This is a genomic window from Streptomyces barringtoniae (assembly GCF_020819595.1).
Taxonomy (GTDB): domain Bacteria; phylum Actinomycetota; class Actinomycetes; order Streptomycetales; family Streptomycetaceae; genus Streptomyces; species Streptomyces barringtoniae.
The window spans coordinates 1-57,347 of sequence record NZ_JAJHNP010000019.1 but is presented as its reverse complement, the minus strand read 5'-3'; the positions used below and the strand labels follow the sequence as shown (position 1 = coordinate 57,347).

The window sequence follows — 57,347 nt, the reverse complement described above, 5'->3', positions numbered from 1 at the left end:
CGACGTCGTCGGCGGGCGTGTGGAAGGGCAGCCGTACGTCGCCGTGGGCGCGGGTGCGCTCGATGCGCAGGGTCAGTCCGTGCCGGTCGACGGCGAGGGGCAGCACGCGGGTCGCGGCGTGCAGGCTCTCCGGCCGCACCAGGCGGGTCAGCCGCTCGACGGCGTCCGGGTGGGCGTCGGCGAGGTGGGTCAGGAGCCGGGCCTCGGCCTCGGCGAGCGGGTCGGGCCGGGCGGCGGCGTACTCGTCCGGGTCGACCACCACGGTCCCGGAGGACCGCCGCAGCACCGCCCGCGTGGGCCGGAACAGCAGGGTGCCGCGGTCCGGTGCGAACCAGCCGGCGAGGTGGAGCCGGGCCCGGATCCGGCCGCGTACCGGTACGGGGGCCACGTCGGCGAACTCGAGTACGGCGGAGGGTTCCTGGCGGGGGGCGCAGATGGCCGCGGTCAGCAGGGCGCTGTCGTCGGGCACCGTCAGGCGTACGGCGCCGTCGTCGGTCACGGTGTGCGCGCCGACGTACTCCTCACGGGCGCCGTCCGCGGTCACCGCGCACGACCAGGCGACGGCCAGCACCGACCGTGCCCGTTCCGCGGCGCCGGGTGCGGCCGTCCAGTCCTGCGTGTCACCCATCCGAGACCTCCTTAGGTAAGCCTTGCCTAACCTATCGGAGATCCGGGCGCACGCCAACCGCATCCCGGCGCCGGAAAGGACCAGTGCGGGCGGTCGGGCCGTGGTCGGGTGATGGTCAGGTGATGACACCCAGCAGCGCCCGCGCGCACAGGTCCCGCACCTGCTCGCGGGTCAACTCGCCGTCGCGCAGCCACTCCAGGCAGACGGCGGTGGTGAAGGCGAGCCAGCCGCGCACGGCCAGGCGGACATGCGGGGCGCTCTCGTAGACGGGGCCGAACTCGGGATCGGCGGCCAGCGCGGCGAGGATCTGCTGCTCCTGGGCGGCCAGGGCCCGCTGGTAGACCCGGCGGACGGCCTGGTCGCCGGCCGCGTCGGCACGGTGGAAGGCACGGAAGCCGTGGGCGTGGGCCTGCACGTAACCGAGGTAGGTGTCGAGGCCGGCGGCGAGCTGCTCGCGCACCGGCACGCCGGGCACGGCCGCCGTCATGCGCAGCATCCGCTCGCTCTCGCGGTCGACGACCGCCGCGAAGAAGTCCCGCTTGGTCGGGAAGTAGTGGTACAGCAGTCCGCGGGAGACCCCGGCGATCTCGGCGACCTGCTCGATCCACACGTCGTCGTAGGGGCTCTCCGAGAACAGCTTCGCGCCGACGGACAGCAGCTGCGCACGCCGCTCCTCGGTGCTGAGTCTGCGCCGGGCGCGCTCCCCCTGGTTCGCGGGCATGACGTCACTTTACTTGACGCGGGTTCAACAAGCGGACCAGACTGAAACAGGTTATTGAACCCACGTACAACACGGCGCGCGCCACAGCTTCACTCGCAGGTTCAACGGTCCGCTGGATCAAGGGAGATCGGCGTCATGGCGGAGACGACGCAGAGGACGCAGACGACGCAGACGGGGCTGCCCAAGGGTTTCCGGAGCGCCGAACTGGGCTGGCCCGAGCTGCACCGCATTCCGCATCCGCCGCGCCGGGTGCCGCTGCTCGGCGATGTGCTCGGCGCCGACCGGCGCAGGCCGGTACAGGACTCCATGCGCTTCGGGCGCGACCTGGGTCCGATCTTCCGGCGGCGGGCCTTCGGCAAGGAGTTCGTGTTCGTGTGGGGCGCGCGGCTCGCCGCGGACCTGGCCGACGAGTCCCGGTTCGCCAAGCACGTCGGTCTCGGCGTGGCCAATCTGCGGCCGGTCGCCGGGGACGGCCTGTTCACCGCCTACAACCACGAGCCCAACTGGCAGCTCGCGCACGACGTCCTGGCGCCCGGCTTCAGCCGGGAGGCCATGGAGGGCTACCACGGGATGATGCTGGCAGTCGCGGAACGCCTGACCGCTCACTGGGACCGTGAGGCGGCGGCCGGGCGCACGGTGGACGTGCCCGGGGACATGACCAAGCTGACCCTGGAGACGATCGCGCGGACCGGGTTCGGGCACGACTTCGGCTCCTTCGAGCGGGACCGCCCGCATCCCTTCGTCACCGCGATGGTCGGCACGCTCACCTACGCCCAGCGCCTCAACGGCGTGCCCGGGCCGCTCGCCCCACTGCTGCTGCGCACCGCCGCCCGGCGCAACGCGGCCGACATGGCCCACCTGAACAGAACCGTCGACGACCTGGTCGCGGAGCGGCGCCGGTCGGGTCGCGGGGACGGTGACCTGCTGGACCGGATGCTGGAGACGGCGCATCCGGAAACGGGCGAGAAGCTGTCGGCGGAGAACGTCCGCAGGCAGGTGATCACGTTCCTGGTCGCGGGCCACGAGACCACCTCGGGCGCGCTCTCCTTCGCCCTGTACTACCTCGCCCGGCACCCCGGGATCGCCGCCCGGGCCCGCGCCGAGGTGGACCGCGTCTGGGGCGAGGACGCACGCCCCGGCTACGACCAGGTGGCCAAGCTGCGCTACGTCCGCCGGGTGCTGGACGAGTCCCTGCGGCTGTGGCCGACCGCCCCCGCCTTCGCCCGGGAGGCCCGGCAGGACACCGTGCTCGCCGAGGAGCACCCGATGCTCCGGGGCGCGTGGGCGCTGGTGCTGACACCGATGCTGCACCGCGACCCCGAGGTCTGGGGCGAGGACGCCGAGCGATTCGACCCGGACCGCTTCGAGGCGGCGGCCGTACGGTCTCGTCCCCCGCACACCTTCAAGCCGTTCGGCACCGGCGCGCGGGCGTGCATCGGCCGCCAGTTCGCCCTGCACGAGGCCACCCTGGTCCTCGGCCTCCTGCTGCGCCGCTACGACCTGCTGCCCGACCCGGCCTACCGGCTGACCGTCACCGAACGGCTGACGGTGATGCCGGAGGGGCTGCGACTGGGCTTGGAGCGGTGCAGGCGCCCCGAAGGGGCGCAGGGCAGTGCCGGCCATGCGGCTGCCGCCGCGGAGGCGGGAGGGGCCACGACGAGCCCGCAGGCGCACGACGCCCTGTCCCGGAGCCCCCAGCGGATCGCCCGGTCGGCCGCCGGTTGTCCGGTGCACCGGGCGGGTGACTGAAGCGGGCAGCCGGGTCCCGGCCACCGCGGGCCGCTTGGCGCATGGTCGCTCACGGACCGCTGCACCACCACCGGTGCACGGTCCAGGACCACCGGACGGGCCCGAGTTCACCCGTTCGGCCCACGTGGGATCGCCTCCCCGTACCGGAAGGCCTTCAGTCGTGGGTGGAGACCTTCCGGTACCCGGACGTTCCGGCAAAGGAGTCGCTCATGACCGCCAGGCCCCAGTTCGCCCTTGCCGCCGCGATGAGCGGTGCCGCGCTCACCGTCCAGCTCCTGTTCGGCGCCGCCCCGTCCACGGCCGCTGCGAGTCCGTCGCCGTCACCGTCCTTCAGGGTCGGCGAACCCATACCGGCGTCCAGCGCCGGACTCCCGATCTGTCTCACGCGCGTCGACACCACATTCGTGCTGCTCTACCGGCACCGCGCGATCGTCGTGGCCGGCACCGGCCATGTCGTCCAGCGGATCCTGTCGCCCGGCGGGGCCTACGACGACGGCACGGTGCAGCTGCGCTTCAACACGGACGCCAGGAGCATCACGTACACGCCGCAGGGCAAGCGGTCGCCCAGCACCGAGGTGTGCAGGCCTCGCAGGTAGAACTCATCGTCCGAACACCTCGAAGGCCACCGCCGGTGTGCCGCCGAAGCGTTCACCGGTCGTCCTGGCGTTGGTGGTCAGGAAGGTGCGGACGTACGTTTCCGGGTCCTCGTCGGTCAGGGCCTCGATGTAGGAGCGGTGTTCCAGCAGGGAGCGCACCGCGCGCTCCAGGCCGGGCCCCGCGTCGACCGCGTGGGTGGGCCGGCCGGAGCCGGCGACCGCCACCCAGCGGACGCCGCCCCAGGGTTGGAGTCCCTGCTCGGTGAGTTCCGGGAAGATCCACCGGTTGCCGGCGTCCGCCTCGCCCCAGGTGTCGCGGTGGTTGAGGGTGAGGACGAGTTCGGGACGGCGGCGGCGGATCGCGGCGGCGATGTCGCGGCGCAGCGCGAGCCCGTACTCGATCACCCCGTCGCGGTGGTCGAGGAACTCGACCGAGCCGACACCCACCCACGGCGGCCGCACTGGCCCCGCTGCTCGCGTTCGCGCAGCGGGCCGCAGACGGCGGGGTCGAGGGTGTCGATGCCCGCCTCGCCGCGGGTCGCGAGGACGTAGGCGACCTCGCGGTCGGCGTCGGTCCAGGCGGCGACCGCCGCGGAGCACCCGTATTCCAGGTCGTCGGGGTGCGCCACCACGGCCGGGCCGCGCTGCCAGTCCTCCGGCATGGGCTGGAGTCGGGCATTCGTCGGCTCGGTCATGGGCTGCAGACTAGTTGCGGCGCACGCCCGCGTCCCTTCGGGCGCTGCCTCACACCTCGTCCCGTGCCATCCCCAACAGCCGGTCCAGGACTCGCGGCGCCCCCGCGCGCAGGCCGTCGTGCTCGAACTCGTTGGTGACCCAGGTGCGCAGGCCGCGGATCGCGCGTGCGGTCTCCAGCGCGTGTGCGGTGTCGACGTACATGTCGTCGTGGTAGACGGCCGCCACGACCGGGACCTCGTTGGCGGCGAGGCGGGCGGGGTCGTAGAGGGGCTGCCAGTCGGTGCGGGCGGCGAGCAGGTCGGCCGTCTCGCGCAGCGGGCGCAGGGCCGGGTCCGCCTCGAACATCCAGGGGTGGACCGTCTCGCCGGTGAACAGCACCGGGGTGTCGCCGGCGAGGGCCTTGGCCGCGTCGAACTGCGGGAACTCGGCGCGGACTCGCTCGGCGGACCAGGCCGTGGGGCGGGTGCCCTGGCCGTAGATCGACTCGTGGACGAGCGCGTAGAGGGGGTGGGCGGCGTACGACAGCAGGGACTGGGCCTGTTCCTGGAAGGCGTCGGACAGTTCCGGGCCGCCCGGTGTGCGCACGAAGGCGTCCTCCAGGAGGTGGTGCAGCCGGTGGCTGCCCTCGCTCGTACCGAGCATCAGGCCGAGGGACTGGAAGGCCTCGACCGTGAAGCGGTAGCCGTTCGGGAGGCTCACCTCGTGGGTCAGCAGGTGGTCGGCGATACGGCGGGCCCGCTCGACGTCCTGGGGGTAGCGGGCGTAGTGCGCGGTGACCTTGCGTTCGATGCGCGGGTAGGCCGCGCGGTAGACGTCGTCGGCGTGAGCGTGCAGGGAGGGCAGGCCTCCGGTGATGACGGCGGTGTCCAGGCCCTCGGGGGCGAGGGAGAGGTACGACACCGTGCAGAATCCGCCGAAGCTCTGGCCGAGCACGGTCCAGGGGGCGCCGCCGGTGACCTGCGGGCGGATCGCCTCGCAGTCCCGGACGATGGAGTCGGCGCGGAAACGGGTGAGGTAGTCCGCCTGCTCGGCCGGGCCGCCGCGCAGCGGGAGCGTCTGCCGGGAGGCCGGTGTGGAACTGCCGGTGCCGCGCTGGTCGAGCAGCAGGACGCGGTAGTCCTTCAGCGCCCGGTCGAGCCAGGCCTGACGTCCGACGAAACGATTCGCCCCGAAGCCGGGACCACCCTGGAGGTACAGCAGCCACGGCAGCTCCTGCCCGGCCTTGTCGCTCGCGACGGCCTCACGGGCGTACAGCTCGATCGTCTCGCCGTCCGGGGCGGCGTGGTCGAGGGGCACGGTGAAACGGCGGTCGGTGAGGATGACACCGGGCTGGCGGTAGCTGATGCTCAACGGGTCTCCCGGGACGGACGAGACGGACGGGACGGACAGGTCCCAGTTCAGCACACGACCGGCCCCGCGCCGAGCCCGGGGATCATGGATTGTTACTGAATTTCCGGTCAGTGTCCGGCTCCCCGGGCGGCGCGCGGCGCTCAGCGTGCGGCGAGGCTGGAGCGGCGCACCACCAGCTCCGGCTGGAGCACCACCCTGCGGTGCTCGTGGGTCCGCTCGCCCTCCCCCTGTTCGGTCTCCTCCAGCAGCAGCTCGGCGGCGAGGGCGCCCATGGTGACGGCGGGCTGCCGTACGGAGGTCAGCGGTACGGCGGCGGCCGCCGCGAACTCGATGTCGTCGTAGCCGACGATGGCGAGGTCGTCGGGGACGCTGACGCCGGCCGCGTACAGGGCCTGCAGGACGCCCAGGGCGAGCAGGTCGTTGGCGCAGAACACGGCGGTGGGCCGGTCGGCGAGGCCCAGCAGGCGGGCGCCGGCGTCGCGGCCGGCGGACACGTCGAGGCGTTCGGTGGGCAGCTCGCGCAGCGCCTCGGGGCCGAGTCCGGCCTCGGCCAGGGCGTTCAGGGCGCCGGTACGGCGGTCGCGTACCTGGTTGAGTCCGGGCGGTCCGCTGACATAGGCGATGGAGCGGTGCCCGGCGTCCACCAGATGGCGGACCGCGAGCGCGCCGCCGGCCACGTCGTCCACGGACACCGAGCACTCGGTGGTGCCCTCGGCGACCCGGTCGACCAGCACGAACGGGATGCCGTGCCGGCGGAAGGTCTCGATGTTGCGGCCGGTGGCGTCGGCCGGGGTCAGCAGCACGCCGCGCACCCGCTGCTCGGCGAAGAGCGCCAGGTAATCGGCCTCTTCTGCGGCGTTCTGGGCGCTGTTGCACACCATCACACCGAGCCCCGCCTCGCGGGCCGCCCGCTCGGCGCCACGGGCCACGTCCACGAAGAACGGGTTGCCCATGTCGAGCACGAGCAGGCCCATGATCCGGCTGCGGCCCGCGCGCAGCTGCCGCGCGGACTCGCTGCGGACATAGCCGAGCCGGTCGATCGCGGACTGCACCCGCGCCCGTGTCTCGCTGGCGACCGTGTCCGGGCGGTTGATGACGTTCGACACCGTGCCCACCGACACTCCGGCGGCGCGGGCGACGTCCTTGATACCCACCGACTGGGCCATCGGATCTCAGACCTCCAGGGATGACGAGGGGCGGCGGGCGGATCCTCACATTACCGTCACCGTCCCCTTTGACGGTCCGCTCATGCAGGCAGGGAGAACTCCACGACGTGCAGCGCCGAGGGCGTCGTACCGGTGGACTTCTCCTGGTACATGAACGACAGCACGTTGTCCGACCTGGCGCGCATCTCGTCGATCACGACCTCGCCGAAGGCGTTGAGGCCGCCGCCGTCGAAGAGGAGGGTCCAGTCGGTGTGGCCGGAGGACCTGGAGGCGCCGGCGACACGGCCGTGGGGGAGGACCGCATAGGCGTTGTCGTACTTGTCGAGGATCAGCTTGGTGCGCTGGCTGGAGTCCAGGGGGACCGGGATCTCGGTCTTGGTCCAGCTGCCGGAGGAGTTCTTGCGGAGGTGGAACGCGCGGCCGTGCGCGGTGCGGTCGGCGACGTAGTCGGTGGTGCACCGGCCGAAGCGGCCGGGGACGTAGCTGATGATCGCGTGCGGGAGGCCGGCGGAGTCGGTCCACTGGCTCTCCTGGTTCATCAGGGAGTGGTCGGGACCGAGGGGGTCGACGACCAGTCCCGGGTCGGTGACGGAGACGGTGTCCGGGGTGCCCGTGGTGCCGACGAGGGTCCCCGCGTCGTTGCGCCAGGTGCGGCCGCGGTCGGTGGAGTAGACGTAGCCGGTGTCGTGGTTGGTGATGCCACCGCTGCTGCACATCACGGCGGCGTTCTGCTCGCGCCAGGTGAAGAAGGAGTGCAGCCGCCCGCCCGTGTCGTAGTCGATGCCGTGCAGGTACATGTTGCGGGCGGTGCTGGAGCCGTGCGAGCTGGTGTAGGTGCCGGTGGAGCCGGACCACTCCCCCAGGGCCGTCCAGGACGAACCGTCGTACTCCGCCAGGGCGTTGCGGCCGTCGCCGGAGACACCGGCCCGGTAGCTGAGCTGGAGCCTGCCCTCGGGGGTGGAGACGAACTGCGGATAGGTGAACTGCGAGGTGAGCGCGAGGCCGTCGAGGGAGGTCCGGACGGGTCCGAGGACGGGCGGACTCCAAGGCGTGGACGCCGGGTTGTCGAGGAGGCCGGCGACCGACTTCACGTAGAAGAAGCCGTCGCTGTGGGAGTCCATGGTGAGGTGCAGGCGGCCGTCCGCCTGGGAGACGCCCATGGAGACGACGTTGTGGGAGTCGCTCGCCTTGAGGACGTGCGAAAGGGTGACGGTCGACCAGGTGCCCGCTCCGGCGGCCCGGCGGGCGACGACCGCGTTGCCGGTGGCGGTGTACCACGCGGCGTACTGGTAGCCCCTGTACGTCAGCAGGCCGTTCTTCTGGAACGAGTTGTTGTTGACCAGGCCGTCGTAGGAGACGAAATAGACGGCCCGGGAGTCGAGCAGGGTCGTGCTCATCCTGCTGACGGAGGGGCCGGGATCGGCGGCCCGCGCGATGCCCGGCGTCGCCACGGCGGCCAGGACGGCCGTGGCGAGCGCGGTGCGTCTTTTCATGAGCGGCTCCGGGAAGGGGGCGTCAGGCGAGGTGGAAGACCTCGGTGAGCGGCTTCATCGCCTCGTCGGGGCGGGATCCGTCGAGGGACTCGAAGAAGGGGGCCATCTCGGCCTGCCAGCGGGCGTTGACCTCGGTGGCCTCCATGCCGGCCAGGGCGGCGCCGAGGTCATCGGTCTCCAGGTAGCCGACGAGCAGGCCGTCGTCGCGCAGGAAGAGGGAGTAGTTGTGCCAGCCGGTGGCGGAGAGCGCCGCACGCATCTCCGGCCACACGGCGGCGTGGCGTTCGCGGTACTCGGTGATCCGGTCCTTTCGGACCTTGAGCAGGAAACAGACGCGCTGCATGAAGTACCGCTCCTGGATCAGAAGTCGAAGTCGTCGATGTTCTTGGCGTCGAACACGGTCGGCTTGCCGAGGTTGATCACACCGTCCTTGCCGATGGTGTACGTCGTGCCGCCGGCCTTGAAGGTCTCGCCCTCCTTGCCGGTGATCTGTCCCGAGGCGAGCGCGACCGCGGTCCGCGCGGCCAGGTCGCCGAGCTTCGCCGGGTCCCACAGCTCGAAGGCGCCGACGGTGCCGTTCTTGACGTACTTGCGCATGTCGTTGGGGGTGCCGAGGCCGGTCAGCTGGACCTTGCCCTTGTACTTGGAGCCGGAGAGGTACTGGGCGGCCGCCTTGATGCCGACGGTGGTCGGGGAGATGATCCCCTTCAGGTCCGGGTACTGCTGGAGCAGGCCCTGGGTCTGCTGGAACGACTGCTGGGCGTCGTCGTTGCCGTAGGCGACCTTGACCAGCTTGACATCCTTGTACTTCGGGTCCGCCAGCTCCTTCTTCATGTAGCCGATCCAGGTGTTCTGGTTGGTCGCGGTCTGCGCGGCCGACAGGATCGCGATCTGGCCCTTGTAGCCGATCTGCTGCGCGAGCAGCTGCACCTCGGTACGGCCCAGGTCCTCGGCACTGGCCTGCGAGACGAAGGCGTTGCGGCAGTCGGCGGTGGTGTCGGAGTCGTAGGTGACGACCTTGATGCCGTTCTTCATGGCCTGCTTCAGCGCGGTGCACAGGGCGCCGGGGTCCTGCGCGGAGACCGCCATCGCGTCGACCTGCTGCTGGGTGAGCGTGTTGACGTAGGAGACCTGGCCGGAGGTGTCGGTGGCGCTGGAGGGGCCGACCTCCTTGTACTTCGAGCCGAGTTCGGCGAGGGCCTGCTCGCCGCCCTTGTCGGCGGAGGTGAAGTAGGGGTTGTTGACCTGCTTGGGCAGGAAGCCGACGGTCAGGCCCTTCTTGGTGGCCGCGTTCGGGTCGGCCTTGCCGGCCGCCGCGCCCGAGCCGCTGTCGCTCTTCACGTCGTTCTTGGTGGTGCCGCCACACGCGGTGAGGGCGAGTGCGAGGGAGGTGGCGGCGGCGAGGGCCGCACAGGCACGGCGGATCGACGACTTGCGCATGGCGAGGTTTCCTTTACGGGGGTGGGCGGAAGAACGGGTCATGCGGCAGGCGTGGGGGGAGCCTTGGGCACCGGCGCCGAGGCGGCTCTGCGGCCGGCCCTCGCGACGGAGATCTGCCGTGCGACCCGGGGGCCGAGCACGGAGACGACGAGCAGGACGCCGGTGACGACGATCTGCGACTGCGCGGAGACGTTCAGCAGGCTCATCACGTTCTGCAGCGCCCCCAGCAGGAACACACCGGCGATCGCGCCGCCGAGCGTGCCCTTGCCGCCGTCGAAGTCGATGCCGCCGAGCAACACGGCCGCGACGACGGAGAGTTCGAGGCCGGTGGCGTTGTCGTAGCGGGCGCTGGCGTAGTGCAGGGCCCAGAAGACGCCGGTGAGGGAGGCCATGAAGCCGGTGGCGCCGAACAGCAGCAGCTTGGCCCGCTTGACCCGGATCCCGGCGAACCGGGCGGCCTCCTCGCCGGCGCCGATCGCGAACAGCGAGCGCCCGAAGGGGGTGGCGTGCAGGACGACGGCGGCGACGGCGAGCAGTGCCAGGAAGGGCAGGAAGGCCTGTGGGAGGAAGGAGTCCCCGACGCGTCCCGCGGCGAAGTCGAGGTACTGGGTGGGGAAGTCGGTGACCGCGTCGGAACCGAGGACGATCTGGGCGATGCCCCGGTAGGCGGCGAGGGTGCCGATGGTGACGGCGAGGGACGGCAGCCCGAGCCGGGTCACCAGCAGGCCGTTGACGAGCCCGCACACCACCCCGAGCAGCAGGCACAGCGGGATGATCGTCTCGATGGCCATGCCCTCGTTCCACAGCTTGCCCATCACCGCGCCGGACAGGCCGGCCGTGGAGGCCACCGACAGGTCGATCTCGCCGGAGACGACGAGGAGGGTCATCGGCAGCGCGATCAGCGCGATGGGCAGGGTGTTGCCGATCAGGAACGACAGGTTGAGGGCGTTGCCGAAGCCGTCGACGAAGGAGAAGGACAGCAGGAGCAGGACGATCAGCAGGGCGCCGACGACCGTGTCCCAGCGGACGGCACGGGTCAGGGACTCAGGCACGAGCCTCCCCCTTCTGTACGGCGGACCTCGCGGAGGCCGACTTCTTCTTCAGGGCGGCCGCCACCCGCAGCGCGACGATCCGGTCCACGGCGATGGCGAGCAGGAGCAGCACGCCGTTGATGGCGAGGACCCACACGGAGCTGACGCCGAGCGCGGGCAGCACGCTGTTGACGGAGGTCAGCAGCAGGGCGCCGAGCGCGGCGCCGTACACGCTGCCCGAGCCGCCGGTGAAGACGACACCGCCGACGACGACCGCGCTGACGACGGTGAGTTCGTAACCGTTTCCGGTGCCGGAGTCGACGTTGCCGAACCGGGCCAGGTACATGGCCCCGGCGAGGCCGGCGAGGGCGCCGCAGAGGGTGTAGGCGAGCAGGATGCGCCTGCGGACCGGGATGCCGGCGAGGCGGGCGGCCTCCGGGTTGGAGCCGAGGGCGTACAGCTCGCGGCCGCTGCGGAAGTGCTTGAGACAGTAGGCGGTGGCGACCAGCACGGCGAGGGCGATGAGCGCCAGGTACGGCACGGCGGAGATGCCGCCGGATCCGAAGTCGACGAAGCCCGGGGGGAGGTCGGCCGCGGTGATCTGGCGGGAGCCGACCCAGATGGAGTCGATGCCGCGGATGATGTAGAGGGTGCCCAGGGTGACCACCAGCGCGGGCACCTGGCCGAGGCTGACCAGCAGGCCGTTCACCAGGCCGAAGGCGATGCCGAGCAGCACCGCGAGGACGATCGCGACGACCGGGTTGCCGCCGCCGTGCAGATAGCTGCCGGCGGCGAAGGCGCTGATGCCGAGGGTGGAGCCGACGGACAGGTCGACGTTGCGGGTGATGACCACCAGCGACTGGCCGGTGGCGACCAGGACCAGGATGGTCGCGTTCAGCAGCAGGTCCTTGATGCCCTGCTCGGACAGGAACTGGCTGTTGCCGGCCTGCGTGACCACGATCATCGCCAGGAAGACCACCAGGATGGCGAGTTCGCGCATCTTGAAGACACGGTCGACCAGGCGGGTGCCGCTGGATCGGGGCGTCTCGGCGACAGGCGCGGGGTTCGGGGTGGTCACCGTCATGCGGCGGCCCTCCTGGTGGCTGCGGCGAGGGTTGTCGACTGCGGCCCGGCGCCCAGAGCGTCTTGCGCCGCCGCCCTCGGGCGACCGCGCTGCGCGCGGGCTGTTGCGATATGTGCGTCGCTCACGCGGCCCTCCCGGTGGCTGCGGCCATCACGGTTTCCTCGGTGGCGTCGGAACGGGGGATCTCGGCGGTGAGCCGGCCCTCGTGCATCACCAGCACCCGGTCGGCCATGCCGAGGATCTCCGGCAGGTCGGAGGAGATCATCAGCACCGCCACCCCGTCGGCGGCGAGCCGGGACAGCAGCCGGTGCACCTCGGCCTTGGTGCCGACGTCGATGCCCCGGGTGGGCTCGTCGACGATCAGCACCTTGGGGTCGGTGGCCAGCCACTTGGCGAGGACCACCTTCTGCTGGTTGCCGCCGGAGAGCGTGGAGACGGCGTCGGCGATCCGGGCGTACTTCACCTGGAGCCTCACCGCCCAGTCCAGCGACCGGCTGCGCTCGGCACCCCGGTCCACCAGCCCGGCCTTCACGGTCGTCCGCAGCCCGGTCAGGCCGATGTTCCGCTCGATGGACATGTCCATCACCAGGCCCTGGGCGCGCCGGTCCTCGGGGACGAGGGCGAGCCCGGCGGCCATCGCCGTGGACGGCGCGCCATTGGTCAGCTTCCGGCCGTCGACCTCGACCTCCCCGGCGTCCCAGCGGTCGATGCCGAACACCGCGCGGGCCACCTCGGTACGCCCGGCGCCCACCAGCCCCGCGAGGCCGACGATCTCACCGCGCCGCACCTCGAAGGACACGTCCGTGAAGACGCCCTCGCGGGTCAGCCGGCGCACGCTCAGTGCCACTTCGCCCGGCGCCACCTCCTGCTTGGGGTAGAGCTCGTCGAGGTCGCGGCCGACCATCCGGCGGACGAGGTCGTCCTCGGTCATGCCGGCCAGCGGCTCGCCGGCGATCCAGGCGCCGTCGCGCAGGGTGGTCACCTTCTGGCAGATCTCGAAGATCTCCTCCAGCCGGTGGGAGATGAACAGCACCGCCGCGCCCTGTTCGCGCAGGGTGCGCACGACACCGAAGAGCCGGGCGACCTCGCTGCCGGTGAGGGCCGCGGTGGGCTCGTCCATGATGAGGACCCGGGCGTCGAAGGACAGCGCCTTGGCGATCTCGACGATCTGCTGGTCGGCGATGGACAGACCGCGTGCGGGGCGGTCGGGGTCGAGGCCGACGCCGAGGCGCTTCATCAGGGCGGCGGTGGCGTCGCGGGTGGCCTTGTGGTCGATACGACCGAGCGCGCGCCTCGGCTGGCGGCCCATGAAGATGTTCTCGGCGATCGACAGGTCGGGAAAGAGCGTGGGCTCCTGGTAGATCACGGCGATCCCGGCGTCGCGGGCGTCGCCGGGCCCGTGGAACTGGACGGGCTCACCGTCGAGCAGCACGTGGCCGGCATCCGGACGGTGCACCCCGGCAAGCGTCTTGATCAGGGTCGACTTGCCCGCGCCGTTCTCACCGGCGAGGGCGTGGACCTCACCGGCGAACAGCTCGAGGGAGACGCCCCGCAGGGCGCGTACGGCACCGAAGGACTTGACGACGTCCCTCAGCGCCAGCACCGGGGCCGGTCCCGTGTCGGACGGGTGGGTCATGGGTGGCTCCTCGACGACGCCCGCGCGGCGGCGATGTCGGAGAGCCGTCGCAGCGTCGTGAAAGGTTTCAACTGGATGGCGGGGACGTTAGGCACGGCAGACATGTCACGTCAATGGCTGTCGCCCGAAAAGATTTCGATAGTCGAAGGTCACTCCCAGGTCACGGAAAACATGACTGGACACAGGGCTTGACACGCCCTCGAGGTGCTCATAGCTTCACGTCCTGAATCGTTTCACACGAAAGCCTTTCTGGCCCGATGCCACAGGAGCCCGAAGTGACCGACCTCGCCGCGGTGAAGGCCGCGCTGAAGACCCAGGCCGTCGAGACACCGTCGTGGGCCTACGGGAACTCGGGGACGCGCTTCAAGGTGTTCGCGCAAGCGGGCGTTCCCCGCACACCGCAGGAGAAGGTCGAGGACGCGGCCCAGGTGCACGCGCTCACCGGTGTCGCGCCGACCGTGGCCCTGCACATCCCCTGGGACCGGGTCGAGGACTATGCCGCGCTGGCCGGGTTCGCCGAGGAGCGGGGCGTGAAGCTCGGGGCGGTCAACTCCAACACCTTCCAGGACGACGACTACAAGCTGGGCAGCATCTGCCATCCGGACGCGGCGGTGCGGCGCAAGGCCGTCGACCATCTGCTGGAGTGCGTCGACATCATGGACGCGACGGGCTCCGCCGATCTGAAGCTGTGGTTCGCGGACGGTACGAACTATCCCGGGCAGGATGATGTGCGGGCGCGGCAGGACCGGTTGGCGGAGGGGCTGGCCGAGGTGTACGAGCGGCTGGGCGACCGGCAGCGGATGCTGCTGGAGTACAAGTTCTTCGAGCCGGCGTTCTATACGACCGATGTCCCGGACTGGGGGACGGCGTACGCGCACTGCTTGAAGCTGGGCCCGAAGGCACAGGTCGTCGTCGACACGGGGCACCACGCTCCCGGCACCAACATCGAGTTCATCGTGGCCACGCTGCTGCGGGAGGGGAAGCTGGGGGGCTTCGACTTCAACTCCCGGTTCTACGCCGACGACGACCTGATGGTGGGTGCGGCCGATCCGTTCCAGCTGTTCCGGATCATGTACGAGGTCGTGCGCGGGGGCGGGTTCGGGCCGGACGTCGCGTTCATGCTCGATCAGTGCCACAACATCGAGGCGAAGATTCCGGCGATCATCCGGTCGGTGATGAACGTGCAGGAGGCCACGGCGAAGGCGCTGCTCGTCGACCGGTCGGCGTTGGCCGAGGCTCAGGCCGCGGGAGATGTTCTCGGCGCCAACGCCGTGCTGATGGACGCGTACAACACGGATGTGCGGCCGTTGCTTCGAGAGGTGCGGGAGGAGATGGGGTTGGACCCCGATCCCATTGCCGCGTATGCGCGGTCCGGATGGGCCGAGAAGGTCCTCGCTGAGCGGGTCGGGGGACAGCAGGCCGGGTGGGGGGCGTAAGCGCCTGCCGTGTGCCGCTTCGGCGCGGAGTGCGGCTCCGTTGTGGTTGCTCGCGCAGTTCCCCGCGCCCCTTTTACACGCATCGCCCTCTGGAAAGGAACCGGTCTCATGTCCACCCATCCCGAAGCCGCCGCCCTGCTCGCGCGATCCCATCGACTCGGCTCCGATCCCCGTAACACCAACTACGCCGGCGGCAACGCGTCCGCCAAGGGCACCGAGACCGACCCCGTGACCGGGGGTGATGTCGAGCTGATATGGGTCAAGGGATCAGGCGGGGATCTCGGAACGCTCACCGAATCAGGGCTCGCGGTGTTGCGGCTGGACCGGCTGCGGGCGCTCGTCGGCGTGTACCCCGGTGTGGAGCGCGAGGACGAGATGGTCGGCGCGTTCGACTACTGCCTGCACGGCAAGGGCGGGGCCGCGCCGTCCATCGACACCGCGATGCACGGGCTGGTGGACGCCGCCCACGTCGATCATCTGCACCCGGACTCCGGGATCGCGCTCGCCTGCGCGGCCGACGGGGAGAAGCTGACCGCCGAGTGCTTCGGCGACGCGGTGGCATGGGTGCCGTGGCGGCGGCCGGGGTTCCGGCTGGGGCTGGACATCGCGGCGGTCAAGCAGGCCAACCCGCAGGCCATCGGTGTGGTGCTGGGCGGGCACGGGATCACCGCGTGGGGGGACACCGCCGAGGAGTGCGAGCGCAACTCGCTGCACATCATCCGTACCGCGGAGGCGTTTCTCGTCGAGCGCGGGAAGCCGGAGCCCTTCGGGCCCGTGATCGAAGGGTACGGGGCCCTGCCCGAGGCGGAGCGCCGGGAGCGGGCCGCCGCCCTCGCGCCGTACGTGCGGGCGCTCGCCTCGCGGGACAGGGCGCAGGTCGGGCACTTCGACGACTCCGACGCCGTACTGGACTTCCTCGCCCGCGCCGAACATCCCCGGCTGGCCGCGCTGGGCACCTCCTGCCCCGACCACTTCCTGCGCACGAAGGTACGGCCGCTGGTGCTGGACCTGCCGCCCACCGCGCCGCTGGAGGAGGCCGTGGCCCGGCTGAAGGAGCTGCATGCCGAGTACCGGGAGGAGTACGCCGCGTACTACCAGCGGCACGCCCTGCCCGACTCCCCCGCCATGCGCGGCGCCGACCCGGCCGTCGTGCTCGTCCCCGGCGTGGGCATGTTCAGCTTCGGCAGGGACAAGCAGACCGCTCGCGTGGCCGGCGAGTTCTACGTCAACGCCATCCATGTGATGCGCGGCGCGGAGTCGGTGTCGGCGTATGCGCCGATCGAGGAGTCGGAGAAGTTCCGCATCGAGTACTGGGCGCTGGAGGAGGCCAAGCTCCGGCGGATGCCGAAGCCGAAGCCGCTGGCGACCCGGGTGGCGCTGGTGACCGGTGCGGGCAGCGGGATCGGGAAGGCCATCGCGCACCGGCTGGCGGCCGAGGGCGCGTGTGTCGTCGTCGCCGATCTGAACGGCGAGAGCGCCCAGGCAGTGGCCGGGGAACTGGGCGGGCCGGACAAGGCGGTCGCCGTCACCGTCGACGTCACGTCCGAGGAGCGGATCGCGGAGGCCTTCAAGACGGCGGTACTCGCCTTCGGCGGAGTCGACCTCGTCGTCAACAACGCCGGAATCTCCATCTCCAGGCCGCTGCTGGAGACTTCGGCACGCGACTGGGACCTCCAGCACGACATCATGGCCCGCGGTTCCTTCCTCGTCTCGCGGGAGGCGGCGCGGGTGATGATCGCGCAGGGGCTGGGCGGTGACATCGTCTACATCGCCTCCAAGAACGCGGTCTTCGCCGGGCCGAACAACATCGCCTACTCCGCCGCCAAGGCGGACCAGGCCCACCAAGTACGGCTGCTGGCGGCCGAGTTGGGCGAGCACGGCATCCGGGTCAACGGGGTCAACCCGGACGGTGTGGTGCGCGGTTCCGGGATCTTCGCGGGCGGCTGGGGTGCCCAGCGGGCGGCGGTGTACGGGGTGCCGGAGGAGAAGCTGGGCGAGTTCTACGCCCAGCGGACCCTCCTCAAGCGCGAGGTGCTGCCCGAGCACGTGGCGAACGCCGTGTTCGCGCTCACCGGCGGGGACCTGACCCACACCACCGGGCTGCACGTCCCGGTCGACGCGGGTGTGGCGGCCGCGTTCCTGCGATGAGCGCGAGTGTGAAGTCGTACGCCGCGGTCGACCTCGGCGCCTCCAGCGGGCGGGTGATGGTCGGCCGGGTGAGCCCGGACTCGCTGGAGCTGAGCGAGGCGCACCGGTTCCCCAACCGGCCGGTGCGCCTCGCGGAGGGGCTGCACTGGGACGTCCTCGCGCTGTACGGCGGGGTCCTGGACGGGCTCCGGGCGGCGGGCCGGGTGGATTCCGTCGGCATCGACAGCTGGGCCGTCGACTACGGCCTGCTGGACGCCGACGGGGCCCTGCTGGGCAACCCGGTGCACTATCGCGACGCCCGCACGGAGGGGGTCGCGGAGAAGGTGTGGGCGAGCGTACCGGCCGGGGAGCTGTACGCGGCGACGGGCATCCAGTACGCGCCCTTCAACACCCTGTACCAGCTGGCGGCGGCCCGCGAGAAGCGCCAACTGACCTACGCAGAGCGGCTGTTGCTCATTCCGGATCTGATGTCGTACTGGCTGACCGGGGAGCAGGGCACCGAGCTGACCAACGCCTCCACGACCCAGCTCGTGGATCCCCGGACACGGACGTGGTCCTACGGCATCGCCGAGCGGCTCGGTATTGACCTCGGGCTGTTCGCGCCGCTGCGGCAGCCCGGCGATCCGGCCGGGCTGCTGCGGCCGGAGGTGCTGGAGGACACCGGGCTGACCGGTCCCGTGCCGGTGACGGCCGTCGGCTCGCACGACACCGCCTCCGCGGTGGCCGCCGTCCCGGCGGCCGGCGAGGCCTTCGCCTACATCTGCACCGGCACCTGGTCCCTGGCGGGTCTGGAGCTGACCGCTCCGGTGCTCACCGAGGAGAGCCGGGCCGCCAACTTCACCAACGAGCTCGGACTCGACGGTACGGTCCGGTACCTGCGCAACATCATGGGGCTGTGGCTGCTCCAGGAGTGCCAACGGGACTGGGGTGAAACGGACTTGGGGCTGCTGTTGCGCGAGGCCGGTACCGTGCGGGCGCTGCGGTCGGTGGTGGACGCCGGGGACGAGAGGTTCCTGGCGCCGGGGCGGATGCCGCAGCGGATCGCCGAGGCGTGCCGGGCGTCGGGGCAGCCGGTGCCGGCGACGCGGGGCGAGATCACCCGGTGCATCCTGGACTCGCTGGCCCTCGCCCACCGCCGGGCCGTCGAGGACGCCCAGCGGCTGGCCGACCGTCCGGTGGACGTGGTGTACGTCGTCGGCGGCGGCACCCGCAACGCGCTGCTGTGCCAGCTGACCGCCGACGCCTGCGGGCTGCCCGTGGTGGCCGGTGCCACGGAGGCGGCGGCCCTCGGCAACGTCCTGGTCCAGGCCCGCGCCCACGGGCTGGTCGGCGACCTGGCCGCGATGCGCCGGCTGCTCATCCGTACCCAGCCGCTCACCCGGTACACGCCCCGCGGCGACAGTGCGCGCTGGCGGGAGGCCGAGGCAAGGCTCGCCACACGGTGAGCGGCGGTCTCCCTTCGGCGGTGTTCGCCCACTACCCTGCACTCGTCCGATGACCGATCCCGAGGAGCCGCGATGCGTGTCGCCCTGTTCCTGACCTGTGTCAACGACACGCTCTATCCGGACACCGGCCGTGCTGTGGTGAAACTCCTGACCAGGCTGGGTGTCGACGTCGACTTCCCGATGGGCCAGAGCTGCTGCGGGCAGGCGCACTACAACACCGGTTACCGCCACGAGGCCGAGCCGCTGGCCCGGCACTTCTCCGATGTCTTCCGCGAGTACGACGCGATCGTCACTCCCTCCGGATCCTGCGGGGCGATGGTGCGGGAGCTGTATCCGCGGATGGGCGAGCGGGCGCGCGCCGAGGGGCGAGGGGACTCGCTGGCGCGGACGCTGGCACCGGTGGTGCCGAAGACGTACGAGTTGACGGAGTTCGTGGTGGACGTGCTGGGCGTGACGGACGTCGGCGCCTACTACCCGCACAAGGTCACCTACCATCCGACCTGCCACGGCCTGCGGAGCCTGGGCCTCGGCGACCGGCCGCGCCGGCTGCTGCAGGCGGTCAAGGGGCTGGAGCTGGTCGAGCTGCCGGGTGCCGAGGAGTGCTGTGGGTTCGGGGGCACGTTCGCGCTGAAGAACGCCGAGGTGTCGGCGGCGATGGGCGCGGACAAGGTGCGCAACGCCGAGTCGACGGGCGCGGAGGTGCTGTGCGCGGCCGACAACTCGTGTCTGATGCACATCGGCGGCACGATGAGCCGGCTGGGTACGACCGTGCGGCCGGTGCACATCGCGGAGATCCTGGCGAGCACGGAGGAGGAACCGGCGGCATGAGCGGAACGTTCGTCGGCATGCCGGCCTTTCCGAAGGCGGCTCACGACGCCCTGGGCAACGCGACCCTGCGGGGCAACCTGCGGCACGCCACGCACACCATCCGCGCCAAGCGGGCCCGCGCGGTGGCCGAGTTGGACGACTGGGCCGCGCTGCGCGAGGCGGGCCGCCGGATCAAGGACCACACCCTGCGCCACCTCGACCGCTATCTGGTGCAGTTGGAGGAGTCGGTCACGGCGGCCGGCGGCACGGTCCACTGGGCCGCCGACGCCGACGAGGCCAACCGGATCGTCGCCGAACTCGTCAAGGCGACCGGCGAGTCGGAGGTCGTCAAGGTCAAGTCGATGGCCACACAGGAGATCGGGCTCAACGAAGCCCTTCTCGAAGAAGGCATCCACGCCTATGAGACCGATCTCGCCGAGCTCATCGTGCAGTTGGGCGAGGACCGGCCCTCGCACATCCTCGTGCCGGCCATCCACCGCAACCGGCGCGAGATCCGGGACATCTTCCGCTCGCAGATGGGCGAGTGGGGCCGGCCCGCTCCCGAGGATCTGACCGACGCCCCCGCCGAACTCGCCGAGGCCGCCAGGCTGCACCTGCGGGAGAAGTTCCTGCGCGCCAGGGTCGGCATCTCCGGTGCCAACTTCATGGTCGCCGAGACCGGCACGCTCGTCGTCGTCGAGTCCGAGGGCAACGGCCGGATGTGCCTGACGCTCCCCGAGACGCTGATCTCGGTCGTGGGCATCGAGAAGATCGTGCCCACCTGGCGTGACCTGGAGGTCTTCCTGCAGACCCTCCCCCGCTCCTCCACCGCCGAGCGCATGAACCCGTACACGAGCATGTGGACCGGCACCACGGACGGCGACGGACCCCGGACCTTCCACCTCGTCCTGCTGGACAACGGCCGCACCGACACGCTCGCCGACCAGGTCGGCCGCCAGGCCCTGCGCTGCATCCGCTGCTCGGCCTGCCTGAATGTGTGCCCCGTGTACGAGCGGGCGGGGGGCCACGCCTACGGCTCGGTCTATCCGGGCCCGATCGGCGCCATCCTCAGCCCCCAGCTCCGGGGCACGGCGAGCGAGATCGATGCCTCACTGCCGTACGCGTCGAGCCTGTGCGGCGCCTGCTACGAGGTGTGCCCGGTCGCCATCGACATCCCCGAGGTGCTGGTGCATCTGCGGGAGCGGGTCGTGGAGGGCGGTCCGGCGGTGCGGCAGGGCAACAAGGTGATGCTGAGGCCGGCCAAGGGGCACGCGGCCGAGCGGGCGGCCATGCGCGCGGCGCGCTGGGCTTTCACCCGCCCCGCCGCCCTGCGCTCGGGCCAGCGGCTCGCCTCCCGCACCCGCCGGCTGCACCCCCGTACCCTGCCGGGCCCGGGCAGGGCCTGGAGCGGCACCCGGGACCTGCCCGCCGTACCGGCGGAACCCTTCCGGGACTGGTGGCAGCGCACCCGCGGTGGAAAGGACGGCACCAAGTGAGCAGCAGGGAAAGGATCCTGGGCCGGGTGCGGCGCGCCCTCGCCGATGTGACACCGGACGAGCGGCCGTACGCGGAGGCCGTGCCCCGCGACTACCTGCGCGAGCACGGGGCCCGCACGACGGAGCAGACGGTGGAGCTGCTGGCCGGGAACCTGGCGGACTACCGGGCCATCGTGCACCGCAGCGACGCCGAGGAGCTGCCGTATCTCGTCATGCGGCTGCTGAACCAGCACGGTTCCCAGGAGGTGCTGGTGCCTCCCGGGCTGCCGCCGGAGTGGATGTCCGCCGCGGACCCGGTGCGGATCCACGACCGGGCGGTGAGCACGGCGCAGCGGCTGGACCAGGTGGACAGCGTGGTGACGGGGTGTGCCGTGGCGATCGCCGAGACGGGCACGATCGTCCTGGACGGCTCTCCCGACCAGGGCCGGCGCCGTATCTCCCTCATCCCGGACCACCACATCTGTGTCGTGCGGGTCCCGGACCAGGTGGTGTCCTCGGTCCCGCAGGCCCTCGAACGTCTCGACCCGGCACGCCCGTTGACCTGGATCTCCGGCCCGTCGGCCACCAGCGACATCGAGCTGGACCGGGTGGAGGGCGTGCACGGTCCGCGCACGCTGGAAGTGGTCCTGCTCAGCTGACGGAGCGTTCCGCCGACCGTGATCCGCTGGGCCCGTCCCCCGAATGGGTCACGGCCTGCGCCACCCGGCGGACGCTACCGCCGCGCGCCGCGTGCGCGGCCCCGTTAGCGTGCGGACATGATCCGGTTCGAGCAGGTCACCAAGCGGTATCCGGACGGTACGACGGCGGTGGACGGCCTCTCCTTCGAGGTGGCCGAGGGAGAGCTGGTCACGCTCGTCGGCCCGTCGGGCTGCGGCAAGACGACGACCATGATGATGGTCAACCGGCTGATCGAGCCGACCTCCGGCCGGATCCTCGTCGACGGCGAGGACATCGCCGGCGTCGACCCGGTGCGGCTGCGCCGCCGCATCGGGTACGTCATCCAGCAGGTCGGCCTGTTTCCGCATCGCACCGTCCTGGACAACACCGCCACCGTGCCCGCGCTGCTCGGCTGGAAGCGGGCGACGGCGCGGGCGCGGGCCGCCGAACTGCTGGACCTGGTGGGCCTCGACCCGAAGACGTACGGGCCGCGCTATCCGGAGCAGCTGTCGGGCGGGCAGCGGCAGCGGGTCGGCGTGGCGCGGGCGCTCGCGGCCGACCCGCCGGTGCTGCTGATGGACGAGCCGTTCGGCGCGGTCGACCCGGTGGTGCGCGAGCAGCTGCAGGACGAGTTCCTGCGGATGCAGGCCGCCGTGCGCAAGACCGTGCTGCTGGTCACGCACGACATCGAGGAGGCGGTGCGGCTCGGTGACCGCATCGCCGTGTACGGGCAGGGCCGGATCGAGCAGTTCGACACGCCCGGCGCGGTGCTCGGCGCGCCCGCGACCCCGTACGTCGCCTCCTTCGTGGGTGCCGACCGGGGGCTGAAGCGGCTGTCGGTCACCGCGATCGAGCCGGACGACCTTCAGCAGCCGCCCGCGGCCCGGCTGGACGAGCCCGCCGAAAGGGCCCTGGAGCGGTTGCGGGCCGAGGGCGCCCGGTGGGCCGTCGTTCTCGACGCGCACGGTGATCTGCACGGCTGGGTCGGCATCGACGAGCTCGCGAGGGGCGGCACGGTCGAGGACCGCACGCACCGGATGACCGCGTGGGTTCCGGTGGGCGCGCCGCTGAAGCAGGCGTTCGGCATGATGTTGCAGTACGACGCCGGGTGGGTCGCGGTGCTGGACGGCGCTCGCTTCCTCGGCGTGCTCACCCCGGCGAAGCTGCACGAGGCGCTGCGCCGCTCGGTGGACGCCGATGCGCGGGGCGTGACGCGGGGGCAGGTGTCGTTCGACTCGGTCGCGGACGCGTGAGACACCCGCCGCGCCTCACTTCAGCAGGCCCTTGTCCTTCAGAAAGGCGCGGGCCACGTCGGCGGGCAGCCTGCGCCAGCTGTCCACCTGCTGGTTCATGTCGGCCAGGTCGCGTGTGGTGAGGACGTCGTTGAGCCTGCCCAGCGCCTTCGCCACCCCGGCGCTGCCGGCCCGGGAGCGGTTGACCACCGGGACCACGTAGTCGGCGTTCTGCAGGTGTCTGTCGTCGGCGAGCAGGACCAGGCCGAAGGAGTCGAGGGTGGCGTCCGTGGTGGTGGTCAGCACCAGTTGGTCGCGGCCTTCCTGAACGGCCCGTTTGGCCTGCGCGGTGCCGACGCCCTTGGGGTCGACGCCGGTGACGTCGATGCCGTACACCTTCTTCAATCCGGGCTCGCAGTATGGTCGTTGGACGCACTCGTCGCCGGCCGCGAGGCGCACCTTCAGTTTCGACGCTCCGAGGTCGCCAAGGGTTCTGAGGCCGTGCCGGCGGGCGTAGTCCGCGCGCACCGCGAAGGCGTTCTGGTCGACCGCGCGACCGGGCGGGAGGACGGTGAGGCCGCGGGGTGCGGCGAGCCGGCGCAGAGCGGTCATCGTCTCCCCGAGGTCGGGTGAGCCGACGGGCTTGGCGTCCGCGCCGTGGGTCTTGGCGTTCAGCCAGTCGGCGAAGGTGGCCGCGTACTCGGGGACGACGTCGATCTGGCCGGATTCCAGGGCCGGTTCGTACAGCTCCCGGTTGTTGACGGTGAGCAGGGACGTCCTGTAGCCGGCCTGGTTCAGCAGCTGGGCGTACAGCTGGGCGAGCAGATCGCTCTCGGTGAAGCCGGCCGAACCGATGGTGAGGTGGTGGCTGTCGCCGGGTGTCGCGGTGACCTGGCCGCGGTTCTCCAGGGACGGGCCGGTGCCGCAGGCGGTGAGGGTGAGCAGCATGACGGCGGTGAGGGCTCTTCTCATCGGCCGCCCCGCGACCACCCCGGTGCCAGCCGCTCGGCGATCTCGAACGCGCCCTCGACGACGAGCGCGAACACGGCGACGAGCAGGGCGCCCGCGACCACCTGGGGCGTACTGGCGAGGTTGAAGCCGGCGGTGATGATCCGGCCGAGGCCGCCGCCGCCCGCCAGCGCGGCGATGGTGGCGGTGGCGACGAGCTGGACGGCGGCGATCCGCACCCCGTTCAGGACCATGGGCAGCGCGAGGGGCAGCTCCACCCGCAGCAGCATCTGCCGCCCGGTCATCCCCATGCCCCGGGCCGCCCGCACGACGCCGCGGTCGACCTCGCGCATGCCGACGTAGGCGTTGGTGAGCAGGGGCGGGACGGCGAACAGCACCAGGGCCACCACCGTGGGCCCCTCGCCCCACCTGCCGACCGGCGTGAGCAGCAGCAGGACCAGGACGGCGAACGTGGGCACGGCCCGGCCGACGTTGGAGATGTTGACGGCGAGCGCGCCGCCCTTGCCGAGGTGACCGAGGACCAGGGCGACGGGCAGCGCGATCAGACAGCTCAGGAACAGGCAGACGACGGTGAGCACCAGGTGCTGCAGCAGCCGGTGCCACACGCCGTCGTCGCCCGACCAGTGCGCGGGGTCGGCGAGCCAGTGCCAGGTCGCGGGCAGGGTGCTCATGCGCCGCCCGCCTCGGTCGTCGACACATCCCTCGCTCGCGAGCCCCTCGGCCGCCCTCGCCCGGAGGGCATCCGTGTGCGGCCCGCCCTGGTCCACGGTGTGATCAGCCACTGCACGCCCAGCAGGAGCAGGTCGGCGGCGACGGCGATCAGCACGCAGAGCACGGACGCGGTGAGCACCTGGGCCTTGAAGTAGGTGTTCATGCCCGCGTAGATGAGGTTGCCGAGCCCGCCGAAGCCGACGATCGCTCCGACCGTGACCAGGGAGACGGCCGAGACGGTGGCGATGCGCAGGCCGGCCATCGCGGCGGGCAGGGCGAGGGGCAGTTCGACGGTGAGCAGCAGGCGGACCGGGCCGTAGCCCAGGCCGCGCGCGGCCTGCCGGGTGTCCTCGGGTACGGCGCGCAGGCCCGCGAGGATGTTCCGGACGAGCAGCGTCAGCGAGTACAGCACGAGCCCGGCGACGACGAGGGTGGCCGAGAGACCGTACAGGGGCAGGAGCAGGGAGAACATGGCCAGCGACGGGATCGTGTAGAGGACCGTCGTCACGGCGAGCACCGGCCCGGCCGTCCAGCCCCAGCGGCGGGCCAGCACCGCGAGCGGCAGGGCGACGGCCAGGCCGATGAGGACCGACAGGACGGTCAGCTGGAGGTGCTGCACGACCGCGTCGAGGAGGATCCGGCGGCGGGTGCTCAGATAGGCGCCGCAGATCCATTCGTTGCGCGCGAGGCAGTCGTCCGGGGGCGCGGTCACCGTTTCATTGGACCGGGCGGGGGAGCCGGTCGGCGCGTTGGGCTGACCCGTACGGGGCGCCCCGCGGGACAGCGGACAACAGCCGGTGCGCCGGCCCTCTGTGCAGATTCCACGTGACAGCAGCGCTGAACAAGCGCTTAGATAGGAGTCCGGACACCACTCCCGACCCGCCGGAGGCCCCGTTGTTCACGTCCGTCGACGACGTCTCCGCCCGCCTCGCCGAGACCGGCTACCTCGCCTCGCCCGCCGTCGCCACGACCGTGTTCCTCGCCGACCGGCTCGGCAAGCCGCTGCTGGTGGAGGGCCCCGCCGGGGTCGGCAAGACCGAGCTGGCCAAGGCCGTCGCCCAGGTGGCCGGGGCCCGGCTGGTCCGGCTGCAGTGCTACGAGGGCGTGGACGAGTCCCGCGCGCTGTACGAGTGGAACCACGCCAAGCAGCTGCTGCGGATCAGCGCGGGCCGCGACGAGAGCTGGGACGAGACCCGCACCGACATCTTCAGCGAGGAGTTCCTGCTGCCCCGTCCGCTGCTGACCGCGATCCGCGGTGACGAGCCGACGGTGCTGCTGATCGACGAGACCGACAAGGCCGACGTCGAGATGGAGGGGCTGCTGCTGGAGGTGCTCAGCGACTTCCAGATCACGGTCCCGGAGCTGGGCACGGTCGCCGCGACCCGGCGCCCGTTCGTCGTCCTCACCTCCAACGCCGGCCGGGAGCTCTCCGAGGCGCTGCGCCGCCGCTGTCTGTTCCTGCACATCGGCTTCCCCGAGGAGGAGCTGGAGCGGCGGATCGTGCGGCTGAAGGTGCCCGGGCTCGGCGCGGCGCTGACCGAGTCGGTGGTCCGGGTGGTCGGGGCGCTGCGCGCGATGGACCTGCGCAAGGTGCCGTCCGTCGCGGAGACCATCGACTGGGCGCGCACCCTGCTGGCGCTGGGCGCCGACACCCTGGACGAGACGGTCGTACGCGACAGCCTCGGGGTGATCCTCAAGCATCAGGACGACATCCAGAAGGCGGCGGCCAAGCTCGACCTGGACGCACTGTGACCGCGGTCGCCGAGCAGATCACCGGGCTGGTCGGGGCGCTGCGCGGACACGGCGTGCGGATCGGCACCGGCGAGACGGTGGACGCGGCCCGCGCGGTGGAGGCGCTGGGGCTCGCCGACCGGGAGCGGCTGCGCGAGGGGCTGGCCGCGACGCTGCTGCACGGCCCCGCTCAGCGGGCGGTGTTCGACCCGGTCTTCGACCTGTACTTCCCGCGCGGGGTCGGCGGCCCGGACGGAGAATCCGGGGACCGCGAGGCGGTGCGCGACCGGCTGGCGGAGGCCCTGGCGGCCGACGACCGGGCAATGATGGCCCGGTTGGCGGTGGACGCGGTCGACGCCCTCGGCGGCTACGGCAGTTCACCCGGCTCGGACGGCTGGTCGGCCTACCAGACGCTCGACCGGCTGCGCCCGCAGACCCTGTTGGCCCGGGTGCGGACGGACGTCCGGGGCCGGGACGGGAGCGGGGCCGGTTTTGCGGACCGGCTGCTGGACGACGAGATCCGGCGCCGGATCGAGGAGTTCCGGCGGATGGTGGGGGCGGAGGCGCGGCGCAGGGTCGCCGAGCGGCGCGGGCGGGACGAGATCGCCCGGCGCGGCGTCGTACCGACCGCGGACCGGGTGGACTTCCTGTTCGCCAACCGGGACCAACTGGCCGAGCTGCGCAGAGCCGTGCAGCCGCTCGCGCGCAAGCTGGCCACCCGGCTGGCCGCGCGCCGCCGCCGGGCCGCGCGCGGCACCGTCGACCTGCGCCGCACCCTGCGCTCCTCGCTGTCCACGGGCGGCGTGCCGATGCGGCCGGTGCTGCGCCGGCGCCGCCCGGTACGACCCGAACTGGTACTGCTGTGCGACGTGTCCGGCTCGGTGTCCGGCTTCTCCGACTTCACGATGCTGCTGGTGCAGGCCCTGCACGACCAGTTCAGCAAGGTCCGCGTGTTCGCCTTCGTCAACAGGCTCGACGAGGTGACCGGCCTGCTCCACCACGGCCGCGCCGACCCCGAGGGGCTCGGCACCCGCATCCACGCCGAGGCCACGCTCACCGGCTGGCACGGCAGCAGCGACTACGGCGTGGCCCTGGGCGAGTTCGCCGCGCGGTACGGCGACGCGGTGGGCCCGCGCACGACCGTGTTCGTCCTCGGGGACGCCCGGACGAACATGAGCGACCCGAACCTGGCAGCCGTACGCGAGGTGGCCGGGCGGGCCCGCCGCGTGTACTGGCTGAACCCCGAGCCCCGGGACCGGTGGGGAACCGGCGACTCGGCCGCGCCCGCGTACGCCGAGCTGGTCGAGATGCACGAGTGCCGTACGGCCCGTCAGCTCAGCGCGCTGATCGCCCGGCTGCTGCCGGTGTGATCGACTGGTCCCGAACGACCGCGACCGGCATCGAAGGACGTACGCGATGAGCCACTCCCCCGTACCGCTCGGCACCTTCCCCACCCCCGTCGAACCGGCGCCCCGGCTCGCCGCGGCGCTCGGCCTCGAACCCGAGGACCTGTGGATCAAGCGGGACGACCTGACCGGTCTGGGCGGCGGCGGCAACAAGATCCGCAAGCTGGAGTGGACCGTGGGCGCGGCCCTCGCCGAGGGCGCGGACACGCTCGTGACCACGGGCGCCCCGCAGAGCAACCACGCCCGGCTGACCGCCGCCGCGGCCGCCCGGCTCGGCCTGTCCGCCGTCCTCGTCCTGCGCGGCGCACCGGGCACCTCCCGGTCCGGGAACCTCGCGCTGGACGGGCTGTTCGGGGCGCGGATCGCGTGGGCGGGCGATGTGGACCAGGCCGGGCTGGACGGCGCGGCGGCCGAGGTGTGCGCACGGCTGCGGGCGGGCGGTGCCCGGCCCGCGCTGATCCCGTTCGGCGGGTCGGGGGTGCCGGGCGCCCGGGGCTATGTGCGCTGCGGCGAGGAGCTGGACCAGCAGGTGCCCCAGCTGCGCACGGTGGTGGTCGCGCTCGGCTCGGGCGGCACCATGGCCGGCCTGGTCGCGGCCCTGGGCACCGGTTCGGTGCTCGGCGTCGACGTGGGCGCGCTGGCCGACCCGGCGGCCGCCGTCGCCGAGTTCGCGGCACCCCTGTCGACCGAGGAGATCACCCCCGAGGGGCTGCGGGTGCGCCGGGACCAGGTGGGCAGCGGGTACGCGACGCTGACCGAGCCGGTGACACAGGCGCTCCGGCTCGCCGCCCGCACCGAGGGCCTGGTCCTGGACCCCATCTACACGGGCCGCGCCCTGGCCGGACTCCGGGCGGCCGTCCGCGACGGTGACGTCCGCCCGGGTGAGAAGACGGTCTTCGTCCACACCGGCGGCCTGCCCGGCCTGTTCGGCCACCCGGACGCGATCGCGTTCGCGGAGGAGGGCGCGGCGGTGTTCGGGGGGTGACGGCGGGGGCCGGTGACCGCGCTGGGAGGGGGTGACGGCAGTGGCCGGTGGCCACACTGGGTGGGGCGACTGCGCGGGGCCGGTGGCAGCGCTTCGACGGCCGACGGGCTGCCGTGGCTGACGGACCGAATACGGCTCCGGCTGCTGACGCGTCGGCCTTCGCGTACTCCTTGGCCATGGTCCCGGCGAAGCCCAGCCCGGTCAGGTATCGGCCTTTGACTACTCCGACACAGTGAGAGCCACCGACATGTCGGCGATCGCGACGGACGACACCGGCGATCCACCCCTCCGGCCGCTTCCCGACCGCGCCGCCGCGCTGCTGGCAGCGGTCGACGCCCCGCCCCGCCTGGTCGCGCACCTGAGGGCGGTGCACGAGGTGGCGGCGGATCTGGTCACCTGGCTCCAACAGCATTGCCCGAGGCCGGCGTTCGACGCCGATGCGGTGCTCCCGGGATCGGCGTGGAGGATCTGCTGGTGAGCCTGGCCGACAAGATCTGGAAGAACAAGCGCGTTCCGGAGCTGGAGGATCTGGTCGTGGCGCGGCTGGCCGGCATCGACGGGCGGGCGGCCTGGCAGTGGTTCATGGAGCTGGACGAGGCCCTCACGGCGCTCGGGGAGGGTGCCGACCGTAGGCTGGCGTACCAGATGTCCCACCCGATCACCCGAAGGTGACCATGTACGCGACCTCCCTCGGTGCCGACGGCGCCGAGTTGTGTCCCCTCCAGCCCTGGCAGGCCGAGGAGTTCCTCGCCCATGTGGACCGTGGCCGGGAGTTCATCGGGCGGTTCAACGGTCTCCCGGACGTGGTCACGGACCTGCCGGCGGCCCGGGAGTTCCTGACGGCGTACGCCGGGAAGGAGGCGGCCGACGCCGGCCTCATCCGGGGGATCCGGCTCGACGGAACGCTGGTCGGAGCGGTGATCCTGCGGCGGATGGACGTCCCGCAGGGCACGGCGGAAGCGGGCTGCTGGCTGGAACCGGCGGCGGTGGGCAGGGGTCTGGTGACCCGGGCCGCGCGCCTGCTCATCGACTGGGCCGTGCGGGAGCGGGGCATCCACCGGGTGGAGTGGTGGGTGTCGGCGGGGAACGCGCCGAGCATCGCGGTCGCCCGGCGGCTGGGCATGCGCAAGGAGGCCGTCCTGCGGGAGAGTTACCTGTACCGGGGCGAGCGACACGACGAGGAGATCTGGTCGGTGCTGGCGTCGGAATGGACGGAGGGTCCGCGGGCCGACGGCGCGTGACGGGCTGCCGTTGTCCTCCGGCGGGTGCGGAAAATTGTTCGGTGGTCACCTGCAACCTCGGCCGGGGTCGGACGTCTGTCGGGGTGGAGGCCTCCACTTCGACCAGATGTCCGACCCCGAACGACCGAAGGAACCCATGTCCGCACACCGCGCATCCAGCCCCAGCCGTGCCCGCAGGCTGAGGGCCGCCCTGGGGGTTTCCGCCGTAGGCGCGGCCCTGGCCGTCGCCGGCACCATGACCGCCCAGGCGGCCCAGGACGGCAGCCACGCGACCCCGTCGCCCGTGCCGTCACCGGCCCGCACCGCCACTCCGTCCCCCGTGCCCTCGCCGGTCCGCACGGCGACTCCGACGCCGGCACCGGTCACTCCGAAGCCCGTGCCGGGGACCCCGAGGCCCGTGCCGGCCACTCCCACCCCGGTGCCCGCGCCGACGGACGCCACCCCCAGTCCCGTGCCAGCGCCTCCCGGCCATGCCATGCCCAGCCCCGTACCCTCGCGTCCCGCCCACGCCACCCCCAGCCCCGTACCGGCACCGACGCGGACCGGGCACGGTCCGCACCACGGTGTTGCCGCACCGGCGCCGGTTCCGCAGCACCGCTGAGCAGCAGCACCTAGGCAGGGCCGGAAACGGGCGTCGATCGGTGGCGCCCGCTTCCGGCTCCAGGAGATCCATGACGACAACCACACCACCGGCGGCGGCCCTGCCCTGGGACCGGGTGCCCGGCATCCCGCGACGCCCCGCGCCCTGGCGGCGGTTCACGCAGGCACTGCGCACCCACGTGGGCGCCGGCGTCCTCGCCCGCGCCCGTACTGACACACCCGCCGAACCGGCTCCCGGTACGGGCGCCATCAGCACCGGCGCGCTCTGGGCGGTCCCCCTCTCCGGTGCCGAACGGCCGCCCGGGATCGAGGAGTTGTACCACCATCGCCGGCTCGCCCTGGTCCGGCTCGCGGTACTGCTGGTGGACGACCTGCCCACCGCCGAGGACGTCGTGCAGGACGCGTTCACCGCGCTCTTCCGCCGGCACGGTCACCGGCTCGCCTCGCTGGACGACCCGGAGGCGTATCTGAGGACCAGCGTGGTCAACGCGGCCCGCTCGGTGCTGCGCCGGCGCAGGACCGTACGGGCGCACACTCCCGCCCCCGAGCAGCACGCACCCGCCCCGGAGGAGGACGTGCTGCTGCACGAGGACCACCGGGAGGTGCTGGCGGCGCTGCGGACGCTCACCCGGCGGCAGCGGGAGGTGCTGGTGCTGCGCTACTGGTCGCACCTGAGCGAGGCCGAGATCGCGGCGACGCTCAGCCTGTCGCGGGGCGCCGTCAAGTCCACGGCCAGCCGGGCCCTGGACGCCCTCGGCCGACGTCTGGAGGGGCTGCGATGACCGAGTCCGGTACCGGGACCGTGCCGACGCCGGTCGAGGAGCGGCTGCGGGCCGCGCTGGCCGCGCGGGCACATTCCGTCGGCCCCTGCGACCTGCGGCCGTTGCGCCCGCCGACGGCGGTGGTGCGGCCCCGCCGGGTGCTGCTGCGCCGGACGGTGGTGGGCGCGCTGGCGCTGGCCGCCGTGGCCGCGCTGGTGTTCTTCGCGGTGCGCGGCGGACAGTCCCGCCCGACCGAGCCGGCCCGCCTTCCGCGCCCGGCGACCGGCACACCGTCCCCGGTCCCGAGCGCGGTCACCCCGTCCACGGCCGAGCCGTCCCCGAGCGCGCCGCATCGCTGAGCGCCACCGTCACCGAGACCGCGACCGCGACCGCGACCGCGACCGCGACCAGCATCAGCAGACTGGTCGGCAGCATCAGCCGCTTGCCGTGCCTGTCGCCGTGCCGGCCCGTCACGGGCGTGGCGACGGCCGCCGCGAGCAGGGTCGCGGTGACCGCGAGACCACGATCCCGCCGAGGGACAGCACCGCGACGACGACGTTCGTCCGCGGTGCGACGGACTCCCCCGCATGGTCGGGCCGGGTATGCGCTGGGGACGTGGTCGGGCCTCCATCGGGACGACGCGGTCTGCGAGCCCTCCGAAGGTACGTCAGTTGGTTGACTTAACCGAGCAAAATGCGTGTTTCCGCACTCACCGGTACGACGCCCGCCCCGCTAGGTTGGGCGCCATGAGCAATCTTGACCGCGCGCCGGTGCCCAGCGTCTGCGGCGGCCGCGGATTCGTCGTGGCCGAGCCCGTCCGCGAACTGCTGAGCCCCCGTCATGTCAGGCTGGGCGAGTCGACCGAGGTGCGCCGGCTGCTGCCGAACCTGGGCCGGCGCATGATCGGCGCGTGGGCCTTCGTCGACCACTACGGGCCGGACGACATCGCCGACGAGCCCGGCATGCAGGTCCCGCCGCATCCGCACATCGGTCTGCAGACGGTCAGCTGGCTGCACGAGGGCGAGGTGCTGCACCGTGACTCGACGGGCAGCATGCAAACGATCCGGCCCGGACAGCTGGGCCTGATGACCTCGGGCCGCGGGATCAGCCACTCCGAGGAGAGCCCGCGCCCGCACGCCCGTTTCCTGCACGGCGCCCAGCTCTGGGTCGCACTGCCCGACCAACACCGTCACTCCGAGCCGAAGTTCGAGCACCACCCGGACCTGCCCACGGTCACCGCACCGGGCCTGACCGCCACGGTGATCCTCGGCGGCCTCGACGGCTCCGCCTCGCCCGGTACGACGTACACCCCGATCATCGGCGCCGACCTCGCCCTCACCCGGGGCGCCGACGTCCGCCTGCCCCTGGAGCCCGACTTCGAGTACGGCGTCCTGGCCATGTCCGGCGAGGCCCACGTGGACGGCGTACCCGTGCTCCCCGGATCGATGCTCTACCTCGGCTGCGGCCGCTCCGAACTCCCGCTGCGCGCCGAGTCGGACGCCGGAATCATGCTGCTGGGCGGCGAGCCGTTCGCGGAGGAGCTGATCATGTGGTGGAACTTCGTCGGACGCACCCAGGACGATATCCAACAGGCCCGGGAGGACTGGATGAGCGGGACGCGCTTTGGGGACGTGAAGGGGTACGACGGGGATCCGCTGCCTGCGCCGGAGCTGCCGCCGGTGCCGCTGAAGGCGCGGGGTCGGGTGCGCTGAACTGGAGTTTTTCAGTCCGGCGCACACATAGCCGGGCGGGAAGAAGCGCACCCCGCCCGGTTCACTCAGACCGCGTGAGCAAACCTCCTTCACACCACCCGTTCCACTGCACCTTGAAGTGCAAGTTTCGCCAGCCGTAGCCAGCCATGGCCGGACTGATGCTGACCCAATGCCGACTTTACTGACGAGAAGTCAGCTCTCGGTAAGGACTCCGCTGGCACTCTCCGCATCCCGCTCACTACCGCGTTCCCTAACTCGATCCGCGAGTCGCCGGCGGATCGCTCTTCTCCCGGCGAGCGCTGAGCCTCACCCTCTTGGGCGGTGGTACAGCAGCTGCTTCGCCCGCTTTGGTCACGGGGCTATGGGTCTACCTTCAACCGCAGAATGCGGACAAGCCCGACACGGCCCTCCGCCTTTCCGCCGTGGCAGGTCTGCGACACCGGTGGCGCACGTCTGTGGACACCTGCTGTGCGGCAGACTCATCTTGGTGCAGGTACCGGGGTGGCGCGGGACGTCCCACCGCGGAAGTGCATCGCGGCCACGGCCCTCGAGTCAGGTCGGGATCTCGACCGTTTCATCTTCGGCGAGGATGCGGTAGGCCCTGGCGACCGAGGGGCGTTGCTTTGGTTCTTGCCCCGAGGTGCTGACGCGCTTCTGGGCGACCGCCTGTGAACCGGCCCAGGGGAACGAATGAGCCTGTGGTCGCGCTGCGTGTCCGGCGCCCGTGCCACCTCGACACGGGCGCCGGTCTCCTTCTCCGGCCGGTCTGCCCGGCCCACGTCACCCGCAGAGGGCACGGACAAGTTGCACCCTGTGTACCGTCGGGTCCGTTGCCGGACTTACGGATAGCTCACCAGGTACGCCACGTTGCTGCTGGGGGTTACCTGGTTGCCGGTGTTGTCGATGATGTGGTTGATGGTGCCGTCGCCGCCCAGGACCGTGGTGACCATGCTGTGGAACTTCACCGTGGAAGTGGTGGGCACCTCGATGGCGTGGCCGAGGACGACGGAGGGGTTGTCGCGGAGGTAGGCGTAGACACCCACACCCCACGCCTCGTGGGAGGTGACCGAGTTGGCGACCTTGTAGGAGGCGTAGCCGAGGTCGCCTCCGCTGGTGGTCCAGCTGGACTGGTCGGGGACGTCGTAGGGGGTCTCGCTCTGGTAGAAGTACGTGCGGCCGCCGTTGCCGTTCCAGGTGGTCTGGTACTTCTGGTAGTGCTCGACCGCCAGGCCGTACATGGTGACGTTGTTGCCGTTGACGATCAGTCCGTTGGCGGCCGGGTTGGTCGTCCAGCCGACGCCGTTGGTGTGGTCCGCGCGCCACAGCCAGAGGTCGTCGCCGATGACGTCGTTGCTGTTGATCACCAGTGACTGGGTGGCCTTGCCGGCGATGTCGCCGCCGATGCGGAAGAACACGTCGTGCAGCACGATCGGGTCGGCGGTGTGACTGGCAGTCGAGCCGGTTGGGCCGACCTGCATGAGGGTGTTGGAGTTGGTGGTGTTCGCGCTGATCAGCAGGCCGGCGATGTCGATGCCGTCGGCATCGGCGGTGGTGATCGCGGTGACGCCGTTGTCCGGGACGAGAGTGGCCAGGCCCAGGCCGAGGACGACGGTGTCGGGGCGGGTGATGTTGAGCGGGGCGGACAGGTGGTAGACGCCCGGGGTGACGATCAGGTTCTTGCCGGCGGCGAGCGCGTTGTTCATCGTCGTGGCGGTGTCACCGGGCTTGACGATGTAGAACTGGCTGATCGGCAGCGAGGCGCCCGGGGCGCTGCCGTTCGTCCAGTCGGGGCCCTGCACATTGGTGCGCACCGAGGGGACGAACACCTGCCAGTTGCCCGAGCTGTCGACGTAGATGAACGGCTTCTCGCGCATCACGGGGCTCTGGGCGACGGTGGTGTACTGCGGATTGGGGAAACTGGTCGCCGGGGCGCCGGTGTCGCCGACGAAGACCATGTTCCAGTTGTGCCCGGTCCAGCCGCCGTTCATGGCGGTGTCCTGGGTGAGGAACTGCTGCTGGGTCCCGGAGTTGATCTGGCCGGAGACGCGGGAGTCGCCGATGTAGCCGCCGCTGGACCAGTTGGTGCTGGTGCCGTGGGTGTCGTCCCACAGCTTCATGCTGCCGTGTACGTCCATGCGCCGGAACGGGTCGGCCTGCGAGACGGCCCACATGGTGCTTCCCGAGCTGGGGCTCACCGACATGTTCTCTGCGTCGCGCCAGAAGTTCTGGGTGGCGTTGCCGTCGCTGGTGTGCCCCTCGACATGCACGCCGCCGCCGGTGATGGACACCTGGTCCGGTGACAGGCCGAGCCCGGCGACCTGGGTGTAGTAGCCGACGGGTATGTCGACGTTGTAGGTGCCGGGGGTGAACAGCAGGGCGTTGCGCTGGGTGCCGAACTCGTTGGTCTGCTGGGTGCTGTAGACCGAGTTGATCTTCGACTGGATGGTGGACGTCGACATCGATGGATCGAACACCGTGACGTTGGGGCCGAAGTCCGGGGTGCCGGCCGGCGGGGTGATGCCGGCGGAGAGCGAGAAGGACTGGGCCGCGGTGCCGTTGCAGGTGTATTGCTGCAGCTGGACGCTGTCGGCGGTGGACGCGGACGGCACGTCGAGGCACTTGCCGCTGTTGCGGTTGACGAAGTGGTACGTGCCGGAGGCTTCCGCGACCGGCTGCCACTGCTGGTTGGCGCCGCCGCCGTAGAGCCACAGCTGGGTCAGCGCGCCGTCGGCGGTGGAGACGCCGGTCTCGTCCCAGACCTGGTCCGGCGCTGAGGCCACGCCGATCCGGTAGTAGCCGCTGTCGGTCGGGGTGAACTGCCAGGACTGCGCTCCGGTGCCGTTGCAGGCGTACTGCTGCACGGCTGTGCCGTTGCCGGTGGCACCGCCGCTCGCGTCGACGCACTTGCCGCTGCCTGCGTTGACGACGTTGGTGGGAGCGGTGGGGATGGTCGCGGCGCCGGCGCTCGGGGCGGACGCCAGCGCGATACCGGCGGCGGCCGGCAGCAGGAAGGCTGTCGTGAGGGCGGCCGTGCGTCTGCGCCGGCGGGGTGCGCGGACGCGCGCGGCGGGAACGTCGGCAGGAACGTCGGTCACACGTGTCTCCTTGGTCGCGATGTGGGGGCGCGATGCCGATCGGACGGTAGGGGCAGTCCGCCCGGCCGTCAATACGTCAAAATATAAGGCGTGAACTATCTTGGTCATCGGCGGGTGCGGTGAGGGCCGCCCAGGGAGGTGTGGTCCGCCGCGTCCCGCGGCTGGGCCGATCAGGGGCAGTGTCGGATCGGCCCTGTTGGGGCGAGGCGCAGAACCGGGGATCGTCGTGCACGGGTACGTCGAGGCGCGACGGAGCCCTTCGCGGACACCCCGGCCGCTGCCCGCACCCTCGGCACCCTGCTCGACGCGGGTCTCGGCTATGCGGCCCCTTGGACGTAGCGGCGAGCCGGGAACACCTGGCCGGGTTCCGCGACAAGCTCGCCCGTCACGGCCGCCCGTACGTACAACTCGCCGAGGGCGGCTTGACCCTCGACAGCGGCATCGCGGCCATGTCGGACTGCTGGACCGCCACCCGGACACGGACGGCGTGTTCGCAGCCAACGACCTCATGGCCCACGGCGCCTGCCAAGTGCTGCGCCAGCGCAGCCGCCGGGTGCCCGAGAACGTGGCCGTCGTCGGCTTCGACGACTCCGGTATCGTCGTCACCTGCCGTCCTCGACCGACCGCGTCCGCCAGCCGGTTGAGGAGAGGGCGGCGGAGCTGACCCGCTTGCTCGACGAGCACACCCACGGCGCACTCACAGACGCGACGCCGGTCGTCTCCGAGCCCTGACTTGTGGGTCGCGAGTCGGCATGACGGCGCGGTCAGGTCCGTACCGGATGCGTCAAGGGATGTAAGCAGAGCCCGGCTTGGGGCTGATCGGGCGGTCGGAAGCCGAATGCGCCGGACGCGCCACACGCGACACCGGTGGCGAGATCAGTGCCGTGTCGTCGACAGGGCCGCAAACCCCACTGATTTCGGCTTCAGTTGTTGACGGCTGACACCGGTAGGACTACAACCCCGAGAGAGCGCTCTCATGTCTGCTGTTGCTCCATCCCCACGCATGCCGGACCGGCTTGAGGAGACCCCACATGCAGAGTTCCGCCAGCGCACCCACCCGCAGACCGCCGGTCGGCGCCGCACGCCCACGCGCGGCCCTCGGCCTGATCGTCGTCCTGATCGCCGCCTGCTTCGCAGTCCTGGCACCGACGCCCGCGCGCGCCGCAGACCAGTTGCTGTCCCAGGGCAGGCCCGCCACCGCCTCCTCTACCGAGAACGGCTCCTTCCCCGCAAGCGCGGCGGTCGACGGCAACACAGGCACCCGCTGGTCCTCGGCCTTCTCCGACCCGCAATGGCTGCGGGTCGACCTCGGATCCGTCCAGCAGCTCAGCCGTGTCACCCTGAACTGGGAGGCCGCCTACGCGACCGCCTTCCAGATCCAGACCTCCACCGACGCCAGCACCTGGACCACCGTCTACTCCACCACCACCTCCACCGGCGGAACGCAGGACATCGCCATCTCCGGCAGTGGCCGCTACGTCCGCCTCTACGGCACCGCGCGGGGCACCCCGTACGGCTACTCCCTGTGGGAGTTCCAGGTCTACGGCCCCGGCGGCACTACCCCGCCGGACGACTTCTGGGGCAGCACCAGCGACATCCCCGCGGCGAGCAACGCCGTCGAGGTGAAGATCCTCAACCGCACCAACGGCAAGTACCCCGACACCCAGGTGTACTGGAGCTTCAACGGGCAGGTGCACTCCATCGCCGAGCAGCCCTACCTCGACATGCCGGCCAACTCCGCGGGCCGCATGTACTTCTACCTCGGTTCGCCCAACAGCCCGTACTACGACTTCATCGAGTTCACCGTCGGCAACAATGTCTTCAACGGCAACACCACCCGGGTCGACGCCTTCGGCCTCAAGCTGGCCATGCGCCTGCACACCAAGGACGGCTACGACGTCGAGGTCGGCGAGAACCGGCAGACCTTCGCCGAGGACCGCGCCACCACCTTCCAACGCTTCACCGACGCCGTTCCGGACCAGTTCAAAGTGCTGGCCCAGACCCAGGCCCCGTACCGGATCATCGCGCCCGGCAGCGACCCCAGTTTCCGCGCGGGCGGCGCCAACGCGAACTACTTCACCGCCTACGCCCAGTCAGTGGGCGTGAACGCGGCCACCTCCGACATCTTCGGCTGCGCCGCCTCGCTGGCGGGCAACCCCGACATGTGTGCCGCCCTCAACCGCCACGTCGCCACCCTGCCGGCCTCCCAGCAGTCCGACCCGGCCCAGTTCTACAAGGCGGCACCAGCCAACTACTACGCCAAGTTCTGGCACGACAACGCCATCAACCACCTCGCCTACGGCTTCCCCTACGACGACGTGGCGGGCCAGTCCTCCTTCATCTCCCACGCCGATCCGCAATGGCTCCTGGTCGCCGTCGGCTGGTAGCCGATCCGGTGGCACGGACACCGAACGCATGCTGATCCCCTGACTGGCGGGTCCGGCCGGTCGCACGACCCCGCCGGACCCGACGGCCCCGCATCCGTCGCCCCCGCATGCCCCGTGCCCCGGACGGAGGGCACAACGTGGGACCACCCAGCACACCGATCACACCGGATCGCCCGACAGCCGCCCGAGTCGCAGAGGCTTCCGCGCTCTCGGCGCCACCGTCGGCGCGACCGCGGCTCTTGGCCGTCTTCCCGCCAACCACCTTTCCACTATGCTTACTTCACTACTTGACGAAAGTCGTCGCCCCATTTAGGTTCTCGGGTCAGCCACGCGTTGTACGAAGCCTCCCTCCGTTCATGAGGTGAGGCGTCGGCCGCCACCCCCATGTGAAAGGCCACCCCCCTCTCATGGCCCGATCCCTTTCCACAGCCGCCCTCACCGCCGCACTGGGGCTCTCCGCGTGCCTGCTCACCGCAGGCCCCGCCCAGGCCGACACCGGCACCATCACCGGACTCGCCGGCAAGTGCCTCGACATCGCCGGGGCCAACTCCGCCGACGGCACGCCCGTCCAGCTCTACGACTGCAACGGCACGAACGCCCAGCAGTGGACGGTCGGCACCGACGGCACCATCCGCGCCCTCGGCAAGTGCCTGGACGTGACCGGCAATTCGACCGCCGACGGCGCCAAGGTACAGCTGTGGTCCTGTACCGGCGGCGCCAACCAGAAGTGGACCGTCACCGCCGCCCACGACATCGTCAACCCCCAGGCGAACAAGTGCCTGGACGTCACCGACAACAACTCCGCCAACGGCACCCGGACACAGATCTGGAGCTGCAGCGGCGGCGCCAACCAGAAGTGGAACGCACCCGCGAGCGGCGGCGACAGCACTCCGTCCGGCTTCGTGGTGAGCGAGGCGCAGTTCAACCAGATGTTCCCGAACCGGAACTCCTTCTACACCTACAGCGGACTCACCGCGGCCCTCAGCGCCTACCCTTCCTTCGCGAACACCGGCAGCGACACGGTCAGGAAGCAGGAGGCCGCCGCCTTCCTCGCCAACGTCAGCCACGAGACCGGCGGACTGGTCTATGTCGTCGAGCAGAACACCGCCAACTACCCCACCTACTGCGACTGGAGCCAGCCGTACGGCTGCCCCGCCGGACAGGCCGCCTACTACGGCCGCGGACCGCTCCAGCTCAGCTGGAACTTCAACTACAAGGCGGCGGGTGACGCGCTCGGCATCGACCTGCTCAACAACCCCTGGCAGGTGGAGAACAACGCTGCTGTCGCCTGGAAGACCGGCCTGTGGTACTGGAACACCCAATCGGGACCAGGCAGCATGACCCCGCACAACGCCATGGTCAACAGCGCCGGATTCGGCCAGACCATTCGCAGCATCAACGGCTCCCTCGAATGCGACGGCAAGAACCCCGCCCAGGTGCAGAGCCGCGTCGACGCCTACCAGCGCTTCACTCAGATCCTCGGGGTCTCACCAGGCAGCAACCTGTACTGCTGACGCCAGCCGCCCCGACAAGGAGCCGTAATGCCCAACGTGAAGTCCCTTGCCAAGGGCCTGCTCGCAGCACTCGGTGCGATGACGCTCGTCGTGGCCGTTCCGGCGAGCGCCCACGCGAACGTCCTGCAGTTGCTGCCGCAGAACGCCGACGGCCTGGAACAGACCTTCTCCCCCGCCTACGACTACGACGGCGACGGCTGCTACGCCACCGCCGCCATCGGCGCCGACGGCACCATCAATCCCGGGCTGAAACTCGGCGGTGACGTCAACGGGCACTGCCACGACTACGCCCAACTCGCCAACGCCAACACCTACTCACGCGAGAAGTGCAACAACGGCTGGTGTGCCGTCATGTACGCCAGCTACTTCGAGAAGGACCAGGCGACCTACGGCCCGGCCGCCATCGGGCATACCCACGACTGGGAGCACGTCGTGGTGTGGATCAACAACAACGAGGTCCAGTACGTCTCGGTGTCCCAGCACACCAGCTACCAGGTGGCCGCCCGCTCCTCGGTCCGCTTCGACGGCACCCACCCGAAGATCGTCTACCACAAGGACGGCCTCTCCACCCACGACTTCCGCTTCGCCAACAGCAACGACGAGCCTCCGGAGAACGTGACCGGCGGCTGGTTCTACCCGCGCCTGGTGGGCTGGAACGGCTACCCAGCCGGCTTCCGGGACAAGCTGATGAGCGCCGACTTCGGCGCGGCCACCATCAAGATCAAGGACGGCGACTTCGCCTACGCGCTGGCACACTCCATGCCCTCGGGCATCCCCTTCGATCCCAACGCCTGACCTGCGGAACAGAGGGAATTGCAACCGGGCCGGTAGGGCCGCTTCCAGATTCCTGGGCGTCCGCGCCACCCTGCGCGGCCCCCGGCACCTTCCCCTGGAACTGTCCCCATCACCGTCCGCAAGTTGAATCCCCAAGACACAACGTGGCTGACGCCAAGGGCTCCGTCCTCCTGCACCGACGCTCAAGCAACGGAGCCACCATCGGCCAGTGCACGAACGCCCACCGCAACGCATGCGCCCGAGCGGCCCTTCTTCGGACGTTCCTACTGCACCTGCGCTGGGCGACAGCGACTACACGGCCCGCCTCGACGGATCTGACCGGCGTGAGGTCCTCGCCCCCAGGGCAACCTGACCGGCATCGCGCAGCTGGCGATGCCCAGCGTGAAGGGGCGGCGGATCGCCAGCGTCCCCCAGGCCGTGGCGGCCAGCCAGGCGAAGGAGAGGACGTCGGTGTGGTGCGACAGGGACGAGTGCGGCCGTGCGACGGCGACGGCGCCGACCAACACGAAGTACACGATGGTGCTGGCCTCCAGGATCAGCGCGTCGAGGTCGACCCCGCGACGGCGGTCCTGGAGCAGGAGCAGCCCCGAGGCGAACCCGCTGACCGCACCCCAAGTCACAGATAGACGCCTGGGTTCTCACCGCTGTGAAGATGCGATGGCCGGCGCCCCACGGGTGCGGGACGCCGGCCATCGGCGGGGTTCAGTGGGCGGCGGCCGTGTGCAGGGCCTTCGCGTACAGGATCTTCCAGAGCCTGCCGGCGCCCGGCATCACGAAGAAGACGAGGAGCGCGATGGAGGCCAGGGTGAAGGGGAATGGGCCTACCCACTGGTTCCAGTTCGCGAAACGGTCGGCGATGGTCAGGGAGTACAGCCGATCCGAGGAGTAGATGGTGACCAGCAAGGTGAGGAACTCGGCCCAGTGAGGCATGGTCGGCGTGCGGAGGATGTGCTTCACGACGGTCTCCTCTCTCAGCCGAAGTGGCGGATGCGGGCTGCGGTCGCGGGCGCGTAGGGCAGCCAGTTGCTGGTCGTTCCAGTGGTGACGAATTCGGCGACGGCGGTTGCGAATTCGAGGCTCAGGGTGCGCTGGGCGTCGCCGGCGCCGGTGAGGACGGGGCTGCCGGGGTAGGCGTCGAAGGTGTTGAAGAGGAAGGGCAGTTCGGCGCAGTGGGTGGCGCCCAGGGCGTACGGGTCCTCGGCGGGGGCGTAGTCGAACTGGTAAACGTAGGTGGTGTTGCCGCCGGCCGCGTGATGGTCGGCGATCTCCAGCGAGCCGTCGCGGAAGAGGCCGTCGGTCTGCACCGAGGTGAAGATCTGCGCCGGTGTCGCCTGCGGGAGGCGGGCAGCGTGCTGCTGGTAGACGTCCAGGGCGGCCTGTCGGCCGACCTGGGCGGTGAGGACGTCCAGGGCGGTTTCGGTGGTGAGGTTCTGGATGCGGGGGTCGAAGGCGAAGAAGGCCGTCGCTTCGTCGCGGGTGGTGCCGATCAGCAGGGTCTTGCCCTCCAAAGCGCCGTCATTGAGCGCCTGTTGCCGGGCGCGGGGCATGCCGGGGGCACCGAGGACCGGGTACATCGGCGGAGCCGCGTTACCCGGAGCCGCGAGCTGGACGGAGAGGCGGCCGTAGGCGTCCAGCAGCTGCTCGGCCGGCAGGGCACGCAGGGCCTTCGCGGCATCAGTGCCGACTGGGACGTCCAGCAGGCGCAGGTAGGCGTCGGCGTTCTCGGCGGCCTGATGCGGATCCTGTGGGTTCAGGCCGAAGGGGCCGCTCTGCAGCAGCACCCGGGTGATGGATCCGTTCGTCTCGGGGTCGAGCGCGAGCGACAGGGCCGAGTACGCTCCGGCGGACTGCCCGCCGACGGTGACCGTGCGCGGGTCGCCGCCGAAGGAGGCGATGTTGTTCTGCACCCAGCGCAGCACGGCGGCCTGGTCCTGGGGGCCGAGGTTGGCTGCGCCGATCTGCGGCAGGTAGAGGTAACCCAGCGGTCCCACCCGGTAGTTGGCGGTGACGACCACGATGTCGCCCAGCGCGGCGAGGCGGCCGCCGTCGTACCAGTCCCAGCCGCCGGAGCCGCTGGTGAAGCCGCCGCCGTGCCACCAGAGCAGGACGGGTCGGGCCGCACTGTCCGCCGGCGCCCGGCGTGGAGTGAAGACGTTGACGGTCAGGCTGCCGTCCTCGTTCCAGTCCGGCACGCGCTGCCCCTGCACCTTCTCCAGCCGGGAGGCCGCCTGCGGAACGGAGGGGCCGGCCTTGGCCGCGTCCCGCACGTCCGTCCAGCCCGGGTGCGGCTGCGGCGGCGCGAACCGCAGCTCGCCGACCGGCGACGCGGCGTAAGGGATTCCCCGGAAGGAGACCGCCTCGCCCTCCGCAACTCCCCTGACCTTGCCCCGGTCGGTGTCCACCACCGTGTGCTCGATGCCGGTCATCGTGCTCACCTGCTCTCTCGTCTCGGTTGCTCTGAGACGTTTCTAAGCCGAGGTGAGAATCTGAGCCAGAAATGACCATCTGGATCGATGAAAAAGGACATAAGATCTTGGTCTATGGAGAGAGTGCGCCATTTGTTGAATGAAACGGACAGTCGGATCGCCGCCGCGATGCTGGCCGCTCCGCGTGCCTCGTGGCGCACGGTCGGCCGTGTCCTGGGCATCTCGGAGCGCACTGTCGTACGCCGGGCTGCACCACTGTTCGGCGACGGGACGCTGCGGGCCACGGCCGTACGCAACCCCGTGCACTTCCCCGAGCTGATTCCGCTGGCCCTGCGCATCCGCTGCCGGCCCAACCGGATCAGCGCCATCGCCGCCACCCTCGCCCGCCGTCCCGACACCATCTGGGTCGACGTCCTCGGCGGTGGCGACGAGATCTGCACCGTCCTGTTCCTGGACGGACCGGACGCCCGCAACAACCTGCTGCTGCGCGACCTGCCCGCCACCCCCGCGGTCCAGTCCTGGACCTCGCACGTCCTGCTCCGAGTCTTCCCGGCCGCCTTCGACTGGAGCGGCGGCCTGCTGACACAGACCGAACTGACCAGCCTGCGGCCCGACCTGTCCGCGGCACCTACCCGCCCCGTCCTCCAGCCCCTCGACCACCAGCTGATCACCGCACTGATCGAGGACGGCCGAGCCCCCTACACCGACCTCGCGCGCCGCGCCAACACCACCGCCCTGACCGCTCGCCGCCGGGTAGAGGCACTGGTCAACGGCCAGGTACTCAGACTCGCGACCGAAGTCGATCTCGCCCGTCTGGGTGTCCGGACCGAAGCCCTGCTGTGGATCACCGTTGCACCTGGCGGACTGGAGGAGACGGGCCAGCAGCTCAGCCGCCACCCACAAGTCCGCTTCGCCTCCGCCACCACCGGCCCGGCCAACCTCCTTGTGGCCGTCGCGGCAACCGACCTCGACGCGCTCTACCACTTCCTGAGCGAGACCATCGGCTCCCTCGAACACATCACCACCCTTGAGGTCACCCCCATCCTGACCGGGGTGAAGAGGACCGGCCTGGTCCGCCCGGGCAGCCTCTGAGCCGATCACAGGTTCCGGGTAGGCAGGACCTCACGTCCGTTCGGCTGCGGACAACGGACAAGAACAAGCCCTGTCCAGGACGAAACCAATCACCCCGCCCTCGCTGATCAGCGCCTGATCCGGATCATGCGGTGGCCGGGATGCCGAGGTCGGCGAGCAGGACGCACGATCGCCTCACAGGCTGCCGGGTCGGACCAGACCGGTCCTTTTGACCCCCGAAAGGATGGGGGTGACCTCGATGGTGGAGATGTGTGTGAGGGCGCCGATGATGTCGCTCATGAAGTGGTAGAGCGCGTTGAGGTCGGCTGCGGCGACGGCCGCGAGGAGGTTGGCCGGGCCGGTGGTGGCGGAGGCGAATAGGAGGCTCGTCCGTCTTCGACCGGCGCGGCGATCAGCTGCTGGTCGGGGGGCAGGACAGTCGAGGGGCAGGACAGTGGAGCGCGTGGGAGCGGTGGGTGTGTCCGGCCGTGGCCCGCAGCGTCCCGTCGCCGAACAGTGGTGCAGCCCGGCGTACGACGGTGCGCTCCGAGATGCCCAGGACCCGGCCGACCGTGCGCCAGGAGGCACGCGGGGCGGCCAGCATCGCGGCGGCGATCCGACTGTCCGTCATTCAATAGATGGCGCACTCTCTCCATGTTGGGAGATCCATGTCCTTCATTCGCGTTCAGAAATGCTCTTGCTGGCTCAGTTGGAGGCTTCCGGATAGAAATGATGCAGAGCAACGGAAACGAAAGATGAGCACCGTGAGGGGATCGCCGAGACAAGTCAGCCGACCCAGTTGATGCCGGTGAGCAAGGCGTCGAGATGGTCGGCCATCCACGAACCGGCGGCATGGAGAAGGTCGGATTCCTCTGAGCCGGTGAACGTGATGACCTGGACATTGCCCTGGTAGGGCCTGCTCTCGACGGCGCCGTGGTACGTCTGGTAGCCGCGGGGAACACCGGAACCGTGACATTCTCGCCGAGGGCGAAACGGTCGAGCTCCCGATCCGACTCACTTCGGGGCCTACGAGCCTTGCTCTGCGAGTGTGACCTTCCGGCCCGCGCGCGCCGCCTCTCGGATCCGCTCCAGCATGCGGTGTCGCCGGACGGCGTGCCGGAAGTCGGGAACACCGTCCTCATCCGGCGCAAGGTTCCCGGTGATCTGGTCGCGCAGAAGCGCGTACGCGTGGGCGACGTTGCAGGCGGGCTCGGTGGATCGCTCGGTCCATTGCGTCAGCGACCGCTGATAGCGGGCGGGAACCGGTAGCTCGGCCAACGTGCCGTCCTCTCCCCGGGCTCCGCTGAGCCGCAGTCCCCCATACCACCACTGGGCCTGGTCGGCCTTGACGACGAGATCGCCGTCCGTGCCGTTGATCTCCCAGTGAAACGCAGTGGCGCGTGAGGTCCCACCGCGGATGTGCATTGCGGCCACGGCCCCCGACTCCAGCACCCCGGTGACGGCGATCTGGTCCTCTGCGGTCTTGGCCGCGACCGCCCCGCTCGTGACGTGGGTGACCTCCGGGCGCAGGTTTTCGATGAGAGCCGACACCTCACGGAACTCCCCGAGCACCATGGCCAGCGCGTCGACCGAGTGCCCAAAGGGAATCGACAGCAGCGTGGCGCCGCTGGTGACGTCCAGCACGTACGCATAGTTGTCGTCGTAGGTGGCGCCGCCGATCCAGCCCGACCCGAGCATGCTGGTCGACAGCACCCGCCCCACGTAGCCGTCGGCGACCAGGTCTCGCAGATACCGAAGCGGCGGAGCCGACCGGGCCTGCAGACCGACGGCCGTGAGCACACCCCTGCGATGCGCGAGGCCGGCCAACTCCTCGGCCTGCGCGAGGTCGGCACCGAGCGGCCACTCGCTGAACACCATCTTCCCCGCTTCCAGCGCGGGTCCGATGAGCTCCAGGTGATGCGGAACCTTCACCGTCACCACCACGAGATCGACTTCCTCACTGCGGGCCAGCTCCTCCGCGCTGCCGTAGGCCAGCGGCACCGCATACTTCTCGCCGGCCGCACGCGCGGATTCGGCGCTGCTGGCGCTCAGCGCCCGCAACTCGTATCCATCGAGCCCGGCCAGTGCCGGCACATGGGCAGCGGCCGCCCACCCGCCGCTCGCGCTCAGACCCACGACACCGACGCGGATCGGCTCCCGATGAGGGGAAGTGGACGTCATGTGCGCCCCGGCGTTCGCGGTCATCTGCTCTCTCATCTCAAAGCGGCCCATAGCCATGGAGGACACGGTCTGAGCAACACCGTCAGTTACACGTCGATCGGCTTGCCGTTCGTACAGCGGAACCTCACTCGGCGAGCTCGCTCCGCCGCGCCCTGCCCCTGTGGCGCGTCGGCGCCTCCGAACCGGCCGAGGAACAACCGAACGAACGACCGGCGCGGCTCTACTTCACGTCCTGGGGCGAGGCGGTTCATTGCGTCTACGGCGACGGGGCCAGCTCGATGGGAAGGTGCCGGGGGCCGCGCAGCACGGCGCTGTGCCGGTAGGGGGGAGGGTCTTCGACCAGGGTTGCGGTGGTGAGATGGGGAAGGAGTGCTCCCAGGGCGATCTGGGCTTCGACCCGGGCGAGGGGCGCGCCGTAGCAGATGTGGACGCCGCTGCCGAATCCGAGGTGCTGGTTGTCCCGGCGGGTGGGGTCGAACCGGTCGGGGGCGCGGAACCGCTTGGGGTCACGGTTGGCCGAGGCCAGCGCGAGCACCACGGGTACGCCCTTGGGGATGGTCGTGCCCGCGACGTCGACGTGGGTGAGGGGCGTGCGGTCCAGCAAATGGACCGGGGGCTCGTAGCGCAGCAGTTCTTCCACTGTGCCGGGAAGCAGGTCGGGTTCACGGCGCAGGCGCTCCAACTGGCCGGGCTGGCGCAGCAGAGTGAGTACGCCGTTGGTGATCAGATTGACCGTGGTCTCGTGTCCGGCGACGAGCAGCAGCACGGCGGTGGCCGCCAGTTCCTCGCGGGTGAGCGCTCCGGCCGGGTCGGGGTCGTTGACGAACGCGGACAGCATGTCGTCCCCCGGATGGCCGCGGCGCTGTTCGGCGAGGTCTACCAGGTAGCGGCCCATCTGCGCTCTGGCCTGGTTGCCGGCCTGTTGGCTCATGGTGAGGTCTTCGCCGGGCCGGATGTCGCCGGAGTCGGTGATGGCGTTGGACCACTGCCGAAAGGTCGGCTCGTCTTCGCGCGGTACACCGAGGAGTCGGCAGATGACGGTGACAGGCAGGGGGTAGGCGAAGTCGTCGACGATGTCGACTTGCGTACGTCCCTGGAGCGACTCGATCAGTTCGTCGGTGATCCGGGTGATTTCGTCTCGCATAGCGTCGATCCGGCCCGGACTGTGCGGGGGACCGAACGGCCGTGTGGCCAGGCTGCGCAGCCTGTGGTGTTCGGGGTCGTCGAGCCGGATGAAAGGGTGGGGCTCTTCCTCTTCCGCCGGCAGGCCGCTGTAGGTGCCGGCGCGGTTGCGGCGGTCGGAGCTGAGCCGTGGGTTGTGGAACAGGGCGACGATGTCGTAGTACCCGCCGACCAGGTAGCTGCCGTCCGTCTGCCGCGCCACGCCCGCCTCGCGGAGTTCGGCGTACAGCGGGTAGGGGTCGGGGCGGTTGGCGTAGTCGGTGATCCGTTCCAGCAGGGTGTCGACAGCCATCGACGGGCTCCTCGTGACAGGGAAGGACGGAAGGGTCAGCCAGTGGGCCGGACCACGGTCAGTCGGCGGTCCGGCAGGTGACCGGTCAGCGCGACGGTGGGGCCGTGGGACAGTCCCTTCGGATCCGGCACGTCGGAGGGGAGCGCGAATTCGGTCACCAGCGGGTGGCCGTCGGCAGCGCCGGGCGCAGGCGGGAACGGGGCGGCGATCTCGATCAGGCCCTGGTAGTACTCCAGCCACTTGGCCATGTTGACGGTGACGGCGGCAGTGATGCGGCCCCGGTAGCCGTAGACCGCCACCAGACGGCGTTCACTGAGTGAGCCCTGGGCGATGACCACCTGGTCGGAGTAGGTGGGGACGCCCACGGACTTGATGTTGACCCCGAACTGACTCGACCAGAAGACCGGAACCGCGAGGTGGGGGCGCCGCGGCGGCCCGGGACTGATCATGTTGTGGGCCGCCACCTCGGCCTGCGCGACCGCGTTGCCCCAGTGCTCCAAGGAGAGCATCTGGTAATCGAAGAGCGGGTGGGGGAAGCGGGAGACGTCGCCGGCCACAAAAACATCGTCGGTGACGATTCCGTACATGTCGAAAGCGCGGCACCCCGCGTCACAGGCGACCCCGTGCGGACCCGCCGCCAGCCCGGAATCCGCCAGCCACTCGACGTTGCGGACCGCACCCATGGCGATGACGCACACGTCCGCGTCGATGTGGCTGCCGTCGGAGAGGTCAGCTCCGGTGAACCGCCCGCTGGCGTTCCCGCACAGCGCGGTGACTGTCACTCCGCAGCGCAGGTCCACGCCGTGGGCCCGCTGCAGGCCGGCTGCGAGCTTCGCCAGTGTGCCGCCGAGGGCGCCCACCAGCGGTGCGGTGCCGCGTTCTGTGACTGTGACCTCGATGCCCCGCTCCCGGCAGGCTGAGGCGATCTCCGAGCCGGTGAAGCCTGCGCCGATGACCAGCACCCGGCGCGGTCCGGCCGTCAGCCGCTCGGCCAGGCACCCGGCGTCGTCACGAGTGCGCAGGGTGAAGACTCCGTCCAGGGCGGCCTGCTCCGGTTGGGGCCAGGAGCGCGCCCGGGTTCCGGTGGCGATCAGCAGCCGGTCGTAGGGCAGGGACTCACCGTCGGCCAGCAGGACCTGACGGCCGACCGGGTCGAGCCCCGTGGCACGCACTCCGAGGCGCCAGTCGGCGTCCGGGTCGCGGCGCATCGGCAGCCCGGTAGTGTCCGCCGCCGACATGCCGAGCAAAACCTGCTTGGACAGCGGCGGTCTGTCGTAGGGCGGGTGGGGCTCGTCCCCGACCACGGTCAGCGAGCCGGTGAAGCCCCTCTCGCGCAGTGCCTCAGCGGCCCGCAACCCGGCCAGCGACGCGCCGACGATGACGATGGGGCCCTCCCGAAGGTCACCGGGCCCGGGCACCGGCGGTCACCGCCTCACCCACGAGGATCGCCTGGACCGGGCACGCTGCAGCGGCCTGGCGCACGCGCTCCAGCTGCTCGTCCGGGACTTCCTGGCGGTACAGCAGCGCTTCCTCGCCATGCAGCTCGAACATCTCCGGTGCGAGAAACACGCACTGCGCATACGCCTGGCAGCGGGTGAGGTCCACGACGAGCCGCATCCCAAGCCTCTCCCTCCATCGCCTTGAGCTCCCTGTCTCTTTCTAGGCTCGGAATGCGCCAGGCGCCCGCCCGGCTACTCCGTCGGGACCGGATCCAGCGGGCAAGGGCGTTCGAGAACGCGCAGGTGGGCCGGAACGAGGCTGCGATCGGGCACCAGGAACGGAGGCGCTGCGAAAGGGATGAGCGTGGGGATCACCGGCGCCGACCCGACCGCAGGTACACGATCACACAGAGCTCTACCACCACGTCAGCCTCGCCCAGACGGGCCCTGACCGCATGCCGAAGAATGCAGACCGACAGTGGCCGGCATGGCCACCGGATGCTTTGGGAAGCGGTCATCGTCTCGCCTGCTGCTGCCGTAACTACACCGCGTCAACTGCTCACGCCAGGATCAGAAACAGCTTCTTTGCGGGTCGAGGCAGACATCGTGGGCATGGGCGTCGGGTTTGGCATATCCATCGCGGCCCAGCCCAAAGTCATCCGATCGCGAGCTGTCCGCCGCGTGCCTCGAGAACCGCGCCGGTGATGTAGCTGGCGCGGGACGAAACAAGGAACAGAACCGCTTCCGCGATTTCTTCAGGGTCTGCGACCCGCCCCAGTACGGTGGTTCGCCCGATCGCCTGGAGGGTTTCACCTCCCATCTCCTCCGTCCCGGGGGTATGGACAGGGCCCGGAGCCACGGCGTTCACGCGGACGCCCTGGGCGCCGAACTCGTCAGCCCATACTCGTGTGAGAAGTTCGAGTGCAGCTTTGGAGGCCCCGTAAGCGCCCGATTCCCGTACCGGCGTGGTAGCCGCCGCTGTACTCACATTCACGATGACGCCACGCCCCCGCTCAGCCATTCCCGGAGCGAGGGCACCGACCAGGAGCATCGGCGCGCGTGAGTTGACGGCCATCTGAGCGTCGAACATCTCGGCGGTGGTGTCCGGCGTACTGGCGAACCGGTAGATGCCGGCGTTGTTGATCAGAACGTCCACCTCGCCTGCTTCAGCGGCAAGACGCAGGACATCTTCAGAGCTACTCAGATCCGCAGCAACGAACCGAGCCTTCCCGCCTGCGGCAGCGATCTCTTTGACGGTCTCCGCACCCCGCTGCTCGTCCCGCCCGTGGACGATGACCGAGGCCCCCAACGCTGCCAGGCGCAGGGCCACGGCCCGGCCGATGCCGGCGGTAGCGCCGGTGACAAGAGCGGTGGATCCGTCCAGTTCTGCAGCCATGAAAAGCTCCTCCAAGCCGAGAGGAACGACATGCTGTCGGTTGTTCCTCGTGTAACTGATGATCCTGAGGGTTCATGCCATGGCGACGACGGACCCACGCCGGACCGATCGTTGATCATGGTCCAGCCCGGGCCGTGGCCCACGCGGTCTTGGGAGGCCGGCGAGCTCGCCTTCGCTGATCACGTCCGCGGGCGATAGGACCTACTACGACAAGAGGATCAGTCAGGGCAAACGCCACACTCAAGCCCTGCTCTGCCTCGCCAGACGACGAGCCGACGTGCTCGTCTGCAGGTCCGCCGACAGTGACATGGGCGGGCCCGCGCTCAGCGACCTGGGGCGACCGGGTGGTTCCGACCACGACAGTCATTCAGTCAGTGCGTCGCGGTGACATGAAGCCAGGACTTCCTGCGGGAAGACATCGTGCCTGCCGGCCAGCAGCTGCGGGCCCTCGGCGCGGAGGATGGCCGCCCTCTGAGCGTGGCCAGAGCCAGTGGTACCCGATGCGCCGGGACCACTGGCTTCTCGGCCCAACCATGCCATGTGCATGGTTGTGGCGTGGCGGTGCGGTCAGAGCCGACCTGCCACGAAGTCGGCCACCTGGGCGCCGAGTTGCTGGCCCGCGTGGTTGTCAAGGGAGGTGTGCTGGCCGGACCAGATCCGGCTGAGCCACGCGTCGGTGGCGGCGTCCTGGAAGCCGGTGAAGGTTCGAGTGACGCCCTTCGAGGTCACCGCAAAATGATGCCGCGCCCCGTAGAGTCCGGCGAGCGTCGTTGCCGCAGCCTGGCTGAGAGCGCCGTGAGCGCCCGGATAGGACGGATCCGGTGCGGTCGGCAGCAGAGGGGTCCAGCTGGGATCCCCGACGATGCTCGGGTTGTAGTGCGTACCGCCGAGCCGGATGGCCGTCACGGGCCGCCAGACGTGGTAGACGTACTTGGCGTCGTACATCGCGATCGCGGTGTCGGCGAGGGACAGGTCGAGCCGGGCGAAGACCTTCACCGCCTTCTCCAGGTTCGCGTTCTGGGAGGTGACGAGGTTCTGCGTGATCTGGTTCCAGACGTTCCATACGGGTGCCGCCGCCCAGAACTTCGCGGCTGCCGTCTGATCGGGAGTGCGGGTGGTGCTGGTCTTGCTCCCCAGGCTCTTGACCTCGTTCAAGGCGGTGGCGTAGGCGGCGCTGCTCACGGCCGGCGGCGGTGCCGGGCGGAACTGCCGTCCGTCGGCCAGTACGAACGGCTTGACCGAGCCCCAGTCGGTGAACACCGGTGTCGGGAAATTGGGAGGGGTGGGCCGGTAGTCCCCGGCCTTGTCGCCGGGGCGGAACCGCGGCGGCTTGGCTGAGGATCCGTCGTTGGACCGCAGGGTGATCAGCCGGCGGGCGACCTCCGCTCCCACACCAATGCCCGCCTGCTTGCCCGGGCCGCCGGAAATCGCGGACAATTGGCTGCTCAGCCGCTGGTTCAAGTCTGCGCGCCTGGCCGGGTAGAGGGCGACCAGCACATCGTGGGCTGCCTGGTCCGCTGCGGCGTCCGCACGAGCGCCTCTTGGCGCCGTCACCGAGAACACGTAGGCGGGACCGGCCCGGGTGATCGATACCACCGCGTCGTACTCGGCAGCCTGCAGAAGCGCGAAGCTGCGCGTGGGTTGGACGGTGGACGGCTGCGCCTTCGGATTGCTGAGGATGGTGACGAGCTCGCGGTTCCACTCCACGACCGACATCCCTGCCCCCGTCGCGGCGGTGCGCAGGGCCGGCGAGTGAGCGGTGGTGGACCCGAAGGCCGGGCCGGCGAGTCCGGCTGCCAGCGCGGCTCCGGCAAGTATGGCGAGTGTCTTCTGCTTTCCACCCATGTTCTGTTGCTCCTTGTCGCTGGTGGCGGGCTGTGACAACTGGCGGTCATGCGCGTGGCTCATCTGTGTCGGCCACGCGAGCGTGATGGTGTCGGGGTGGTGCGGGCCGGCAGCCAGGTCGAGATGGCGGCGGTCGTGGAGGACGAGTTGCTCGGCGGGTTCCGCGGCAGCTGCGACGGGGCCGGGGTAGTCCAGGGCCCTCCGGTCCATGAGGGCCTTCCGGCGTAGCAGCCAGGCGCGTTCGGCTCCGGGGGCCAGCACTTGGTGCATCTCGCGGCGCAGAGCTGGCGCATGCGTATATGCCTCGTGCGGGGGCGCGGCGTCGATGCCCTTGCCGCTGTTCGGGGTGACGTCCACGCTCACACCTCCGCCGGTACGCAGGGGCCGGCTCCGCAGCGTTGACACAGCACCGTGTCGTGGTGGGGGCTGCCGCGGTCGAGTGCCGATGGGTGGGCCGCGGACCGTATGGGCATCTGGGCCGGGCCCGGGCAGCCGTCGATGGGACACGGCTTGTGGGTCGCGAAGGACCACTCGGCGGGGGTGTCGGGTCGCCCTTCGCCGCGGCCGCCCCCGGTGGCCCGTCGCTGTGCTGAGGTGCCGGCCCCGGCAGGGGGGCGCAGCTCGTGCGGAGCGTCCGGCCCGGTCATGGCGAGCACCTCAGGCAGGCGCGGACTTCGCGGCCGCTGCGTGTCTGGCGAATCTCGGTCGACTGGGCAAGGAACTGGACGATGCCGGTGCCACGGCCGTGTTCGTCGGAGGCGATGCCGGGGCGATGACGCTCCACGGCCGCGCCGGAGTCGGTGACCACGATGTGCAGAGTTTCGTGGTCGAGGGCGAGCAGCAGGGTCATGCGCTCATGGCCGTACTGGGCAGCGTTGGCGGCGAGTTCGTCGACGATGAGAATGGCGGAGTCCCGCTCACCTGCGGGCACACTCCAGGTCTCCAGCAAATCGGCTGCGAAGTGACGAGCGGCGGAGACGTGCGCCTCCTGCGCCGGCAGGGTGAGCAGTGCATGGCGGCGGCAGGGCCGGCCGAGCAGTGAAGTCGGGCTGGGGGAATCGGTCACGAACATGGTCTTCTGGCTCTTCTGTCGATGTGCGGAGACCGGAGCGGGGTGACCGCAAGCAATTCGGGCGTGGTCGGTAGGCCGGATCCTGATCCTGCGTGGGCGCGCTCAATCAGTTCCACGGACGACACATGCCGGATGGTTCGAGCCATTTGCCTTTTTTGTTCCGACTCTTGCGAGTCATGTCGATGTCGGCGCCTGTCTGGGCTCAGCTGCCTCTGTCCAGAGCACGCTGTTGCGCGGCTGGACTGGGCACCGGCAGTGCGGTCCCCTCGCCGGTGGTCTTCCGGACGACCCCGTGGAAGCGTCGCGCCGTAGACCGGGACGGACGTGCCTACATTTCGGCTGGATCGCTCGCGGTCCTCCGCGTGCAGACGTAATGGATCCTCTTCTCGGGGTTGTACGGACTTCGGGAAAAAGAAGAGTCGTGCGCGCGCCGTCGGCCCGCTCATGCATGAAGTCAGCTGCGGACTGGGCCGGTTCGACGGAGCGGGGGCGAGAGTGACCAGGGCCCGGAAACCGTCGGCGCGTCGCGAGAGGGGCCAGGGTGTCGGTTTTCGCCTCCTCCGGCGGAAGCGGAGATGTATGCCGCCACACCCCTTTCGCACAGCCGTGCCCGCTCGTGTATGCGGCCGGCACCCGCGGGGCCCGGCGCGGGATGGCCGACCGGCCCCTGCGGAGGTCGGGTGACGGAAGCAGGCCAGAGCCCCACGACCGAGCTGCAGAACTGCCCCGGTACCGACACAGCCGCCCGAGACAGGTCGTGCAGGGGAAGCAGCAGCCGTAGCTGACCGGCCCCGCGATGTGTGGCACCACCGCGGACAGATCGATCGGATGGCTGCTTCAACCCACCCCTCGACCCTCGACCTGCTGGTCGCGTACCCGGATGGCCTTCACCTTGATCAACCTGGCGGGGGTGATCCTTCCCGGCTGGCGGCGGCCGACTCGACCATCAGCCGCCTCCTCGCGCCGGCTGCCGCTCAGCCCCTCGGCCATACAGGTGCCGGTGTCGGCCTTCGAGGCCGCCACATTCATCGGCCGCGAGCCCTTGTCGGACGGTCCCGCCGATCCCGGAGCCACGCGGTCCGGCGGGATCGAGGGGCTACGGTGATCACGAGCGTGCCAGTCCAGCCGGTGTCACGGGCAGAAACCTCTTCCATGACCATCAGCTGGACGTCCTGTGCGCGCCCCTCCAGCTCGGTCCACCGGTCTTGAGGCGGCCCGGTGCTTGTCGAATGATCGGGGTCCCTCGCCGCGGAGCGCCCGGCCTTTCGAAGGCGACGTCGTCTTGGCCTCCTGTGCCACCAATCCTCGCGCCCTGCTGCTGCCGTCATGCCACTGGGCGACCGGCCGCCCAGTGACATGACCGCCATGGTCTGGCCTCACGCTCGGATGGTGACCAGCTTCTGACCGTTGCCAGCGAGGATCTCGAAGTGCTCGATGGCTCCCGGAGCCATGGCGACCGCTCCTGGGATCGTGGTGCCGGGAGGGTACTCGCCTGCCCGCCAGGTAGCACCGTCCGTCCTGGCCCCGCCGGGCCCGACCGCCTGCAGCCGACAGGTGATTCCGGCGGGTGCCCCTCCTGCGGAGATCTGCAGGACACTGCCCCAGGCAGAGGGCGAGACCTTCACCGAGGCGGAGACGCCGGTGGTGGCATCGCTCCCGGAGAAGGTGCGCCAGACGGTCGGCGCAGTCGGCCCGGGCGGCCTCGCCTGACTGCCCACGGATCCGATGGCCGCCAGCCATGTGCCACCGGCCGCTGCCGCGATGAACGTCAGCGAGACTGCAGCGCCGGCCAGTTGCAGACGCCAAGACCTGCGGCGCCTGGCCGCAGCCTGCTGGAGCAGCCTCTCCAGCGCGCCCCCCTCTGGGATCTTCGACACCGCGGGCGCGGCGGGCCGTTCGGGCAGCGGGGAGCCCTGCGCGCTTTCGGCTGCCCGTACCATCAGTCGGTCGGTCAGGTCCGTTTCGGCCGCCGGCACCGTCCGGCCCGAGGCTTCGGCTTCGGTCACCGTCGCCAGCAGCCCAGGCAATCCCGCCAGCTGAGCGTGTTCGGCCCGGCATTCGGTGCATGCCGCGAGGTGGATGCGCACCTGTTCCATTTCCGCCGAGGGCAGCGTGCCCAAGACGTAACCTCCCAGCGTCAGCCGGAGGGCGTCGTGCTCCGCACTCATGGTCGCCGCCTCCTGCCCGCCACGGTCATGGCTCGATCCCCCGTTCCTGCAGCGCCAGCCGCAGGGCGTGCAGGGCGTAGTACGTCCGCGACTTCACTGTGCCCAGCGGGATGCCCAGCACCTGTGCGGCCTCCGCCATGGTCCGGCCCCGGTAGTAGGTCTCCAGCAGGACGGCGCGGTGGTCCGGGGACAGTGACCGGACGGCTTCGGCAACCGCCCAGCTCTGCAGTGCCTGCTCGATCTCGTCCTCGCCCGGCTTCTGCTCGGCGGCTCGCTCCAGCACATCGCCGCCGGCCTCGGCCGGCCTGGACTGCCGGGCCCGGTGGGCGTCGATGACCAGGTGTCGAGCGACCGTACACAGCCATGCCCGGGCCGGGCCGCGTGCGGGGTCGAACGCGGCAGGATGCTGCCACGCTCGCAGCAGTGTCTCCTGTACCACGTCCTCTGCCCATTGCCAGTCTCCTGAGGTCAGTCGCAGCACGTAGTGGAACAGGGCTCCTGCGTGCTCCGCGTACAGAGTGCGCAGCAGTTCCTCATCTGCGGTCGAGAGGGTCCCTCTATCAGAGACACGGTGCGCGGAGCGATCCGGATCGGTCCTTGAACCACGCTTTCGGGAACTCCAGGGCATAAGACGATCATCAAGCATATACGCCGCTTTGTCCTGTACGAGCAGCTCAGTGCCGGTCACGCACTGTGAGTGCTGCAGGTGGTACGCCCTTGCGGCGTTACGACCTCGCCATGATCAAGCATGCACGGGTCCGGGACCGGCTGAACTGCAGCGATCCCATGAAGTCCCACAAAAGGTGCGTATCCATCGAACCGCAGGAGCCATGCCGTCCGTGGAGGCGAACAAGAACCGGCTTACGCACAACACCTCATCGCTTCCCTGCGGCAAGGGGTGGAACAGGGGTGACCGAAATGCACCAGGCGACGCACGCGCTCTCGCCACCGGCCCCGCTCCCCTGCCCCCGTGCATCGAAGCCGGTGCCACTCTGCAGCCCCGACCGATGTCCAGCACACACCACGCCGATGGCGCTACGCACAGTGATCGGCGGCTGTGCGGCAACCGGGGCAGAGCTCCATCCGGCCAGTGTGCGCATCACCCGTATGGGCGACGCCGACCTGCCCCGAGTCGCTCGCGGCTGCCTGCTCGGGCGAACTGCCGCGTGCCGCCTTCATCTTCGTGGCGTGGCAGGGCGGATGCGCAGCGCGGAGCACATCGGGGCGGGCAGCCGGCACGGGGCGGCACCCAGGTTCGCTCGCTGGGTCCGTGAGGGACGCGTGCCCATGAACGCGCCATCCACCACATCCCTGCGGTTGCGTGCGCCCGAGCCGGCGCAGTTCCCGTCTCCGCCTGATCAGTGAGGAACGCACACCATGTACGTGAACCTTCGCCCACCAACTCGGCGATCCCGTGCTGCGGCCGGGCTGGCCGTCGCCACCATCGCCACTGCCGGTGCGCTGGGGCTCCTCAGCTCATGCGGCCCGTCGTCGCATTCCTCGTCCGTCGGGGCCGGCGCCATCACGCCCGGTCCGGGTCAGCACCAGGCGGCCGGA

The 57,347-nt window shown here is 70.7% G+C and carries 51 protein-coding genes and 3 pseudogenes (1 of these 54 running past the window's edge); 24 read left to right on the top strand and 30 right to left on the bottom strand.

Annotation, left to right across the window (positions count from 1 at the left end):
- On the bottom strand, window positions 1-628 hold the 5' portion of the coding sequence (locus tag LMU33_RS29680) for a DUF2470 domain-containing protein (protein ID WP_228623706.1). 113 nt of this gene lie to the left of the window's left edge; 628 of the gene's 741 nt are visible here — the first part of the coding sequence; its start codon is at window positions 626-628; its stop codon lies beyond the left edge, outside the window.
- Window positions 629-743: 115 nt separating this feature from the next.
- Entirely contained in the window at window positions 744-1,349 is a 606-nt protein-coding gene (locus LMU33_RS29675) for a TetR/AcrR family transcriptional regulator (RefSeq protein WP_228623705.1), read from the bottom strand.
- Window positions 1,350-1,484: 135 nt separating this feature from the next.
- Here LMU33_RS29675 and LMU33_RS29670 point away from each other — a divergent pair, with 135 nt between their 5' ends.
- Entirely contained in the window at window positions 1,485-3,098 is a 1,614-nt protein-coding gene (locus LMU33_RS29670; RefSeq protein ID WP_228623704.1) for a cytochrome P450, read from the top strand.
- 209 nt (window positions 3,099-3,307) lie between these two features.
- Window positions 3,308-3,694, top strand: coding sequence for a hypothetical protein (locus tag LMU33_RS29665; protein ID WP_228623703.1), 387 nt, complete (start codon window positions 3,308-3,310; stop codon window positions 3,692-3,694).
- Between the two features lie 3 nt (window positions 3,695-3,697).
- On the opposite strand, the pseudogene LMU33_RS29660 reads toward LMU33_RS29665, so the two are convergent.
- The 9 genes and pseudogenes from LMU33_RS29660 to LMU33_RS29620 form a co-directional block, all read right to left on the bottom strand.
- Window positions 3,698-4,389, bottom strand: a pseudogene (locus tag LMU33_RS29660) (PIG-L deacetylase family protein).
- A 49-nt stretch (window positions 4,390-4,438) separates the two neighbouring features.
- On the bottom strand, window positions 4,439-5,740 hold the full coding sequence (locus tag LMU33_RS29655; protein WP_228623702.1) for an alpha/beta fold hydrolase: 1,302 nt from the start codon (window positions 5,738-5,740) through the stop codon (window positions 4,439-4,441).
- 140 nt (window positions 5,741-5,880) lie between these two features.
- The gene (locus LMU33_RS29650; protein ID WP_228623701.1) at window positions 5,881-6,906 is read right to left on the bottom strand and encodes a LacI family DNA-binding transcriptional regulator; all 1,026 of its coding nucleotides are present in this window, start codon (window positions 6,904-6,906) and stop codon (window positions 5,881-5,883) included.
- Between the two features lie 80 nt (window positions 6,907-6,986).
- Window positions 6,987-8,399, bottom strand: a complete 1,413-nt coding sequence (locus LMU33_RS29645) for a BNR repeat-containing protein (protein WP_228623700.1) — start codon at window positions 8,397-8,399, stop codon at window positions 6,987-6,989.
- Window positions 8,400-8,421: 22 nt separating this feature from the next.
- Window positions 8,422-8,742 (bottom strand): L-rhamnose mutarotase, encoded by a 321-nt coding sequence (locus tag LMU33_RS29640; RefSeq protein ID WP_228623699.1) that lies wholly within the window; start codon window positions 8,740-8,742, stop codon window positions 8,422-8,424.
- Window positions 8,743-8,759: 17 nt separating this feature from the next.
- Window positions 8,760-9,839 carry a rhamnose ABC transporter substrate-binding protein gene (gene rhaS / locus LMU33_RS29635; RefSeq protein ID WP_228623698.1) on the bottom strand — a complete coding sequence of 360 codons (1,080 nt, stop codon included), beginning with the start codon at window positions 9,837-9,839 and terminating at the stop codon, window positions 8,760-8,762.
- Between the two features lie 38 nt (window positions 9,840-9,877).
- Complete coding sequence (locus LMU33_RS29630) at window positions 9,878-10,891, bottom strand: ABC transporter permease (RefSeq protein WP_228623697.1); 1,014 nt, start codon at window positions 10,889-10,891, stop codon at window positions 9,878-9,880.
- The gene (locus LMU33_RS29625) at window positions 10,884-11,954 is read right to left on the bottom strand and encodes an ABC transporter permease (protein WP_228623696.1); all 1,071 of its coding nucleotides are present in this window, start codon (window positions 11,952-11,954) and stop codon (window positions 10,884-10,886) included. Before LMU33_RS29625 ends, LMU33_RS29630 begins: the two co-directional genes overlap by 8 nt.
- A 121-nt stretch (window positions 11,955-12,075) precedes the next feature.
- Window positions 12,076-13,590 carry a sugar ABC transporter ATP-binding protein gene (locus tag LMU33_RS29620; protein ID WP_228623695.1) on the bottom strand — a complete coding sequence of 505 codons (1,515 nt, stop codon included), beginning with the start codon at window positions 13,588-13,590 and terminating at the stop codon, window positions 12,076-12,078.
- 275 nt (window positions 13,591-13,865) lie between these two features.
- On the opposite strand from LMU33_RS29620, the gene rhaI reads away from it, so the two are divergent.
- From rhaI to LMU33_RS29585, 7 genes are all read left to right on the top strand, one after another.
- Window positions 13,866-15,026 (top strand): L-rhamnose isomerase, encoded by a 1,161-nt coding sequence (gene rhaI / locus LMU33_RS29615; protein WP_228623694.1) that lies wholly within the window; start codon window positions 13,866-13,868, stop codon window positions 15,024-15,026.
- 108 nt (window positions 15,027-15,134) lie between these two features.
- The gene (locus LMU33_RS29610; RefSeq protein WP_228623693.1) at window positions 15,135-17,174 is read left to right on the top strand and encodes a bifunctional aldolase/short-chain dehydrogenase; all 2,040 of its coding nucleotides are present in this window, start codon (window positions 15,135-15,137) and stop codon (window positions 17,172-17,174) included.
- Window positions 17,171-18,619, top strand: a complete 1,449-nt coding sequence (locus LMU33_RS29605; protein ID WP_228623692.1) for a rhamnulokinase — start codon at window positions 17,171-17,173, stop codon at window positions 18,617-18,619. Before LMU33_RS29610 ends, LMU33_RS29605 begins: the two co-directional genes overlap by 4 nt.
- Window positions 18,620-18,691: 72 nt before the next feature.
- Window positions 18,692-19,447: a (Fe-S)-binding protein gene (locus LMU33_RS29600; protein WP_228623691.1), complete on the top strand. Its 756-nt coding sequence runs from the start codon at window positions 18,692-18,694 to the stop codon at window positions 19,445-19,447.
- A complete protein-coding gene (locus tag LMU33_RS29595) occupies window positions 19,444-20,922 on the top strand; it encodes a LutB/LldF family L-lactate oxidation iron-sulfur protein (protein WP_228623690.1) in 1,479 nt (492 codons plus the stop codon). The genes LMU33_RS29600 and LMU33_RS29595 overlap by 4 nt, the downstream gene beginning before the upstream one ends.
- Complete coding sequence (locus LMU33_RS29590) at window positions 20,919-21,560, top strand: LutC/YkgG family protein (protein WP_228623689.1); 642 nt, start codon at window positions 20,919-20,921, stop codon at window positions 21,558-21,560. Before LMU33_RS29595 ends, LMU33_RS29590 begins: the two co-directional genes overlap by 4 nt.
- Window positions 21,561-21,677: 117 nt before the next feature.
- Window positions 21,678-22,832 carry a betaine/proline/choline family ABC transporter ATP-binding protein gene (locus LMU33_RS29585; RefSeq protein WP_228623688.1) on the top strand — a complete coding sequence of 385 codons (1,155 nt, stop codon included), beginning with the start codon at window positions 21,678-21,680 and terminating at the stop codon, window positions 22,830-22,832.
- Window positions 22,833-22,847: 15 nt separating this feature from the next.
- Here LMU33_RS29585 and LMU33_RS29580 read toward each other — a convergent pair whose 3' ends face one another.
- Genes LMU33_RS29580 through LMU33_RS29570 form a run of 3 tightly spaced genes read right to left on the bottom strand, consistent with a single transcriptional unit; the run spans window position 22,848 to window position 25,203 of the window.
- Complete coding sequence (locus LMU33_RS29580) at window positions 22,848-23,783, bottom strand: ABC transporter substrate-binding protein (protein ID WP_228623687.1); 936 nt, start codon at window positions 23,781-23,783, stop codon at window positions 22,848-22,850.
- A complete protein-coding gene (locus tag LMU33_RS29575; protein ID WP_228623685.1) occupies window positions 23,780-24,451 on the bottom strand; it encodes an ABC transporter permease in 672 nt (223 codons plus the stop codon). Before LMU33_RS29575 ends, LMU33_RS29580 begins: the two co-directional genes overlap by 4 nt.
- On the bottom strand, window positions 24,448-25,203 hold the full coding sequence (locus LMU33_RS29570) for an ABC transporter permease (protein ID WP_228623684.1): 756 nt from the start codon (window positions 25,201-25,203) through the stop codon (window positions 24,448-24,450). The genes LMU33_RS29575 and LMU33_RS29570 overlap by 4 nt, the downstream gene beginning before the upstream one ends.
- A gap of 182 nt (window positions 25,204-25,385) precedes the next feature.
- Here LMU33_RS29570 and LMU33_RS29565 point away from each other — a divergent pair, with 182 nt between their 5' ends.
- The 9 genes from LMU33_RS29565 (at window position 25,386) to LMU33_RS29525 (ending at window position 32,927) form a co-directional block, all read left to right on the top strand.
- Window positions 25,386-26,243, top strand: a complete 858-nt coding sequence (locus LMU33_RS29565; protein WP_228623683.1) for an AAA family ATPase — start codon at window positions 25,386-25,388, stop codon at window positions 26,241-26,243.
- Window positions 26,240-27,592 carry a vWA domain-containing protein gene (locus LMU33_RS29560; RefSeq protein ID WP_228623682.1) on the top strand — a complete coding sequence of 451 codons (1,353 nt, stop codon included), beginning with the start codon at window positions 26,240-26,242 and terminating at the stop codon, window positions 27,590-27,592. Before LMU33_RS29565 ends, LMU33_RS29560 begins: the two co-directional genes overlap by 4 nt.
- A 46-nt stretch (window positions 27,593-27,638) precedes the next feature.
- Entirely contained in the window at window positions 27,639-28,613 is a 975-nt protein-coding gene (locus tag LMU33_RS29555; protein WP_228623681.1) for a pyridoxal-phosphate dependent enzyme, read from the top strand.
- Between the two features lie 232 nt (window positions 28,614-28,845).
- The gene (locus LMU33_RS42100; protein WP_372478077.1) at window positions 28,846-29,091 is read left to right on the top strand and encodes a hypothetical protein; all 246 of its coding nucleotides are present in this window, start codon (window positions 28,846-28,848) and stop codon (window positions 29,089-29,091) included.
- The gene (locus LMU33_RS42095; RefSeq protein ID WP_372478076.1) at window positions 29,088-29,285 is read left to right on the top strand and encodes a hypothetical protein; all 198 of its coding nucleotides are present in this window, start codon (window positions 29,088-29,090) and stop codon (window positions 29,283-29,285) included. The genes LMU33_RS42100 and LMU33_RS42095 overlap by 4 nt, the downstream gene beginning before the upstream one ends.
- A 2-nt stretch (window positions 29,286-29,287) precedes the next feature.
- On the top strand, window positions 29,288-29,854 hold the full coding sequence (locus LMU33_RS29545; protein WP_228623680.1) for a GNAT family N-acetyltransferase: 567 nt from the start codon (window positions 29,288-29,290) through the stop codon (window positions 29,852-29,854).
- Between the two features lie 671 nt (window positions 29,855-30,525).
- On the top strand, window positions 30,526-31,236 hold the full coding sequence (locus tag LMU33_RS29540; protein WP_228623679.1) for an RNA polymerase sigma factor: 711 nt from the start codon (window positions 30,526-30,528) through the stop codon (window positions 31,234-31,236).
- Window positions 31,233-31,574: a hypothetical protein gene (locus LMU33_RS29535; protein ID WP_228623678.1), complete on the top strand. Its 342-nt coding sequence runs from the start codon at window positions 31,233-31,235 to the stop codon at window positions 31,572-31,574. Before LMU33_RS29540 ends, LMU33_RS29535 begins: the two co-directional genes overlap by 4 nt.
- 387 nt (window positions 31,575-31,961) lie before the next feature.
- Window positions 31,962-32,927, top strand: coding sequence for a pirin family protein (locus tag LMU33_RS29525; protein ID WP_228623677.1), 966 nt, complete (start codon window positions 31,962-31,964; stop codon window positions 32,925-32,927).
- An 839-nt stretch (window positions 32,928-33,766) separates the two neighbouring features.
- Here LMU33_RS29525 and LMU33_RS29520 read toward each other — a convergent pair.
- The gene (locus tag LMU33_RS29520) at window positions 33,767-36,022 is read right to left on the bottom strand and encodes a pectate lyase-like domain-containing protein (RefSeq protein ID WP_372478075.1); all 2,256 of its coding nucleotides are present in this window, start codon (window positions 36,020-36,022) and stop codon (window positions 33,767-33,769) included.
- 320 nt (window positions 36,023-36,342) lie between these two features.
- Between LMU33_RS29520 and LMU33_RS29515 the strand changes: the two are divergent.
- The 4 genes and pseudogenes from LMU33_RS29515 to LMU33_RS29500 all read left to right on the top strand — a co-directional run.
- Window positions 36,343-36,754: pseudogene (locus LMU33_RS29515) on the top strand (substrate-binding domain-containing protein); the annotation flags it as partial.
- A gap of 299 nt (window positions 36,755-37,053) precedes the next feature.
- Window positions 37,054-38,409 carry a beta-1,3-glucanase family protein gene (locus LMU33_RS29510; protein WP_228623676.1) on the top strand — a complete coding sequence of 452 codons (1,356 nt, stop codon included), beginning with the start codon at window positions 37,054-37,056 and terminating at the stop codon, window positions 38,407-38,409.
- Window positions 38,410-38,816: 407 nt separating this feature from the next.
- A complete protein-coding gene (locus LMU33_RS29505; protein ID WP_228623675.1) occupies window positions 38,817-39,923 on the top strand; it encodes a lectin in 1,107 nt (368 codons plus the stop codon).
- A 27-nt stretch (window positions 39,924-39,950) separates the two neighbouring features.
- The gene (locus tag LMU33_RS29500) at window positions 39,951-40,718 is read left to right on the top strand and encodes an NPP1 family protein (protein ID WP_228623674.1); all 768 of its coding nucleotides are present in this window, start codon (window positions 39,951-39,953) and stop codon (window positions 40,716-40,718) included.
- Window positions 40,719-40,981: 263 nt separating this feature from the next.
- Here LMU33_RS29500 and LMU33_RS29495 read toward each other — a convergent pair whose 3' ends face one another.
- The 3 genes from LMU33_RS29495 to LMU33_RS29485 all read right to left on the bottom strand — a co-directional run bounded on the left by LMU33_RS29495 (window position 40,982) and on the right by LMU33_RS29485 (window position 43,144).
- Complete coding sequence (locus LMU33_RS29495; RefSeq protein WP_228623673.1) at window positions 40,982-41,338, bottom strand: hypothetical protein; 357 nt, start codon at window positions 41,336-41,338, stop codon at window positions 40,982-40,984.
- A gap of 82 nt (window positions 41,339-41,420) precedes the next feature.
- The gene (locus tag LMU33_RS29490; RefSeq protein WP_228623672.1) at window positions 41,421-41,675 is read right to left on the bottom strand and encodes a hypothetical protein; all 255 of its coding nucleotides are present in this window, start codon (window positions 41,673-41,675) and stop codon (window positions 41,421-41,423) included.
- A gap of 14 nt (window positions 41,676-41,689) precedes the next feature.
- Window positions 41,690-43,144, bottom strand: a complete 1,455-nt coding sequence (locus LMU33_RS29485) for a carboxylesterase/lipase family protein (RefSeq protein ID WP_228623828.1) — start codon at window positions 43,142-43,144, stop codon at window positions 41,690-41,692.
- A 123-nt stretch (window positions 43,145-43,267) separates the two neighbouring features.
- On the opposite strand from LMU33_RS29485, the gene LMU33_RS29480 reads away from it, so the two are divergent.
- A complete protein-coding gene (locus LMU33_RS29480; RefSeq protein ID WP_308280823.1) occupies window positions 43,268-44,236 on the top strand; it encodes an Lrp/AsnC ligand binding domain-containing protein in 969 nt (322 codons plus the stop codon).
- A 174-nt stretch (window positions 44,237-44,410) separates the two neighbouring features.
- On the opposite strand, the gene LMU33_RS42325 is transcribed toward LMU33_RS29480, so the two are convergent.
- From LMU33_RS42325 to LMU33_RS29445, 7 genes are all read right to left on the bottom strand, one after another.
- Window positions 44,411-44,665, bottom strand: coding sequence for an Lrp/AsnC ligand binding domain-containing protein (locus LMU33_RS42325; RefSeq protein WP_228623827.1), 255 nt, complete (start codon window positions 44,663-44,665; stop codon window positions 44,411-44,413).
- Window positions 44,628-44,846, bottom strand: coding sequence for a hypothetical protein (locus LMU33_RS29470; protein WP_228623848.1), 219 nt, complete (start codon window positions 44,844-44,846; stop codon window positions 44,628-44,630). The genes LMU33_RS42325 and LMU33_RS29470 overlap by 38 nt, the downstream gene beginning before the upstream one ends.
- Window positions 44,847-45,241: 395 nt before the next feature.
- Window positions 45,242-46,420, bottom strand: coding sequence for a Gfo/Idh/MocA family oxidoreductase (locus LMU33_RS29465; protein ID WP_228623670.1), 1,179 nt, complete (start codon window positions 46,418-46,420; stop codon window positions 45,242-45,244).
- A 232-nt stretch (window positions 46,421-46,652) separates the two neighbouring features.
- Window positions 46,653-47,870 carry a cytochrome P450 gene (locus tag LMU33_RS29460; protein ID WP_228623669.1) on the bottom strand — a complete coding sequence of 406 codons (1,218 nt, stop codon included), beginning with the start codon at window positions 47,868-47,870 and terminating at the stop codon, window positions 46,653-46,655.
- 35 nt (window positions 47,871-47,905) lie between these two features.
- On the bottom strand, window positions 47,906-49,288 hold the full coding sequence (locus LMU33_RS29455; RefSeq protein WP_228623668.1) for an NAD(P)/FAD-dependent oxidoreductase: 1,383 nt from the start codon (window positions 49,286-49,288) through the stop codon (window positions 47,906-47,908).
- Window positions 49,272-49,487 (bottom strand): ferredoxin, encoded by a 216-nt coding sequence (locus LMU33_RS29450; protein ID WP_228623667.1) that lies wholly within the window; start codon window positions 49,485-49,487, stop codon window positions 49,272-49,274. The genes LMU33_RS29455 and LMU33_RS29450 overlap by 17 nt, the downstream gene beginning before the upstream one ends.
- Window positions 49,488-49,964: 477 nt before the next feature.
- Entirely contained in the window at window positions 49,965-50,705 is a 741-nt protein-coding gene (locus tag LMU33_RS29445) for an SDR family NAD(P)-dependent oxidoreductase (RefSeq protein WP_228623666.1), read from the bottom strand.
- A gap of 148 nt (window positions 50,706-50,853) precedes the next feature.
- Between LMU33_RS29445 and LMU33_RS42245 the strand changes: the two are divergent.
- A pseudogene (locus tag LMU33_RS42245) lies at window positions 50,854-51,093 on the top strand (hypothetical protein); the annotation flags it as partial.
- Window positions 51,094-51,272: 179 nt separating this feature from the next.
- Here LMU33_RS42245 and LMU33_RS41500 read toward each other — a convergent pair.
- From LMU33_RS41500 to LMU33_RS29415, 5 genes are all read right to left on the bottom strand, one after another.
- Window positions 51,273-52,907: a vanadium-dependent haloperoxidase gene (locus tag LMU33_RS41500; protein ID WP_228623665.1), complete on the bottom strand. Its 1,635-nt coding sequence runs from the start codon at window positions 52,905-52,907 to the stop codon at window positions 51,273-51,275.
- Window positions 52,908-53,193: 286 nt separating this feature from the next.
- Window positions 53,194-53,616 (bottom strand): ATP-binding protein, encoded by a 423-nt coding sequence (locus LMU33_RS29430; RefSeq protein WP_228623664.1) that lies wholly within the window; start codon window positions 53,614-53,616, stop codon window positions 53,194-53,196.
- Between the two features lie 843 nt (window positions 53,617-54,459).
- Entirely contained in the window at window positions 54,460-54,651 is a 192-nt protein-coding gene (locus LMU33_RS29425) for a hypothetical protein (protein ID WP_228623663.1), read from the bottom strand.
- Window positions 54,652-54,998: 347 nt separating this feature from the next.
- A complete protein-coding gene (locus LMU33_RS29420) occupies window positions 54,999-55,790 on the bottom strand; it encodes an anti-sigma factor (protein WP_228623662.1) in 792 nt (263 codons plus the stop codon).
- Window positions 55,791-55,815: 25 nt separating this feature from the next.
- Entirely contained in the window at window positions 55,816-56,418 is a 603-nt protein-coding gene (locus LMU33_RS29415) for a sigma-70 family RNA polymerase sigma factor (protein ID WP_228623661.1), read from the bottom strand.
- Window positions 56,419-57,347: the final 929 nt, after the last annotated feature.

Coding starts and splice junctions, on each gene's coding strand:
- LMU33_RS29675 (WP_228623705.1), bottom strand. CDS start 1,349: ATGCCCGCGAACCAGGGGGAGCGCGCCCGGCGCAGACTCAGCACCGAG.
- LMU33_RS29670 (WP_228623704.1), top strand. CDS start 1,485: ATGGCGGAGACGACGCAGAGGACGCAGACGACGCAGACGGGGCTGCCC.
- LMU33_RS29665 (WP_228623703.1), top strand. CDS start 3,308: ATGACCGCCAGGCCCCAGTTCGCCCTTGCCGCCGCGATGAGCGGTGCC.
- LMU33_RS29650 (WP_228623701.1), bottom strand. CDS start 6,906: ATGGCCCAGTCGGTGGGTATCAAGGACGTCGCCCGCGCCGCCGGAGTG.
- LMU33_RS29645 (WP_228623700.1), bottom strand. CDS start 8,399: ATGAAAAGACGCACCGCGCTCGCCACGGCCGTCCTGGCCGCCGTGGCG.
- LMU33_RS29640 (WP_228623699.1), bottom strand. CDS start 8,742: ATGCAGCGCGTCTGTTTCCTGCTCAAGGTCCGAAAGGACCGGATCACC.
- rhaS (WP_228623698.1), bottom strand. CDS start 9,839: ATGCGCAAGTCGTCGATCCGCCGTGCCTGTGCGGCCCTCGCCGCCGCC.
- LMU33_RS29625 (WP_228623696.1), bottom strand. CDS start 11,954: ATGACGGTGACCACCCCGAACCCCGCGCCTGTCGCCGAGACGCCCCGA.
- LMU33_RS29620 (WP_228623695.1), bottom strand. CDS start 13,590: ATGACCCACCCGTCCGACACGGGACCGGCCCCGGTGCTGGCGCTGAGG.
- LMU33_RS29610 (WP_228623693.1), top strand. CDS start 15,135: ATGTCCACCCATCCCGAAGCCGCCGCCCTGCTCGCGCGATCCCATCGA.
- LMU33_RS29605 (WP_228623692.1), top strand. CDS start 17,171: ATGAGCGCGAGTGTGAAGTCGTACGCCGCGGTCGACCTCGGCGCCTCC.
- LMU33_RS29600 (WP_228623691.1), top strand. CDS start 18,692: ATGCGTGTCGCCCTGTTCCTGACCTGTGTCAACGACACGCTCTATCCG.
- LMU33_RS29595 (WP_228623690.1), top strand. CDS start 19,444: ATGAGCGGAACGTTCGTCGGCATGCCGGCCTTTCCGAAGGCGGCTCAC.
- LMU33_RS29585 (WP_228623688.1), top strand. CDS start 21,678: ATGATCCGGTTCGAGCAGGTCACCAAGCGGTATCCGGACGGTACGACG.
- LMU33_RS29580 (WP_228623687.1), bottom strand. CDS start 23,783: ATGAGAAGAGCCCTCACCGCCGTCATGCTGCTCACCCTCACCGCCTGC.
- LMU33_RS29575 (WP_228623685.1), bottom strand. CDS start 24,451: ATGAGCACCCTGCCCGCGACCTGGCACTGGCTCGCCGACCCCGCGCAC.
- LMU33_RS29555 (WP_228623681.1), top strand. CDS start 27,639: ATGAGCCACTCCCCCGTACCGCTCGGCACCTTCCCCACCCCCGTCGAA.
- LMU33_RS29545 (WP_228623680.1), top strand. CDS start 29,288: ATGTACGCGACCTCCCTCGGTGCCGACGGCGCCGAGTTGTGTCCCCTC.
- LMU33_RS29540 (WP_228623679.1), top strand. CDS start 30,526: ATGACGACAACCACACCACCGGCGGCGGCCCTGCCCTGGGACCGGGTG.
- LMU33_RS29535 (WP_228623678.1), top strand. CDS start 31,233: ATGACCGAGTCCGGTACCGGGACCGTGCCGACGCCGGTCGAGGAGCGG.
- LMU33_RS29525 (WP_228623677.1), top strand. CDS start 31,962: ATGAGCAATCTTGACCGCGCGCCGGTGCCCAGCGTCTGCGGCGGCCGC.
- LMU33_RS29510 (WP_228623676.1), top strand. CDS start 37,054: ATGCAGAGTTCCGCCAGCGCACCCACCCGCAGACCGCCGGTCGGCGCC.
- LMU33_RS29505 (WP_228623675.1), top strand. CDS start 38,817: ATGGCCCGATCCCTTTCCACAGCCGCCCTCACCGCCGCACTGGGGCTC.
- LMU33_RS29500 (WP_228623674.1), top strand. CDS start 39,951: ATGCCCAACGTGAAGTCCCTTGCCAAGGGCCTGCTCGCAGCACTCGGT.
- LMU33_RS29485 (WP_228623828.1), bottom strand. CDS start 43,144: ATGACCGGCATCGAGCACACGGTGGTGGACACCGACCGGGGCAAGGTC.
- LMU33_RS29470 (WP_228623848.1), bottom strand. CDS start 44,846: ATGACGGACAGTCGGATCGCCGCCGCGATGCTGGCCGCCCCGCGTGCC.
- LMU33_RS29465 (WP_228623670.1), bottom strand. CDS start 46,420: ATGACCGCGAACGCCGGGGCGCACATGACGTCCACTTCCCCTCATCGG.
- LMU33_RS29460 (WP_228623669.1), bottom strand. CDS start 47,870: ATGGCTGTCGACACCCTGCTGGAACGGATCACCGACTACGCCAACCGC.
- LMU33_RS29450 (WP_228623667.1), bottom strand. CDS start 49,487: ATGCGGCTCGTCGTGGACCTCACCCGCTGCCAGGCGTATGCGCAGTGC.
- LMU33_RS29445 (WP_228623666.1), bottom strand. CDS start 50,705: ATGGCTGCAGAACTGGACGGATCCACCGCTCTTGTCACCGGCGCTACC.
- LMU33_RS29425 (WP_228623663.1), bottom strand. CDS start 54,651: ATGAATGTGGCGGCCTCGAAGGCCGACACCGGCACCTGTATGGCCGAG.
- LMU33_RS29420 (WP_228623662.1), bottom strand. CDS start 55,790: ATGAGTGCGGAGCACGACGCCCTCCGGCTGACGCTGGGAGGTTACGTC.
- LMU33_RS29415 (WP_228623661.1), bottom strand. CDS start 56,418: ATGCCCTGGAGTTCCCGAAAGCGTGGTTCAAGGACCGATCCGGATCGC.